The 55,436-nt window shown below is 63.6% G+C and carries 57 protein-coding genes (1 of these 57 running past the window's edge); 34 read left to right on the top strand and 23 right to left on the bottom strand.

Features of this window, described 5'->3' with window-relative positions:
- Positions 1-47 precede the first annotated feature (47 nt).
- From IE100_RS05655 to IE100_RS05665, 3 genes are all read right to left on the bottom strand, one after another.
- On the bottom strand, positions 48-527 hold the full coding sequence (locus IE100_RS05655) for a YehS family protein (protein WP_189373146.1): 480 nt from the start codon (positions 525-527) through the stop codon (positions 48-50).
- A gap of 39 nt (positions 528-566) precedes the next feature.
- On the bottom strand, positions 567-1,208 hold the full coding sequence (gene pdxH, locus IE100_RS05660; protein ID WP_189373147.1) for a pyridoxamine 5'-phosphate oxidase: 642 nt from the start codon (positions 1,206-1,208) through the stop codon (positions 567-569).
- Between the two features lie 94 nt (positions 1,209-1,302).
- A complete protein-coding gene (locus IE100_RS05665; RefSeq protein WP_189373148.1) occupies positions 1,303-2,187 on the bottom strand; it encodes a LysR substrate-binding domain-containing protein in 885 nt (294 codons plus the stop codon).
- 105 nt (positions 2,188-2,292) lie between these two features.
- Here IE100_RS05665 and IE100_RS05670 point away from each other — a divergent pair, with 105 nt between their 5' ends.
- The 7 genes from IE100_RS05670 to IE100_RS05700 all read left to right on the top strand — a co-directional run bounded on the left by IE100_RS05670 (position 2,293) and on the right by IE100_RS05700 (position 8,974).
- Positions 2,293-3,420 (top strand): S-(hydroxymethyl)glutathione dehydrogenase/class III alcohol dehydrogenase, encoded by a 1,128-nt coding sequence (locus IE100_RS05670; protein ID WP_444545884.1) that lies wholly within the window; start codon positions 2,293-2,295, stop codon positions 3,418-3,420.
- Between the two features lie 63 nt (positions 3,421-3,483).
- Positions 3,484-4,323, top strand: a complete 840-nt coding sequence (fghA, locus tag IE100_RS05675) for an S-formylglutathione hydrolase (protein WP_189373424.1) — start codon at positions 3,484-3,486, stop codon at positions 4,321-4,323.
- Positions 4,324-4,434: 111 nt separating this feature from the next.
- Positions 4,435-5,688 carry a glutamyl-tRNA reductase gene (hemA, locus tag IE100_RS05680; RefSeq protein ID WP_189373149.1) on the top strand — a complete coding sequence of 418 codons (1,254 nt, stop codon included), beginning with the start codon at positions 4,435-4,437 and terminating at the stop codon, positions 5,686-5,688.
- Complete coding sequence (prfA, locus tag IE100_RS05685; protein ID WP_189373150.1) at positions 5,688-6,770, top strand: peptide chain release factor 1; 1,083 nt, start codon at positions 5,688-5,690, stop codon at positions 6,768-6,770. Before hemA ends, prfA begins: the two co-directional genes overlap by 1 nt.
- Before the next feature lie 663 nt (positions 6,771-7,433).
- Positions 7,434-8,303: a DMT family transporter gene (locus IE100_RS05690; protein ID WP_189373151.1), complete on the top strand. Its 870-nt coding sequence runs from the start codon at positions 7,434-7,436 to the stop codon at positions 8,301-8,303.
- Positions 8,304-8,315: 12 nt separating this feature from the next.
- On the top strand, positions 8,316-8,711 hold the full coding sequence (locus IE100_RS05695) for a hypothetical protein (RefSeq protein WP_189373152.1): 396 nt from the start codon (positions 8,316-8,318) through the stop codon (positions 8,709-8,711).
- A 71-nt stretch (positions 8,712-8,782) separates the two neighbouring features.
- The gene (locus IE100_RS05700; RefSeq protein WP_189373153.1) at positions 8,783-8,974 is read left to right on the top strand and encodes a YgaP family membrane protein; all 192 of its coding nucleotides are present in this window, start codon (positions 8,783-8,785) and stop codon (positions 8,972-8,974) included.
- A gap of 69 nt (positions 8,975-9,043) precedes the next feature.
- Here the strand turns inward: IE100_RS05700 and IE100_RS05705 are convergent, their stop codons facing one another.
- Complete coding sequence (locus IE100_RS05705) at positions 9,044-10,354, bottom strand: ATP-binding protein (RefSeq protein WP_229800247.1); 1,311 nt, start codon at positions 10,352-10,354, stop codon at positions 9,044-9,046.
- On the bottom strand, positions 10,351-11,082 hold the full coding sequence (gene ompR, locus IE100_RS05710) for an osmolarity response regulator transcription factor OmpR (RefSeq protein ID WP_189373154.1): 732 nt from the start codon (positions 11,080-11,082) through the stop codon (positions 10,351-10,353). Before ompR ends, IE100_RS05705 begins: the two co-directional genes overlap by 4 nt.
- A 196-nt stretch (positions 11,083-11,278) precedes the next feature.
- Between ompR and IE100_RS05715 the strand changes: the two genes are divergently transcribed.
- Together IE100_RS05715 and IE100_RS05720 are read left to right on the top strand one after the other, a co-directional pair.
- Complete coding sequence (locus tag IE100_RS05715) at positions 11,279-11,683, top strand: hypothetical protein (protein WP_189373155.1); 405 nt, start codon at positions 11,279-11,281, stop codon at positions 11,681-11,683.
- A gap of 58 nt (positions 11,684-11,741) precedes the next feature.
- A complete protein-coding gene (locus tag IE100_RS05720) occupies positions 11,742-12,065 on the top strand; it encodes a hypothetical protein (RefSeq protein ID WP_189373156.1) in 324 nt (107 codons plus the stop codon).
- A 75-nt stretch (positions 12,066-12,140) separates the two neighbouring features.
- On the opposite strand, the gene IE100_RS05725 is transcribed toward IE100_RS05720, so the two are convergent.
- The 4 genes from IE100_RS05725 to IE100_RS05740 form a co-directional block, all read right to left on the bottom strand.
- Entirely contained in the window at positions 12,141-13,115 is a 975-nt protein-coding gene (locus tag IE100_RS05725) for a quinone oxidoreductase family protein (RefSeq protein ID WP_189373157.1), read from the bottom strand.
- A 78-nt stretch (positions 13,116-13,193) separates the two neighbouring features.
- On the bottom strand, positions 13,194-13,790 hold the full coding sequence (locus IE100_RS05730) for a YqiA/YcfP family alpha/beta fold hydrolase (RefSeq protein WP_189373158.1): 597 nt from the start codon (positions 13,788-13,790) through the stop codon (positions 13,194-13,196).
- Positions 13,787-14,560 carry a substrate-binding periplasmic protein gene (locus IE100_RS05735; RefSeq protein ID WP_189373159.1) on the bottom strand — a complete coding sequence of 258 codons (774 nt, stop codon included), beginning with the start codon at positions 14,558-14,560 and terminating at the stop codon, positions 13,787-13,789. Before IE100_RS05735 ends, IE100_RS05730 begins: the two co-directional genes overlap by 4 nt.
- Complete coding sequence (locus tag IE100_RS05740) at positions 14,541-15,299, bottom strand: substrate-binding periplasmic protein (RefSeq protein WP_189373160.1); 759 nt, start codon at positions 15,297-15,299, stop codon at positions 14,541-14,543. The genes IE100_RS05735 and IE100_RS05740 overlap by 20 nt, the downstream gene beginning before the upstream one ends.
- Before the next feature lie 124 nt (positions 15,300-15,423).
- On the opposite strand from IE100_RS05740, the gene metH reads away from it, so the two are divergent.
- The 4 genes from metH (at position 15,424) to IE100_RS05760 (ending at position 22,079) form a co-directional block, all read left to right on the top strand.
- Positions 15,424-19,155: a methionine synthase gene (metH, locus tag IE100_RS05745; protein ID WP_189373161.1), complete on the top strand. Its 3,732-nt coding sequence runs from the start codon at positions 15,424-15,426 to the stop codon at positions 19,153-19,155.
- Between the two features lie 2 nt (positions 19,156-19,157).
- The gene (locus tag IE100_RS05750; protein WP_189373162.1) at positions 19,158-19,982 is read left to right on the top strand and encodes a substrate-binding periplasmic protein; all 825 of its coding nucleotides are present in this window, start codon (positions 19,158-19,160) and stop codon (positions 19,980-19,982) included.
- Between the two features lie 164 nt (positions 19,983-20,146).
- Entirely contained in the window at positions 20,147-21,643 is a 1,497-nt protein-coding gene (locus IE100_RS05755) for a SulP family inorganic anion transporter (RefSeq protein WP_189373426.1), read from the top strand.
- A 187-nt stretch (positions 21,644-21,830) separates the two neighbouring features.
- A complete protein-coding gene (locus IE100_RS05760; RefSeq protein ID WP_189373163.1) occupies positions 21,831-22,079 on the top strand; it encodes a hypothetical protein in 249 nt (82 codons plus the stop codon).
- Between the two features lie 57 nt (positions 22,080-22,136).
- Here the strand turns inward: IE100_RS05760 and thiE are convergent, their stop codons facing one another.
- Positions 22,137-22,751, bottom strand: coding sequence for a thiamine phosphate synthase (thiE, locus tag IE100_RS05765; RefSeq protein ID WP_189373164.1), 615 nt, complete (start codon positions 22,749-22,751; stop codon positions 22,137-22,139).
- Entirely contained in the window at positions 22,738-23,595 is an 858-nt protein-coding gene (gene thiD / locus IE100_RS05770; protein WP_229800248.1) for a bifunctional hydroxymethylpyrimidine kinase/phosphomethylpyrimidine kinase, read from the bottom strand. The genes thiE and thiD overlap by 14 nt, the downstream gene beginning before the upstream one ends.
- A gap of 78 nt (positions 23,596-23,673) precedes the next feature.
- Between thiD and IE100_RS05775 the strand changes: the two genes are divergently transcribed.
- From IE100_RS05775 to IE100_RS05805, 7 genes are all read left to right on the top strand, one after another.
- A complete protein-coding gene (locus IE100_RS05775) occupies positions 23,674-23,826 on the top strand; it encodes a rubredoxin (protein ID WP_444545885.1) in 153 nt (50 codons plus the stop codon).
- Between the two features lie 28 nt (positions 23,827-23,854).
- Complete coding sequence (locus IE100_RS05780; RefSeq protein WP_189373165.1) at positions 23,855-24,670, top strand: M48 family metallopeptidase; 816 nt, start codon at positions 23,855-23,857, stop codon at positions 24,668-24,670.
- 3 nt (positions 24,671-24,673) lie between these two features.
- Positions 24,674-25,030, top strand: a complete 357-nt coding sequence (locus IE100_RS05785) for an MmcQ/YjbR family DNA-binding protein (RefSeq protein WP_189373166.1) — start codon at positions 24,674-24,676, stop codon at positions 25,028-25,030.
- Positions 25,031-25,447 (top strand): CopD family protein, encoded by a 417-nt coding sequence (locus IE100_RS05790; protein ID WP_189373167.1) that lies wholly within the window; start codon positions 25,031-25,033, stop codon positions 25,445-25,447. It begins immediately after the preceding gene.
- A complete protein-coding gene (locus IE100_RS05795; RefSeq protein WP_189373168.1) occupies positions 25,444-25,848 on the top strand; it encodes a DVU_2496 family lipoprotein in 405 nt (134 codons plus the stop codon). The genes IE100_RS05790 and IE100_RS05795 overlap by 4 nt, the downstream gene beginning before the upstream one ends.
- Entirely contained in the window at positions 25,832-26,293 is a 462-nt protein-coding gene (locus IE100_RS05800; RefSeq protein WP_189373169.1) for a CYTH domain-containing protein, read from the top strand. The genes IE100_RS05795 and IE100_RS05800 overlap by 17 nt, the downstream gene beginning before the upstream one ends.
- Positions 26,294-26,451: 158 nt before the next feature.
- On the top strand, positions 26,452-26,907 hold the full coding sequence (locus tag IE100_RS05805) for a GNAT family N-acetyltransferase (RefSeq protein WP_189373170.1): 456 nt from the start codon (positions 26,452-26,454) through the stop codon (positions 26,905-26,907).
- 838 nt (positions 26,908-27,745) lie between these two features.
- Here IE100_RS05805 and IE100_RS05810 read toward each other — a convergent pair.
- The gene (locus IE100_RS05810) at positions 27,746-28,405 is read right to left on the bottom strand and encodes an Ntn hydrolase family protein (protein WP_189373171.1); all 660 of its coding nucleotides are present in this window, start codon (positions 28,403-28,405) and stop codon (positions 27,746-27,748) included.
- A gap of 52 nt (positions 28,406-28,457) precedes the next feature.
- On the opposite strand from IE100_RS05810, the gene IE100_RS05815 reads away from it, so the two are divergent.
- The 8 genes from IE100_RS05815 (at position 28,458) to IE100_RS05850 (ending at position 38,161) form a co-directional block, all read left to right on the top strand.
- Positions 28,458-28,805: a DUF2345 domain-containing protein gene (locus IE100_RS05815; protein WP_189373172.1), complete on the top strand. Its 348-nt coding sequence runs from the start codon at positions 28,458-28,460 to the stop codon at positions 28,803-28,805.
- A 5-nt stretch (positions 28,806-28,810) separates the two neighbouring features.
- Positions 28,811-29,506, top strand: a complete 696-nt coding sequence (locus IE100_RS05820; protein ID WP_189373173.1) for a hypothetical protein — start codon at positions 28,811-28,813, stop codon at positions 29,504-29,506.
- A 106-nt stretch (positions 29,507-29,612) separates the two neighbouring features.
- Positions 29,613-30,302 (top strand): hypothetical protein, encoded by a 690-nt coding sequence (locus tag IE100_RS05825; protein WP_189373174.1) that lies wholly within the window; start codon positions 29,613-29,615, stop codon positions 30,300-30,302.
- A gap of 329 nt (positions 30,303-30,631) precedes the next feature.
- Entirely contained in the window at positions 30,632-31,411 is a 780-nt protein-coding gene (locus IE100_RS05830; RefSeq protein ID WP_189373175.1) for a hypothetical protein, read from the top strand.
- 148 nt (positions 31,412-31,559) lie between these two features.
- On the top strand, positions 31,560-31,877 hold the full coding sequence (locus IE100_RS05835) for a thioredoxin family protein (protein ID WP_189373176.1): 318 nt from the start codon (positions 31,560-31,562) through the stop codon (positions 31,875-31,877).
- Between the two features lie 433 nt (positions 31,878-32,310).
- The gene (gene hemL, locus IE100_RS05840; protein WP_189373177.1) at positions 32,311-33,588 is read left to right on the top strand and encodes a glutamate-1-semialdehyde 2,1-aminomutase; all 1,278 of its coding nucleotides are present in this window, start codon (positions 32,311-32,313) and stop codon (positions 33,586-33,588) included.
- An 80-nt stretch (positions 33,589-33,668) separates the two neighbouring features.
- Positions 33,669-37,793 carry a DEAD/DEAH box helicase gene (locus IE100_RS05845; protein WP_189373178.1) on the top strand — a complete coding sequence of 1,375 codons (4,125 nt, stop codon included), beginning with the start codon at positions 33,669-33,671 and terminating at the stop codon, positions 37,791-37,793.
- Positions 37,794-37,936: 143 nt separating this feature from the next.
- Positions 37,937-38,161 (top strand): HP1242/YdcH family protein, encoded by a 225-nt coding sequence (locus IE100_RS05850; protein ID WP_189373179.1) that lies wholly within the window; start codon positions 37,937-37,939, stop codon positions 38,159-38,161.
- Positions 38,162-38,224: 63 nt separating this feature from the next.
- On the opposite strand, the gene IE100_RS05855 is transcribed toward IE100_RS05850, so the two are convergent.
- Positions 38,225-38,506, bottom strand: coding sequence for a hypothetical protein (locus IE100_RS05855; RefSeq protein ID WP_189373180.1), 282 nt, complete (start codon positions 38,504-38,506; stop codon positions 38,225-38,227).
- A 321-nt stretch (positions 38,507-38,827) separates the two neighbouring features.
- Here IE100_RS05855 and IE100_RS05860 point away from each other — a divergent pair, with 321 nt between their 5' ends.
- Together IE100_RS05860 and IE100_RS05865 are read left to right on the top strand one after the other, a co-directional pair.
- The gene (locus tag IE100_RS05860; protein WP_189373181.1) at positions 38,828-40,651 is read left to right on the top strand and encodes a phosphoenolpyruvate carboxykinase (GTP); all 1,824 of its coding nucleotides are present in this window, start codon (positions 38,828-38,830) and stop codon (positions 40,649-40,651) included.
- Positions 40,652-40,841: 190 nt separating this feature from the next.
- Positions 40,842-42,701, top strand: coding sequence for an ABC transporter ATP-binding protein (locus tag IE100_RS05865; protein WP_189373182.1), 1,860 nt, complete (start codon positions 40,842-40,844; stop codon positions 42,699-42,701).
- A gap of 53 nt (positions 42,702-42,754) precedes the next feature.
- Here IE100_RS05865 and IE100_RS05870 read toward each other — a convergent pair whose 3' ends face one another.
- The 3 genes from IE100_RS05870 to IE100_RS05880 form a co-directional block, all read right to left on the bottom strand.
- Positions 42,755-43,399, bottom strand: a complete 645-nt coding sequence (locus tag IE100_RS05870) for a tetratricopeptide repeat protein (RefSeq protein ID WP_189373183.1) — start codon at positions 43,397-43,399, stop codon at positions 42,755-42,757.
- Positions 43,400-43,431: 32 nt separating this feature from the next.
- Positions 43,432-44,163, bottom strand: a complete 732-nt coding sequence (locus IE100_RS05875; RefSeq protein WP_189373184.1) for a substrate-binding periplasmic protein — start codon at positions 44,161-44,163, stop codon at positions 43,432-43,434.
- A 69-nt stretch (positions 44,164-44,232) separates the two neighbouring features.
- Entirely contained in the window at positions 44,233-44,424 is a 192-nt protein-coding gene (locus tag IE100_RS05880) for a Lar family restriction alleviation protein (RefSeq protein ID WP_189373185.1), read from the bottom strand.
- Between the two features lie 134 nt (positions 44,425-44,558).
- Here IE100_RS05880 and IE100_RS05885 point away from each other — a divergent pair, with 134 nt between their 5' ends.
- Positions 44,559-44,966, top strand: a complete 408-nt coding sequence (locus IE100_RS05885) for a PaaI family thioesterase (RefSeq protein WP_189373186.1) — start codon at positions 44,559-44,561, stop codon at positions 44,964-44,966.
- Positions 44,967-45,017: 51 nt separating this feature from the next.
- Here IE100_RS05885 and IE100_RS05890 read toward each other — a convergent pair whose 3' ends face one another.
- The 3 genes from IE100_RS05890 to IE100_RS05900 form a co-directional block, all read right to left on the bottom strand.
- The gene (locus IE100_RS05890) at positions 45,018-45,668 is read right to left on the bottom strand and encodes a YiaD family glycine zipper/OmpA-like lipoprotein (RefSeq protein WP_229800249.1); all 651 of its coding nucleotides are present in this window, start codon (positions 45,666-45,668) and stop codon (positions 45,018-45,020) included.
- Positions 45,669-45,924: 256 nt separating this feature from the next.
- The gene (locus IE100_RS05895; protein ID WP_189373187.1) at positions 45,925-47,541 is read right to left on the bottom strand and encodes an NAD(P)/FAD-dependent oxidoreductase; all 1,617 of its coding nucleotides are present in this window, start codon (positions 47,539-47,541) and stop codon (positions 45,925-45,927) included.
- 134 nt (positions 47,542-47,675) lie between these two features.
- On the bottom strand, positions 47,676-47,804 hold the full coding sequence (locus tag IE100_RS05900; RefSeq protein WP_229800250.1) for a YgjP-like metallopeptidase domain-containing protein: 129 nt from the start codon (positions 47,802-47,804) through the stop codon (positions 47,676-47,678).
- Positions 47,805-48,079: 275 nt separating this feature from the next.
- On the opposite strand from IE100_RS05900, the gene IE100_RS05905 reads away from it, so the two are divergent.
- Genes IE100_RS05905 through IE100_RS05915 form a run of 3 tightly spaced genes read left to right on the top strand, consistent with a single transcriptional unit; the run spans position 48,080 to position 49,492 of the window.
- Entirely contained in the window at positions 48,080-48,796 is a 717-nt protein-coding gene (locus tag IE100_RS05905) for an HNH endonuclease (RefSeq protein WP_076098194.1), read from the top strand.
- Positions 48,780-49,190 carry a hypothetical protein gene (locus IE100_RS05910; protein ID WP_189373188.1) on the top strand — a complete coding sequence of 137 codons (411 nt, stop codon included), beginning with the start codon at positions 48,780-48,782 and terminating at the stop codon, positions 49,188-49,190. Before IE100_RS05905 ends, IE100_RS05910 begins: the two co-directional genes overlap by 17 nt.
- Positions 49,190-49,492 carry a hypothetical protein gene (locus IE100_RS05915; protein ID WP_080965580.1) on the top strand — a complete coding sequence of 101 codons (303 nt, stop codon included), beginning with the start codon at positions 49,190-49,192 and terminating at the stop codon, positions 49,490-49,492. Before IE100_RS05910 ends, IE100_RS05915 begins: the two co-directional genes overlap by 1 nt.
- 74 nt (positions 49,493-49,566) lie before the next feature.
- Here IE100_RS05915 and IE100_RS05920 read toward each other — a convergent pair whose 3' ends face one another.
- From IE100_RS05920 to IE100_RS05935, 4 genes are all read right to left on the bottom strand, one after another.
- Positions 49,567-52,029 carry a hypothetical protein gene (locus IE100_RS05920; protein ID WP_189373189.1) on the bottom strand — a complete coding sequence of 821 codons (2,463 nt, stop codon included), beginning with the start codon at positions 52,027-52,029 and terminating at the stop codon, positions 49,567-49,569.
- Between the two features lie 88 nt (positions 52,030-52,117).
- A complete protein-coding gene (locus IE100_RS05925) occupies positions 52,118-52,501 on the bottom strand; it encodes a hypothetical protein (protein WP_076098196.1) in 384 nt (127 codons plus the stop codon).
- A gap of 12 nt (positions 52,502-52,513) precedes the next feature.
- The gene (locus IE100_RS05930) at positions 52,514-54,520 is read right to left on the bottom strand and encodes an integrase (protein WP_189373190.1); all 2,007 of its coding nucleotides are present in this window, start codon (positions 54,518-54,520) and stop codon (positions 52,514-52,516) included.
- Positions 54,517-55,436, bottom strand: partial view of a site-specific integrase gene (locus tag IE100_RS05935; RefSeq protein ID WP_189373191.1) — the 3' portion only. The gene runs 790 nt beyond the window's last position; 920 of the gene's 1,710 nt are visible here — the last part of the coding sequence; the start codon falls outside the window, past its right edge — the gene reads right to left on this strand; its stop codon occupies positions 54,517-54,519. The genes IE100_RS05930 and IE100_RS05935 overlap by 4 nt, the downstream gene beginning before the upstream one ends.

Raw genomic sequence — 55,436 nt, forward strand, 5'->3', positions numbered from 1 at the left:
GACAAGGTTGGCCGCCGTGTTTTGCTGCCGCTCGTCTGGCGGGCGGCTTAGGCCTTGGCCGCCGGGCTGTCCGGCCGCTCGCGCAGCGCCAGCCCCTTCAGCAGGTAGCGCAGGAACTGGTCGCCGCAGGGGCGGAAGTGCTTGTGGTCCGGCTTGCGGAACAGCGCGCCGATCTCGCTGCTGGACACCTTGAAGTCGCTGCGCGCCATCAGCGCCTTGATGTCTTCCTGTTTCAGGTCGAAGGCGATGCGCAGCTTCTTCAGGATCTCGTTGTTGTTGAGGCGCAGGAGCGGCGCCGGGGCCGGCGCGCCGTCGCGGCGACCACGGCGCTCGATGATCAGACCGTCGAGAAAGGCGCCGAGCAGCTCGTCGCTGCACGGGCGGAAGGCCGGGTCGTCGTCCTTCTTCAGCAGCGGCGCGAAGTCGTCGTCGGCCAGCGGCTCGACGTGGCGCAGGATCGCCAGCATGCGGTTGTCGGGGCAATCGATGATGAAGCGCACGCTGCGCAGGATGTCGTTATTGATCATGGCTGTCTTCAGGGTTGGCCGCAGGCGGCCAATATCGGGTTAGGGGGCGAGGCGCTGGCGCAGCCAGCTGCCGTCGGCTTGCAGGGTGTACAGCACGCGGTCGTGCAGGCGGCTGGGGCGGCCCTGCCAGAATTCGACGCGGTCCGGTACCACCGCGTAGCCGCCCCAGTGCGGCGGGCGCGGTACCGACAGCGGGTGCTTGAGGCCGAAGCCGGCGGCGCGGCTGACCAGCACCGCCTTGTTGTCGATCACGCTGCTCTGCTCGCTGGCCCAGGCGCCGATGCGGCTGGTGTATGGGCGGCTGGCGAAGTAGGTGTCGGACACCTCGTCCGCCACCCGCGCCACGCGGCCCTCGATGCGCACCTGCCGTTCCAGCTCCGGCCAGAAGAAGGTCAGCGCGATGTAGGGATTGCCGTCCAGCTGGCGGCCCTTGCGGCTGAGGTAGTTGGTATAGAACAGCAGTTGCCCGTGTTCCACCCCTTTCAGCAGCACGATGCGCGCCGACGGCCGGCCGTGCTCGTCGACACTGGCGACGTGCATCGCGGTCGGCTCGTTGACTTCGGCGGCGATGGCCTCGTGCAGCCACTGCTCGAACTGGGCCACCGGGTCCGGCAGGCAGTCGTCGGGCGAGAGTTCGTGTCGGCTGTATTCGAGGCGGATATCGGCGAGATTGAGCGCCATGGCTGGCTCCTGAATGAATGACGGCGGTGGCCGCGAGGCGGCAGTGTTGGCCGCCATGATACCGCAGGCGGTTGCCGCGATGGGTAGCGTTGCCTTACGGCCGCTGCCGCTGCGGCAGCTCGGCGGCGAGGAAATCGACCAGCATGCGCACCTTGGGCGACAGCTGGCGGTTGTGCGGGTACAGCGCCCAGATGCCCTCGTCCGGCTCCTGGTAGGCGCCCAGCAGCGCCACCAGCGCGCCGCTTTGCAGGTGGCGCGCCACGTAGTAGTCGGGCAGCTGCACGATGCCGACCTCCTGCAGCGCGGCGTGCACCAGCGCGTGGCCGCTGTTGCAGCGCAGGCTGCCGCGCACGCGCAGCAGGCGGCGCTTGCCCTGTTCCTGCACGTGCCACACCTCGTTGCTGCCCAGCAGGCAGTTGTGCTGCTCCAGCTCCGGCAGGCTGTTGGGGATGCCGTGGCGCGCCAGGTAGCCGGGCGCGGCGCAGATGTACTGCCGCCGCGACGCCAGCCGCCGCGCCATCAGCGAGGAGTCGGCAAGGTGGCCGATGCGGATCGCCAGGTCGTAGCCGTCGTGCACCAGGTCCAGCAGCTGGTTGCTGAGGTTGAGGTTGATCTCCAGCGCCGGGTACTGCCGGCCGAAGGCGGTGATCAGCGGCGCGATGTGGCTCTCGCCGTAGGCCAGCGGCGCGGTCAGCTTCAGCGTGCCCTGCGGCACCGCCAGATGCTGCGATACCGCGCGCTCGGCGTCGGCCAGCGAATCCAGCAGCTGGCGGCAGTGCTGCAGGTACAGCTGGCCGGTCTCGGTCAGCGTCACGTGGCGGGTGGTGCGGTACAAGAGCTGCGCGCCCAGCCGCGTCTCCAGCCGCGTCACCTGGCGGCTGACCTGCGCCACCGACAGCGACAGCGCCAGCGCGGCGCGGGTGAAGCTGCCCTGCTCGGCCACGCTGACGAACTCGCACACCCCTTCCCATGCCGGCATTGTTGCTCCCTGTAAAAAATCATTTACCGATAGCGACGATTATCGGCGAAAAAAGCGGTAATACAATGCCGCTTTAACCTGCCGCCTCTCAACAAGGAGCACGTCGTGAGCGAGATCATTAAATGCAAGGCCGCGGTGGCCTGGGCCGCCGGCCAGCCACTGTCCATCGAAGACATCGAAGTGATGCCGCCGCAGGCCGGCGAGGTGCGCGTGCGCATCGTCGCCAGCGGCGTATGCCACACCGACGCCTTCACCCTGTCCGGCGAGGATCCGGAAGGCATCTTCCCCTGCATCCTCGGCCACGAGGGCGGCGGCATCGTGGAGTCGGTCGGCGAGGGCGTGACCAGCGTCGCCGTCGGCGACCACGTGATCCCGCTGTACACGCCGGAGTGCGGCGAGTGCAAGTTCTGCAAGTCGGGCAAGACCAATTTGTGCCAGAAGATCCGCGCCACCCAGGGCCGTGGCCTGATGCCGGACGGCACGACCCGTTTTTCCAAGGACGGCCAGCCGATCTACCACTACATGGGCTGCTCCACCTTCTCCGAGTACACCGTGCTGCCGGAGATCTCGCTGGCCAAGATCAATAAGGACGCCCCGCTGGAAGAGGTGTGCCTGCTCGGCTGCGGCGTCACCACCGGCATGGGCGCGGTGGTGAACACCGCCAAGGTCAAGGCCGGTGACAGCGTCGCCATCTTCGGCCTCGGCGGCATCGGCCTGTCGGCCATCATCGGCGCGCGCATGGCCGGTGCCGGCCGCATCATCGGCATCGACATCAACGAGGGCAAGTTCGAGCTGGCGAAGAAACTGGGCGCCACCGACGTGATCAACCCGAAAAGCTTCGACCAGCCTATCCAGGACGTGATCGTGGAAATGACCGATGGCGGCGTCGATTTCTCCTTCGAGTGCATCGGCAACGTCAACGTGATGCGTTCGGCGCTGGAGTGCTGCCACAAGGGCTGGGGCGAGTCGGTGATCATCGGCGTCGCCGGTGCCGGCCAGGAAATCAGCACCCGCCCGTTCCAGCTGGTGACCGGCCGCGTGTGGCGCGGCTCGGCCTTCGGCGGCGTGCGCGGCCGCTCCGAGCTGCCGGACTACGTCGAGCGCTACCTGAAGGGCGAGTTCCGCCTCGACGACTTCATCACCCACACCATGCCGCTGCAGGACATCAACACCGCCTTCGAGCTGATGCACGAAGGCAAGAGCATCCGCTCGGTGATCCACTACAACCCGTAAACCACCGGCGCTTGCGGCCAACGTTGGCCGCAGCCGCCACCGGGAGAGACGCGACCGATGAACCTGGAAATGATCGCCAGCAACAAGAGCTTCGGCGGCTGGCACAAGCAGTACCACCACGATTCGGCGGTGCTGGGCTGCCGCATGCGCTTTGCCGTCTACCTGCCGCCGCAGGCCGCCAGCGGCCAGCCGGTGCCGGTGCTGTACTGGCTGTCGGGGCTGACCTGCAGCGACGAGAACTTCATGCAGAAGGCCGGCGCGCAGCGCGTCGCCGCCGAGCTGGGCATCGCCATCGTGGCGCCGGATACCAGCCCGCGCGGCGAGGACGTCGCCGACGACACCGGCTACGACCTCGGCCAGGGCGCCGGCTTCTACCTCAACGCCAGCGAGGCGCCGTGGATGCGGCACTACCGCATGTACGACTACGTGAGCCAGGAGCTGCCGGCGCTGGTCGCCGCCCACTTCCCGGTCAGCGACCGCCGCGCCATCGCCGGCCACTCCATGGGCGGCCACGGTGCGCTGGTGTGCGCGCTGAAACGGCCGCAGGACTACGTGTCGGTGTCGGCGTTCAGCCCGATCGCCAACCCGGTCAACGCGCCGTGGGGGCAGAAGGCGTTCAGCGCCTACCTCGGCGCCGACCGCGCCGCGTGGCAGGCATGGGACGCCAGCGTGCTGATGGCCGCCGCCGGCGCCGATGCGCGCCTGCCGTGCCGGGTGGACATCGGCCTCGCCGACGGCTTCCTCGCCGAACAGCTGCAGCCGGAGGCGCTGGAACGCGCCGCCGCCGCCAGCGGCTACCCGCTGCAGCTGCACCGCCACGACGGCTACGACCACAGCTACTACTTCATCGCCAGCTTCATCGAGGCGCAGCTGCGCTTCCACGCCGGCTACCTGTTCGCCTGATACAGGTCAAGCCGCCGCCGGCCAGCACCGGCCGGTGCGCGGCCGGCGCCCTCGGCACGGCGGTTTTGGGCTAGAATAGCCCGTTTCCCACTGCGGCTTTTCCTTGCACTCATGCACCTGGTTGCCTTTGGACTGAACCACCACACCGCCCCGCTGGCGATACGCGAACGGCTGGCCTTCCCTGCAGAAACCCTGCCGGGCGCCCTGGCGCAGCTGGTGGATTCGCAGGCCGCGCGCGAGGCGACCATCGTCTCCACCTGTAACCGCACCGAGCTGTACTGCGCCACGCAGCAGCCGGACGCGGCACTGGCGTGGCTGGCCAGCTACCACGGCCTGAGCCTGGACGAAGTGCGTCCCTACCTGTACCAGCTCGACGCCGCCGAAGCGGCGCGCCACGCCTTCCGCGTCGCCTCCGGGCTGGATTCCATGGTGCTGGGCGAGACGCAGATCCTGGGGCAGATCAAGGACGCGGTGCGCGTGGCCGAGCGCGCCGGCACCCTGGGCAGCCTGCTCAACGGCCTGTTCCAGAAAACCTTCGCCGTGGCCAAGGACGTGCGCAGCCAGACCGCGGTCGGCGCCAGCTCGGTGTCGATGGCCGCCGCCGGCGTGCGCCTCACCGAGCAGATCTTCGCCTCGGTCGGCGAGCTGAACGTGCTGTTCATCGGCGCCGGCGAGATGATCGAGCTGGTCGCCACCCACTACGCCGCGCGCAAGCCGGCCTGTATCACCGTCGCCAACCGCACGCTGGAGCGTGGCCAGGCATTGGCGACGCAATTCGGCGGCAACGCCATCACCCTCGCCGAGCTGCCGGACCACCTGCACCACTACGACGTGGTGGTCAGCTCCACCGCCAGCCAGCTGCCCATCATCGGCAAGGGCATGGTCGAGCGCGCGATCAAGGCGCGTCGCCATCGCCCCATCTTCATGCTTGATCTGGCGGTGCCGCGCGACATCGAGGCCGAGGTCGGCGAGCTGTCCGACGTCTACCTCTACACCGTCGACGACATCGCCGGCATCGTCGAAGTCGGCCAGCAGGCGCGCAGCCAGGCGGCGGAAGAAGCCGAAACCATCATCGCCCACCGCGTCGGCGAATTCAGCGACTGGCTCAAGCGCCGCGAAAGCGTGCCGCTGATCCGCGCGCTGCGCGACGAGGCGGAGCGCACCCGCCGCAACGCGCTGGAGGCCGCGATGAAACAGCTGGCCAAAGGCGCACCGCCGGAAAAAGTGCTGGAAGTCCTGTCGGTACAACTGACCAACAAACTGATGCATCCGCCGACGCAGGCGCTGTCTTCCGGCAGCGGCGCGGCGCACGACGCACAGGTGGCGCTGATCGCCAGCCTGTATCGTTTGCACCCGGAGTCGTAATGAAACCCTCGATTGCCGCGAAACTGGCCCAGCTCGATGACCGGCTGGAAGAAGTCACGCAACTGCTGATGTCCGAACAGGCCACCGCCAACATGGACACCTTCCGCAAGCTCACCCGCGAACACGCCGAACTGACTCCGGTGGTCGAGGCGTTCAACGCCTACCGCCAGTGCGAAGCCGACATCGCCACCGCCAGCGAACTGCTGGACGACCCGGACATGAAGGAGTTCGCGCAGGAAGAAATCGGCGAGGCCAAGGAAAAACTGGCCGCGCTGGATCTCGAACTGCAGAAGCTGCTGCTGCCGAAAGACCCCAACGACGACAAGAACATCTTTCTCGAAATCCGCGCCGGCACCGGCGGCGACGAGGCCGCGCTGTTCGCCGCCGACCTCTTGCGCATGTACACCCGCTTTGCCGAACGCAACCGCTGGCAGGCCGAGATCGTCTCCGCCAGCGAATCCGACCTCGGCGGCTACAAGGAGGTCATCGTGCGCCTGGTCGGCCAGGGCGCCTACTCGCGGCTGAAGTTCGAATCCGGCGGCCACCGCGTGCAGCGCGTGCCGGCCACCGAGACCCAGGGCCGCATCCACACCTCCGCCTGCACCGTGGCGGTGATGGCCGAGGCCGACGAGATCGCCGAGGTGGTGCTCAACCCCGCCGACCTGCGCATCGACACCTATCGTGCCAGCGGTGCCGGCGGCCAGCACATCAACAAGACCGACTCCGCGGTGCGCATCACCCACCTGCCGACCGGCATCGTCGCCGAATGCCAGGACGGCCGCTCGCAGCACGCCAACAAGGCCAGCGCGATGCAGGTGCTGGCGGCGCGCATCTACGACATCCAGCTGCGCGAGAAGAACCAGAAGGAAGCGGCCGAGCGCAAGAGCCTGATCGGCTCCGGCGACCGCTCCGAGCGCATCCGCACCTACAACTACCCGCAGGGCCGCATCACCGACCACCGCATCAATCTCACCCTGTACAAGCTGGACCAGGCGATGGACGGCGACCTGTTCGAGCTGACCGACGCGCTGGTGGCCGAGCGCCAGGCGGAGCTGCTGGCGCAGCTGTCGGAGGGGAGCTGAGGGATTGAGCTGGCGGCCGAGGTTGGCCGCAAGAGGCAACAGGAAAGGGCAAGCCGGTGGCTTGCCCTTTTGTCATTGTTCGCCCGGCGTAGGGTGTGTCACCCAGCGTGCCGGGCGACGCACCGCTGACGTTCAAAGGTTGGCCGTAGGCCGTAACGGACTTGCGGCCAACCTTGCTTGGGCCTGCTGAATCCGCTGCGCGGATGCTGATTTTTCTTGCCGCTTCCGCGCGGCGGACGGGAAAGGGGGATACCGCATCCCCCTTTTCAATCCCCGCTCTTCCCGGAGGCGCAAGAATCCCCGTGACAACTGCCGCCATCCCGGCGCCGCCCATACGCTGCGCTCAAAAGAGGGCGGCTTGTTTCCGGGCTGGCGACAGTTGTCACGGCTTGCGCCAACGGGAACGGGTGCGCCGGACCGGTGCTGGCTGCCGGTTCGGGTTGGTGGCGTTGCTCGCGGCCAACCTTGCTTTCGTGTCTTTCCGTGTGCTTCCGTGGCCAAAAATCCGGACCGCTTGCCGCGACAAGGTTGGCCGCAAGCTGCCGTCGTGCGGATTGCAAAGCAAGAACCGGATCGTCATGGCGCTCGCCTTTGCCTACACTGTGATTTTCGCGAGGGGGTGACGATGACGGTAACGAACGGGCTGGTGACGGGAGCGGGGCGATGACGGAGCCGCGCGACTGGTTGTGGTTGCTGCTGCTGGCGGCGATGTGGGGGGCGTCCTTCCTGTTCATGCGCGTGGCGGTGCCGGCGCTGGGGCCGTTCCCGCTGATCGCGCTGCGCCTGGGCGTGGCGACGCTGGCGCTGCTGCCGCTGTTGGGGTGGCAGCCGGGGGGCTTCGGGCTGTGGCGGCAGCACTGGCGCGCCATCGCCGTGGTCGGCGTGTTCCTGTCGGCGCTGCCGTTCTGCCTGATCGCGTGGGCGACGCTGACGCTGCCGGCCGGGGTGGCGTCGGTGCTGAATGCCACCACGCCGCTGATGACCGCGCTGTGGGCGATCCCGCTGGCCGGCGAGGCGATGACGCGGCAGCGCGCCGCCGGGCTGGCGCTGGGGCTGGCCGGGGTGCTGGTGCTGACGCTGGGGCGCGGCGCCGCCTTCGGGCTGGACAGCGCGCTGCCGGTGCTGGCGATGCTGGGTGCCACCGCCTGCTACGGCTGGTCTGGGCACATGGCCAGGCGCTGGTTGCCGGGGCTGCCGCCGCTGGTGACGGCGACCGGCAGCCTGGCGTCCGGCGCCATCCTGCTGTTGCCGCTGGCGCTGTGGACATGGCCGCCGCAGGCGCCGACGGCCACGGTGTGGGGCGCGGTGCTGCTGCTGGCGCTGGCCTGCACCGCGTTTGCCTACGTGATCTTCTACCGCCTGATCGCGAAGCTGGGCGCCACCCGCGCCAGTAGCGTCACCTACCTGGTGCCGGTGTTCGGCGTGCTGTGGGGCGCGCTGTGGCTGGGCGAGGCGGTGAGCGCGGCGATGCTGGCCGGCGGCGTGCTGATCCTGGCCGGGGTGCTGCTGCTGGGCTGGCAGCGCCGCGGCTGAACGGGGGCGGGGATGCGCTGGTGGCGGGTGCTGGTGGTGTGGGGGCTGATCGTGCTGGCGGAGACGCTGCAGGGCATGCTGCGCCAGTTGTGGCTGGTGCCGTGGCTGGGCGAGCTGCCGGCGCGGCAGCTGGGGGTGGTCAGCGGTGCGCTGCTGATTTTGCTGATTACCTGGGCCACGCGGCGCTGGTTGCGGCTGCGCACGCCGGCGCAACAGTTGCAGGCCGGTGCGCTGTGGCTGCTGCTGATGCTGCTGTTCGAGTTCGGCCTCGGCACGCTGCTGGGCTACCCGCCTGAGCGGCTGCTGGCGGATTACGATCCGCGCACCGGCGGTTATCTCGGGCTGGGCATGCTGGTGCTGCTGCTGGCGCCGTGGCTGGTCGGCCGCCGCCGTCACGATGGCGACTGACTTGCGATTTGTATATTGGTAAATAATTTATATATGTATATAATGAATCATCGACAACAAGGAGCAGGGCGATGAAACAGAATATCGGCAATACCGAACGCGTGATCCGCATCGTGGTGGGGCTGGCGATCACCAGCCTCGCCTTCATCGGCCCGGCGTCGCCGTGGGCGCTGCTGGGGCTGGTGCCGGTGGCGACCGGCATCTTCGGCTGGTGCCCGCCGTACGCGCTGCTGGGCATCAATACCTGCAAGCACAAGTCGTGAGCGCGGCGTCGCCATCATGAAAAAACCGGCCATATCGGCCGGTTTTTGCTTGTACACCCGCGCGCGGCCTCAGCCGGCAGCGGCCAGCGTCGGCAGCGTGATCACCACCGCGAAGCCGCCGTCCGGCGGGTAGTCGAAGCGCAGGCTGCCGCCGTGCTGCGCCACCACGCGGCTGACGATGGCGAGGCCCAGGCCGCTGCCGCCGTCGCTGCCGCGGTGTGCGGCCAACCTTTCGAACGGCGTCAGCGCCGCCTGCTGCAGTTCCGGCGCGATGCCGTCGCCGCTGTCGTGCACGCGCAGCTCGCACTGGCGATCGCCGGGCTGCAGGCTGACGCGAAACGGCGCGCGGCCGTAGCGGCGTGCGTTCTCCAGCAGGTTGGACAGCAGGCGCTGCAGCGCCAGCGCGTCGCCGTTGATGGTGGCGTCGCCGCGCTGCCAGGCGATCTCCATGTCGTCGCGGCGGAAGCGGGTCAGCACGTTGTCGACCAGCTCGCCCAGCGCCAGCGGCGTCAGCGGCCGCGTTTCCTCGCTGCGCGCGAAGTCGATGAACTGGCCGACGATGCGCGACAGCTCGTCGATGTCGTTGAGCATGCCGGCCTTGTCGCCGAGGTCGTCCTGCAGCTCCACCGCCAGCTTCAGCCGCGTCAGCGGCGTGCGCAGGTCGTGCGACAGCCCGGCCAGCATCAGCCGCCGCTCGCTGGCGGCCTTGTCCAGCGCCAGCGCCATGGTGTTGAAGCGTTCGATCACGTCGCGCACCTCGCGCGGGCCGCTGACCGGCACCGCCTGCGGCATGCGCCCGGCTTCGAGGTGGCGCGCGGCGTTGGCCAGCCGGCTCAGCGGCCGCGTGGTGCGCCACGCCAGCGCGAAGGCGGCCAGCACCGACAGCAGCGCCACCAGCCCGGCGGCCTGCAAGGTTGGCCGCAGCGCCGGCGGCAGGTAGCGGCGCAGCGGCATCACCAGCCAGTAGTGGCTGTCCAGCACCGGCACCTTGAGCCACAGCTCGCGGCGTTCGGCGCGGCTCATGCGCACGCTGACCGGCTCGCCGACGGCGTTGCCCAGCCAGGCTTCCAGCGGCGCGGCAAAGGGCGGCGCGGGAAAGGTCTCTGCCGGCGCCTGGGCCAGCGGCAGCAGCCGCGGCAGGCCGGGCAGGTTGTTGCGCAGCAGGAAGGCGTCGCGCTCCGCCGCCGGCAGCCGGTCGAGCGCCTCCTCGTAGTCGGCCAGCGTGTCCAGCACCTGCGCGTACAGCTGCCGCGCCAGCAGCGCGCTTTTCTGCTGTTCGGTCAGCCACAGCGTGAACACCTGGCTGGCCAGTACCGCCAGCACCACCAGCGCCGCCAGGCGCAGGAACAGCGTGCCGCCGAAGCGTGCCAGCAGGCTCATGTCGCGTCCCTTGCCTTGCCGTCGGGCACGAACACGTAGCCGTAGCCCCACACCGTCTGCAGGTAGCGCGGCGCGCCGTCGCCGTCCTCGATCAGCTTGCGCAGCCGCGACACGTGCACGTCGATGCTGCGGTCCTGCGATTCGCCGCCGCCCTTGCCCAGCGCCAGCTCCATCAGCTGTTCGCGCGTCAGCGGCCGTCGCGGGTGGCTGGCCAGCGCCAGCAGCACCGCATACTCGGCGGTGGTCAGCGTCACCGGCTGGCCGTCGCGCAGCAGCTCGCGCCGCGCCGGGTGCAGCTCGCAGTTGCCGAAGCCCAGCACCTCGTCGGCGTCGTGCGGCGCCATCACCACCGGCGTCTGCGCGTGGCGGCGCAGCACCGCGTGGATGCGCGCCGCCAGCTCGCGCGGGTTGAAGGGCTTGGCCAGGTAGTCGTCGGCGCCCATTTCCAGGCCGAGGATGCGGTCGATGTCCTCGCCGCGCGCGGTGAGCATGATCACCGGGATCGGTTCGCCCTGCGCGCGCAGGCGGCGCACCACCGCCAGCCCGTCGTCGCCGGGCATCATCACGTCCAGCACCAGCAGGTCCGGGCGGTTGCGCGCCAGCTTGCGGTCGAGGTCGCGCGCGTCCGGCAGCGTGTCGACGCTGAAGCCCTGCTGCGCGAGATAACGCTGCAGCAGCTCGCGCAGGCGCACATCGTCGTCGACGACCAGTATCTTGTGGTTTTCCATCCGTCCCGTCCCGAATCTTTATCTGCCAAGCGTAACGCGCCTGCCGCGCCAAGTCAGCCCGGATATGAACAGCCGTTAACGCGGCGGCGGCGGTTAACACCTGTTAACACTTGCCGCCGCCGCGGCAATACCCGGGCAAAACCTGCCGCGTACAGTCGGCTCATCCCTTCCAATGTCACAACCGAGGAGCCTGACCATGAATGCCAAACGTACCGTTGCCGTGACCCTGCTCGCCAGCCTGCTGGCCGGCGTCTCGCTGACCGCCGCCGCCTTTGGCGGCGACGGCAAGCCGCAGCGCGAGGAAATGCGCCAGAACCTGCGCGCCTACCACGAGGCGGTGATGTCCGGCGCGCTGACCGACGCCGAACTGAGCCAGCTGAAGAAGGAGCGCGAGGCCGTGCACGCGCAGATGCGGAAGCTGCACGAGCAGCTGCAGGCCAAGACCAAGACGCTGATCGACAACAAGGAGCGCACCGCCAAGCGCGAGGCGTGGCCGGAAGCGGTGGCCGGCAAGCAGTACCGGGGCGACAGGATGCGCCACCATCGCGGTGACGGGCATTGCGCCGTGCCGGCGACCCCGCCTGCCGCCAAAAGCAACTGAAACTGAGCACCGCGCGGCCGCCGTGGCAGCCGTGCGCGGTGCGGGATAAAATGCACGCATGAAAGCCCTTTTCCTGCTCCTGCCGGCACTGCTGGCCGGCCACAGCGCGCTGGCGGCCCCGCCCTGGCGCGTCGACAACGGCCCGCCCGCGTGGCAGGCCGAGGCGGCGCCACCGCATCGCCTGCGCGACCTGCGCCTGCGCGAGGCGGTGGAGCGCGGCGAGCTGACGCGGGAAGAGGCGCGCGCGCTGAAACGGCTGCGCCGCTGGCACAACCTGCCGCCGGACGACGACGGCGCCGGGCGCGGCCCGCGCCCCGAGCGGCACGACAAGCCGTCGCGCCACCAGCGCTGGCGCCAGCAGCAGGACGCCGAGCGCGACTAGGCTGGGACATCGACAAAAGGAAAAGGTTGGCCGCATCGCTGCGGCCAACCTTTTTTGTCGTTCCGGGCGTCGCGCTCAGGGCAGCAGGATGATGGAGCCGGTGGTGCGTCGCGCCTCCAGGTCGGCGTGCGCCTGTGCCGCGTCGGCCAGCGCGTAGCGCGCCGACGGCTGCACCTTCACCGCGCCGGCGCCGATGCGCTCGAACAGCGCCGCGGCGCTGGCTTCCAGCTCGGCGCGGCTGGCCACGTAGTCGCCCAGCCGCGGGCGGGTGAAGAACAGCGAGCCCTTCTGCGACAGCAGCAGCGGCGCGAACGGCGGCACCGCGCCGGAGGCGTTGCCGAAGCTGACGAACATGCCGCGCGGCGCGAGGCAGTCCAGCGAGATGTCGAAGGTGTCCTTGCCCACCGAGTCGTACACCACCGGCACCCCCTTGCCGCCGGTCAGCTCGCGCACCCGCGCCACCACGTCTTCCGTGCCGTAGTTGATGACGTGCGCGCAGCCGAGCGCGCGCGCCAGCGCCGCCTTGGCGTCGGAGCCGGCGGTGCCGATCACGTTGACGCCCAGCGAGCTGAGCCACTGCACCGCGATCTGGCCGACGCCGCCGGCGGCGGCGTGCCACAGCACGGTCTGGCCGGGTTGCACCGGGTAGGTGCGGCGGATCAGGTACTCCACGGTCATGCCCTGCAGCATCGCGCAGGCGGCACTCTCGTCGCCGATGTCGTCCGGCAGCTTCACCAGCAGCGCCGCCGGCAGCGTGCGCCACTGGCTGTAGGCGCCCTGCGCGCCGCCGGCGTAGGCGACGCGGGCGCCGACCTGCAGGTGGTCGACGCCGTCGCCGAGCGCCTCCACCACACCGGCGGCCTCGGAGCCGAGTCCGGATGGCAGCGACAGCGGATACAGCCCGCTGCGGTAGTAGGTGTCGATGAAGTTGACGCCGATGGCGGTGTGGCGCAGCAGCACTTCACCGGCGGCCGGTACGGGGATGGCGGCGTCTTCGGCGCGCAGGACGTCGGGGCCGCCGCAGTGCGGCAGGCGGATGGTCAGGTTCATGGGGCCTCCGGAGCGTGGGGACGGTAACAGCGGCAGTGTGCCGCAAAGCGCGCGCCACGCGGGGGAACACAGTGTTCGCTAGCCGGCGGCCGGTGCCTGGCGGCGGTAGTAGTCGTCGACAAAGCGCGCGACGCCGGGCAGCAGCTGCGGCCACGCCTGCAGGCGGTGGTCGTCGCCGTTGCATACCAGCTGGCGCGCGCCGGCGTAGTGGCGCACCGCCTCGCGCCAGTCCAGCACCTCGTCGGCGGTGCCCAGCAGCAGCCAGTAGCGCGCCGGCGTCAGCCGCGCGGGCCGCATCGCCGCCAGCTCGGCCATGTGCTGCCGGGTCAGCCGGTAGTCCTCGCCGGTGTACGGGTTGTGCAGCGGGCCGAGGAAGTGCTGCAGCTCGCGTTCCGGCCAGATCGCCGGGTTGATCAGCACCGCCGGCAGCCGGTAGCGCTCGGCGAGCGCGGTGGCGTAAAAGCCGCCCAGCGAGCTGCCGATCAGCGCCGTCGGCGGCTGCTGCTCGATCAGCAGCTGCAGCTGCCGCATCGCCTCGGCCGGGTACGGCGACAGCTGCGGGCACAGCAGCTGGCCGGCGGCCGGGTGCTGCTGCAGCCAGGCGGCGGTCTCGCGCGCCTTCAGCGATTGCGGGCCGGACTGGAAACCGTGCAGGTAGAGGTAGCGCTGGCTCATGGCACCTGGTAAGGCTTGAGGCGGGCGGCCAGCACGCCCTGCTGCTGCAGGGTGCGGATCGCGTGGTTGAGGCTGGCCGGCGCCAGGCGCGAGCGGCGCGACAGCGCGCAGCTGAGCGGCATGCGCGACAGCACCAGCGGTTGCAGCCGCACCTGGCGCGCCTCGCGCAGATTGTTTTTCAGCCACCAGGCGTAGCTCAGCTCGTCGACCACCGCGACGTCGACCACGCCGCTGGCGGCGGCGCGCAGCTGCAGGTTGGCCTGCTGCTGGTCGATGCGCTGCGCGCCGTGGGCAAAGGCGTATTCCAGCGCCGGGTAGTGGTAGCCGACCACGGTGCCGATGCGGCGGCCGTTGAGCTGGGCGAGCGAGGTGATGCGCTCGCTCTGCGACAGCGGCGACACGAAGCGCTCCACCTGTTCGGACAGCGGCAGCGACCAGTGGAAACGTTCCGGCGCCTCCCACCACGCCGGGTTGGTGTTGCACACCATGTCGATCTGGCCGTTCTGCAGGTAGCTGTCCAGGCGCTTGCGCGCCAGTGGCAGGTACGCTACGCGCTGGCCGAGCTGCTGGCCGAGGCTGTCCAGCAGGTCCTTCCACACGCCGCCGTCCAGCTGCAGGCGCGGGCTGTAGGAGAAGATCATCGACGGCGCGGCGTCGTTTTCGGTGACGCCGACGGTGAGGGTGTCGGCGGAGGCGGGCAGGCCCAGCGCCAGCAGGCACAGCGTGCCGGCCAGCCGTTGCGGCCAACGTTTAGCGGTTTTTCCATTCATAGCGGTCTAGGATACGCCGGATGCTGCCGTTCTGTTCCATCTCGGCGATGGCCTGGTCCAGCCGGCTCTCGCTGTAGCGGCTGCCCGGCGACACCGCGCAGCGCGTCGGCATCACCGACACCACTAGCGGGTGCAGGCGCAGGTTGGCCGCCTGTGCCGGGTTGGCGCGCGCCCAGGCGCTCATCTCCAGCTCGGAATTGATCACCACGTCGACCATGCCGGTCTGCAGCGCGCGCATCAACAGCGGCAGCCGCGGCTGGTTGACGCGGGTGGCGCGCTGGCCCTGCCACAGCGGCTCCACCGCGGTGTAGTGGTAGCCGCCGATCACGCCGATGCGCTGGCCGGCCAGCTCGTCGATGCTGTCTATGGTACGCGGGTGCGGCTTCAGCGACATCACCCGCTCGATCTGCGGGTAGAACTCGCGCGTCCAGCCGACGCGCGAGGCGCCGACGTACCACGCCGGGTTGGTGTTGCACACGATGTCGATGCTGCCGTTGTCGATGGCCATCTCCACCCGCTTGCGCGACACCACGATGAACTCCACCGGTGCCTTCAGCGTGCGCCCCAGCTCCTCGCCCAGCTCCTTCGACAGCCCGCCGACCAGCTGGCTGCCGGCCAGCACCACGATGGGGGCGGAGTCGGAGTCGGCAACGCCGATGCGCAGCGCCGGCGCCGCCTGGGCACCACCGGCCAGCAGGGCGGCCGCGGCCATGGTTAGCACCGGAAGTGTGGTTTTCATATGAATCACCAGCCAGATGGTTATAAATGCTCGATCTAAGGATTCGATCTCGCAGCCGCGTGCGCAATGTTAAGATAACCGGCCCCGCATCTACATAGTTTTACTTAAAAAAGTCGCCTTTGCCATGTCAAAAATTGCCCAGCACGCCGTCTACGATTTGCTCGCCCGCCGCATCCTGATCCTGGACGGCGGCATGGGCACCATGATCCAGCGCCACAAGCTGGAAGAGGCGGACTACCGTGGCGAGCGTTTCCGCGACTGGCCGCGCGACGTGAAGGGCAACAACGACCTGCTGGTGCTGACCCAGCCGCAGATCATCGCCGGCATCCACCAGGCGTATCTCGACGCCGGCGCCGACATCATCGAGACCAACAGCTTCAACGCCACCGCCATCGCCATGGCCGACTACGGCATGGAATCGCTGGTGCGCGAGCTGAACTACGAAGCCGCCAGACTGGTGAAGGAGCTGTGCGTGGCGATGACGGCGGCCAACCCGGACAAGCCGCGCTTCTGTGCCGGCGTGCTGGGCCCCACCAGCCGCACCTGTTCCATCAGCCCGGACGTGAACGACCCCGGCTACCGCAACGTGAGCTTCGACGAGCTGGTGGCAACCTACACCGAGGCCATCGACGGTCTGGTAGACGGTGGCGCGGACTTCCTGCTGGTGGAAACCATTTTCGATACGCTGAACGCCAAGGCGGCGGTGTTCGCGATCCACCAGTACTTCGACGAGCGGCCGAGCCTGGCCCGCCTGCCGATCATGATTTCCGGCACCATCACCGACCAGTCCGGCCGCACGCTGACCGGCCAGACCACCGAGGCGTTCTACAACAGCCTGTCGCACGCCGACGCGATGAGCTTCGGCCTGAACTGCGCGCTGGGCCCGGACCTGCTGCGCCCCTACGTGGAAGAGATGTCTCGCATCTCGTCCACCTTTGTTTCGGTGCACGCCAACGCCGGCCTGCCCAACCCGCTGGCCCCCACCGGCTACGACCTGACGCCGGAAGACATGGCGCCGCAGGTGCGCGAGTGGGCCGAGGCCGGGCTGGTGAACATCATCGGCGGCTGCTGCGGCACCACGCCGGAGCACATCGCCGCCATCTACCAGGCGGTGAAGGACCTGCCGCCGCGCCCGCTGCCGCAGGTCGAGCCCAAGTGCCGGCTGTCCGGCCTGGAGCCGTTCAACATCGGCGACCACGACCTGTTCGTCAATGTGGGCGAGCGCACCAACGTCACCGGCTCCAAGGCATTCGCCAAGCTGATCCTCAACGGCGACTACGCCACCGCCTTGGACGTGGCGCGGCAGCAGGTGGAAAACGGCGCGCAGGTGATCGACATCAATATGGACGAGGGCATGCTGGACGCCCACGCCGCCATGGTGCGCTTCCTCAACCTGATCGCCGCCGAGCCGGACATCAGCCGCGTGCCCATCATGATCGACAGCTCGAAATGGGAGGTGATCGAGGCCGGCCTGAAGTGCATCCAGGGCAAGGGCATCGTCAACTCCATCTCGATGAAGGAGGGCGTCGACAAGTTCATCGAGCAGGCGCGGCTGGTGCGCCGCTACGGCGCGGCGGTGATCGTGATGGCCTTCGACGAGGTCGGCCAGGCCGACACCTTCGCCCGCAAGATCGAGATCTGCGAGAAGAGCTACCGCATCCTGGTGGACGAGGTGGGCTTCCCGCCGGAAGACATCATCTTCGACCCCAACATCTTCGCGGTGGCCACCGGTATCGAGGAACACGCCCGCTACGGCCTGGACTTCATCGAGGCCACCGGCTGGATCAAGGACAAGCTGCCGCACGCCAAGATTTCCGGCGGCGTGTCCAACGTGTCGTTCTCCTTCCGCGGCAACAACAAGGTGCGCGAGGCGATTCACGCCGTATTCCTGTACCACGCCATCAAGCGCGGCATGACCATGGGCATCGTCAACGCCGGCGCGCTGGAGGTGTACGACGAAGTCGACGCCGAGCTGCGCGAGCGCATCGAGGACGTGGTGCTGATGCGGCCAACCTTGGACGGCTCCGACGCCACCGAGAACCTGATCGCGCTGGCCGAGAAGTTCAAGGGCGACGCGGTGGCCGGCAAGCAGGGCGAGGACCTGGCCTGGCGCGAGCTGCCGGTGGAAAAAAGGCTGGAACACGCGCTGATCAAGGGCATCACCACCTACATCACCGAAGACACCGAAGAGGTGCGCCTGAAGTCCGAGCGCCCGATCCACGTGATCGAAGGCCCGCTGATGGACGGCATGAACGTGGTCGGCGACCTGTTCGGCGCCGGCAAGATGTTCCTGCCGCAGGTGGTGAAATCCGCCCGCGTGATGAAGGCCGCCGTCGCCCACCTGGAGCCGTTCATCGAGGAAGAGAAGATCCGCATGGGCCTGCAGGACGCGCCGGCCAAGGGCGTGATCATCATGGCCACGGTGAAGGGCGACGTGCACGACATCGGCAAGAACATCGTCGGCGTGGTGCTGCGCTGTAACAACTACAAGGTGATCGATCTGGGCGTGATGGTGCCGTGCCAGACCATCCTGGACGCCGCGCGCGAGCACAAGGCCGACATCATCGGCCTGTCCGGCCTGATCACCCCGTCGCTGGAAGAAATGGCGCACGTGGCCAAGGAGATGCAGCGCCAGGGCTTCGACATCCCGCTCCTGATCGGCGGCGCCACCACCAGCCGCGTGCACACCGCGGTGAAGATCGCGCCGCACTACAGCGGCCCGGTGATCTACGTGCCGGACGCCAGCCGCGCCGTCGGCGTGTGCTCCAACCTGCTGTCCGACACCCTGCGCGACGGTTTCGTGCAGGAGGTGGCCGACGACTACGCGCGCGCGCGCGCCATCTTCGAAGGCCGCGGCGATGCCAAGCTGCTGCCGCTGGCCGAGGCGCGCGAGCAGCGCCACCGTATCGACTGGCGCAGCTACACCCCACCGGCACCGAAATGGCTGGGTGTGCGCCGCTTCGAACAATACGATCTGGCCGAGATTGCGCGTTACATCGACTGGACGCCGTTCTTCCAGAGCTGGGAGCTGGCCGGCCGCTTTCCGGCGATTCTGGACGACGAGATCGTCGGCGAATCCGCCCGCGCGCTGTGGGCCGATGCGCAGGCCATGCTCAAGCAGATCATTGCCGAGAAGTGGCTGAGCGCCAACGCGGTAATCGGCCTGTTCCCGGCGCGCAGCGTGGACGTGGACGATATCGAGATTCTGGACCCGGACACCCGCGCGCCGCTGCTGACCTGGGTGGGCCTGCGCCAGCAGCTGGTGAAAACCGACAAGGACGGCAACAAAAACCCGGACTGGGCGCTGGCCGACTTCATCGCCCCGGCCGGCAGCGGCGTGGACGACTACATCGGCGCCTTCGCGGTGACCGGCGGCCTGGGCATCGATCCGCACGTGGCGCGCTTCGAGGCCGAGAACGACGACTACTCGGCGATTCTGCTGAAGGCGCTGGCCGATCGCTTTGCCGAAGCCTTCGCCGAGTTGATGCACCGCCGCGTGCGCACCGAGTTCTGGGGCTACGCGCCGGACGAGGCGCTGGACAACGAGGCGCTGATCGACGAGCAGTATCAGGGCATCCGCCCGGCGCCGGGCTACCCGGCCTGCCCGGACCACACGGTGAAGAAGGAGCTGTTCCAGCTGCTGGACGCGCCGGCCATCGGCATGACGCTGACCGAAGGCTACGCGATGCTGCCGACCGCGGCGGTGTCCGGCTTCTACTTCAGCCACCCGGACTCGCGCTACTTCGGCGTCGGCAAGATCAGCCGCGACCAGGTGGAAAGCTACGCCGAGCGCCGCGGCGTCAGCGTGGCGCAGGCCGAGCGCGACCTCGCACCCAACCTCGGCTACAACGCCTGATCATGGTCCGCCATGTCGTCCGCCCCCGCTTGCGCCGCCTGCTGACGGCGGCGCTGCTGTGGCTGGCGCTGCCGGCGCAGGCGGCGGAGTCGCCGCCGCTGCCCGTGCTGCAGGTGGCGCTGGGCGAAAACAAGCCGCCGTACATCATCGCCGACGAATCGCGCGGCATCGAGTACGAACTGGTCAGCAGCGTGCTGCGCGCCGCCGGCTACCAGCCCAGGGTCGTGCTGCTGCCCAACCAGCGCGCGCAGCAGGCGCTGGCCGACGGCCGCATCGACGCCGCCATCTCCAATAACGGCCCGTTCGTGTCCGAGCCCTACATCGCCTACCGCAACATGGCGATCACGCTGTGCCACCGCCACCTGCAGCCCAAGCACATCGCCGAGCTGGGGCAGTACCGGGTGGCGGCCTTCCACAACGCGCACCGTTTTCTCGGTGCCGAATTCGCGGCGATGGCCAGGGCCAATGCCGAGTACGTCGAGTCGTCGCCGCAGGTGATACTGAACAACCTGCTGTTCACCGGGCGCACCGATGTGGTGATCTCCGACCTGTTCATCTTCCTGCACTTCTCGACGCAGCCGGACGTGCCGCTGAACAACCGCCAGTCGCTGTGCACCCACGCGCTGTTCCCGCCGACGCAGTACGCGCTGTCCTTCCGCGATCCGCGCGCGCGCGACCGCTTCAACAAGGCGCTGCAGCAGCAGGCGCAGGCCGGGCTGTACCAGACGCTGGCGCAGCGCTACCGCCTGCCGGGGCAGAACCAGCCGCTGTTCCGCCCGCAGCCGCCGGGCAGCGGTGCCCTGCGGCCAACCCTGAACGCCGGCTGAGCACCGCCCGCGGCGACAAGTGCCTGTTTTTGTAGCATAATCGCTCCCTTTTTTCGCCCGCCTGGCCGTGCCGCGTGCCTGCCGTTCTGCCTTCCCCTTGCCGGTTATCGTTTACCGCGCGCCTGCCGGCGCGCCCCCTGTTGCGGAGTAGCGTGTTGACCAAAATGACCCCGTCGGCGATCAAGACCGACTTTTTCAGCGGCGTCACCGTGGCGCTGGCGCTGGTGCCGGAGGCGATCGCCTTCGCGCTGGTCGCCCACGTTAGCCCGCTGACCGGGCTGTATGCCGCCTTTTTCCTGTGCCTGATCAGCGCTAGCTTCGGCGGCCGTCCGGGCATGATCTCCGGCGCCACCGGCGCGTTGGCGGTGGTGATGGTGTCCATCGTCACCCGGCACGGCGTGGAGTATCTCTACGCCAGCGTGGTGCTGATGGGCGTGCTGCAGCTGCTGTTCGGCGTGTTCAAGCTCGGCAAGTTCATCCGCATGGTGCCGCACTCGGTGATGCTGGGCTTCGTCAACGGCCTGGCGCTGGTGATGACGGTGGCGCAGGCCGGCCACTTCAAGCACGACGGCCAGTGGCTGGCCGCACCGCAGCTGGCGGTGATGGCGGCGCTGACGGTGCTGACCATGGCCATCATCTACCTGCTGCCGCGCCTGAGCCGCGCCATCCCGGCGGCGCTGGCGGCGATCCTGATCGTGGCCGGCGTGGTGGCCGGCTTCGGTATCGACACCAAGACCGTCGGCGACATGGGCTCCATCGCCGGCGGCCTGCCGCGCTTCCACCTGCCGCAGGTGCCGCTGACGCTGGACACGCTGTACATCATCCTGCCGTACTCGCTGGTGCTGGCCGCCATCGGCCTGCTGGAGTCGCTGCTGACGCTGAACCTGATCGACGACATCACCGACAGCCGCGGCCAGCCCAACCGCGAGGCGCTGGCGCAGGGCGGCGGCAACGTGGTGGCCGGCCTGTTCGCCACCATGGGCGGCTGCGTGCTGATCGGGCAGAGCATGATCAACATCAACAACGGCGCCCGCCACCGCCTGTCCGGCATCGTCGCCGCGCTGTTCCTGCTCGGCTTCATCCTGTTCCTGGCGCCGTGGATCGAGCAGATCCCGCTGGCGGCGCTGGTCGGGCTGATGCTGGTGGTGTCGCAGAAGACCTTCGCCTGGGGCAGCCTGCAGGCGCTGCGCAGGATCCCGCGCCAGGACGCGATCATCGTCGTCGGCGTGACGCTGATCACCGTGCTCACCGATCTGGCGGTGGCGGTGCTGTGCGGCGTGGTGTTCGCCGCGCTGGTGTTCGCCTGGCAGCACGCCAAGACCATCCGCGTCACGACCCGCACCGACGCGCAGGGCTGGAAGGTGTACGAGCTGGAGGGCAGCCTGTTCTTCGCCTCCGCGGCCAACTTCAGCGAGCTGTTCGCGCCGAAGAGCGACCCCGAGCACGTGGTGATCGAGTTCCGCCGCGCGCGGGTGGTCGACCACTCCGCCGTCGAGGCCATCGACGCGCTGGCCGCGCGCTACCAGCAAGCCGGCAAGACGCTGCACCTGCGTCACCTGAGCCCGGACTGCCTGGAGCTGCTGGACAAGGCCAAGGGCATGGTGGAGGTCAACCAGTTCGAGGACCCGCACTACCACATCGCCGACAACCGGCTGGGCTGAGGCCCGTCGCCGCAAAAAACCGCCACGCCGCCCGTGGCGGTTTTTTCTTGCGGCCAACCTTGGCCGCGCCATGTTGCCGTCTTGTAACGGGACGGATGCAAAACCGCAGCATGGACACGTTGCGCTGACGCTAGGCTACAAATCGTCATGCCGCAGGGGCGGCGACAGCACAGCAAGGGACAGCAACATGAGTCTTTCCGGCATCGCGGCAGCGGGGTCCACCGTGGCCCAGGGTCTGGGCAGGGTGGGGAACGGGGTGGTGAAGATCGCCTCCGGCGTCGGCGACATCGGCAGCGGCACGCTGCAGGTGGCCACCGGCGTGGTCAGCGGCATCGAGGAGGGCAGCGACGCGCTGTATGGCGGTTTCTCCGCCACCGGCGCGGCGCTGGCCGGCGGCCTGCAGGTGGTGGGCGGCCTCATCGACGCGGTGGCCTGAGGCCGCGTTGACGCGTCTCGCCCCGTTAGAGATCTGCCACCGGGCGTGCAACGCCGCTCAGCGGTACAGCGCCGCCAGCGTGCGCGCCGCGGCGCCGGGGTCGGCCTCTTCGAACAGGCCGCCGATCACCGCGATGGCGTCGGCGCCGGCGGCGACCACCGCGCCGGCGTTGGCGGCGGTGATACCGCCGATGGCGACGCGCGGCACGCCCAGATCGGCGCTGTCGGCGAACAGCGACAGCGGCGCCGCTACCGCGCCGGGCTTGGTGGCGGACGGGTACACCGCGCCGAAGGCGACGTAGCTGGCGCCGGCGGCCACCGCCGCGCGCGCCAGCGCCAGGCTGTCGTAGCAGCTGGCGCCGACGATGGCGTCGGGGCCGAGCGCGGCGCGGGCGGCGGCGATGCCGGCGTCGTCGCGGCCAACGTGCACGCCGTCGGCGCCGACCGCGCACGCCAGCTCGACATCGTCGTTGACGATGAACAGCGCGTTGCGGCTGCGCGCCAGGCTGGCCAGGATATTGGCCTGCCACAGCCGGCGCACGGTGTCGCTGCCCTTGTTGCGGTACTGCAGGATGCGGGCGCCGCCGTCGAGCACGGCGCCGACCTGCTCGATCAGGCGCTCGCTGTCGTCGGTGTCCGGGGTGATCGCGTACAGGCCGTTAAACGTTTGCATCTTGCTCCTTGTCGGCGTCGTCGCCGGCGTCGTCGTTGGCCCAGAACAGGCGGTCGGGGATGAACTGGCCCATGCCGGGGCGGAAGCCGTAGCGCAACGCCTGCCAGGTGTAGTCCTGCGCCTCTTTCACCGCCTCCGGCACCGCCAGGCCGCGCGCCACCAGCCCGGCGATGGCGGCGGCGAGGGTGCAGCCGGAACCATGGAAGCTGCCGTTGAGTCTAGGCCAGGTGTCGACGCGGATTTCGCCGCCCAGGTCGTAGAGCCGGTTTTCCACGTCGCGCGACGGCTCGTGGGTGCCGGTGATGAACACGTAGTCGCAGCCCAGCCGCGTCAGGCGTTTGGCGCAGTCGGCCACGGTCAGCTCTTCCTCGTCGTCGGCGTCGTTGGCGGCCAGCCGCCGCGCCTCGATGCTGTTGGGGGTCAGCACCGTCACCTGCGGCAGCAGCATGTCGCGCAGCACGTGGATCATGTCCTCGCGCGCGAGCTCGTCGCCGGCGCCGCTGGCCAGCACCGGGTCGTAGATCAGCGGGATGTCCGGGTAGTCGGCGACCAGTTCGGCGATGGCGACCACGTTGTCGATGCTGCCGATCATGCCGACCTTGAACGCGGCCACCGGCATGTCTTCCAGCACCGCGCGCGCCTGGTCGAGCACCCACTCGTCGTCGATGACCATGAAGTCCTGCACGCCGCGGGTGTCCTGCACCGTGATGGCGGTGATCACCGACAGCGGATGGCAGCCCATGCTGGCCAGGGTCAGGATGTCGGCCTGGATGCCGGCGCCGCTGGTGGGATCGGCTCCCGCCAGCGTCAGCACGATGGGCGGGAGAATGATGTCTTGGCTCAAGGCTTAACCTCTCTGGTCTCACAGGATTTACAATACGGATTTTAACCGAGCGAAGGCTTTACCATTATGCAAACCTGGATGTGTCTGATCTGTGGCTTTATCTACGACGAAGCGGCGGGTCGCCCGGAAGACGGCATCCCGCCCGGCACCAAGTGGGAAGACGTGCCGATGAACTGGACCTGCCCGGATTGCGACGCGCGTAAAGACGATTTCGAGATGATGGCGTTCTGAGCGACGCCACGGCAAGAGGAACATGAAAATGACTAACTGGCTGACCCGTACCGGCTGTGTCCTGATGCTTAGCGCGGCGGTGGCCGGCTGTGTCAACACCACCGCCACCGGCGCCGTGGGCGCCAACCGCAAGCAGCTGATGCTGCTGTCGCCGCAGGAAGTGGAGCAGGCCTCCGCGCAGTCCTATGTGCAGGAAGTGGGCAAGGCGCGCAGCGCCGGCAAGCTCAATACCGACGCCGCGCTGACCGCCCGCGTGCGCACCGTGTCCCAACGCCTGATCGCGCAGGTGCCGGTGTTCCGCGCCGACGCGCGCAACTGGAAGTGGGAAGTGAACGTCACCCAGTCCGACGAGCTGAACGCCTACGCGATGGCCGGCGGCAAGATCATGGTCTACAGCGGCATCGTCAACCGCCTGCGCCTGAGCGACGACGAGATGGCGGCCATCATCGGCCACGAGATCTCGCACGCGCTGCGCGAACACTCGCGCGAAACCATGAGCCAGGCCTACGCGCAGCAGATGGGCCTCGGCATCGTCGGCCAGCTGGCCGGCCTGTCGCAAGGCTCGATGGAACTGGCCGCGATCGCCACCGACGTGGCGCTGACCAAGCCCAACAGCCGCACCATGGAATCCGAAGCCGACGTCATCGGCCTGGAACTGATGGCGCGCGCCGGCTACAACCCGAACGCGGCGGTGACGCTGTGGCAGAAGATGATGCAGAACGGTGCCGGCACCGGCCCGAGCTTCCTGTCCACCCACCCGTCCGGCCCGGCGCGCATCGACGAGCTGCAACGCCTGATCCCGCGCGTGATGCCGCTATACAACGCCGCCCGCAAGGCACGCTGAGCGATGCCGCCCTCGCTTGACGCCGCGCTGCTGCAACAGCTGGAGCGGCACGCGCTGGCGCTGCCCGGCGTGGTGCTCGACATCAAGTGGGGCGGCGTGCGCGTGCTGCAGATCGAGGGCAAGATGTTCGCCACCTTCCACGATGGCGGCGTCGCGTTCAAGGTCGACGCCGACGACTTCCTCGCGCTGTGCGACCTGCCCGGCGTCACCCCGGCGCCCTACCTCGCCCGCGCCCGCTGGATCAGGCTGCACACGCTGCAGAGCTTCAGCGTGGCGCAGGTCGAGGCCAGGTTGGCCGCGGCGCGTCTCCTCGTGCTTTCCCGGCTGTCAAAAGCCACCCGCGCGCAATACGGACTCTGAATGACCTACCTCTACATCAAGGCCTTCCACCTGTTCTTCGTGGTGTCCTGGTTCGCCGGCCTGTTCTACCTGCCGCGGCTGTACGTCAATCTGGCGCTGGCCGAGCCGGGCAAGGAATACGACCGCCTGCTGCTGATGGCGTACAAGCTGTTCCGCTTCATGACGCCGCTGGCGGTGCTGGCGCTGGCGCTCGGCCTGCTGCTGTGGCTGGGCTACGGCGTTGGCGGCGGCTGGCTGCACGCCAAGCTCGCGCTGGTCGCGGTGCTGGTCGGCTACCACGGCTACTGCTACCGGCTGCTGCAGGACTTCGTGCGGCAGCGCAATCGCCGGAGCCACGTCTGGTTCCGATTCTTCAACGAATTACCGGTGCTGCTGCTGCTGGCAGTGCTGATCCTGGTGGTGGTGAAACCGTTTTGATCAAGCTCCTGCTCCCCCTCGCGCTGGCCGCGCTGCTCACCGGCTGCCAGCAAGACTGCGACGGCCACGTCTACGTGCTGGCCCAGGACCTGGCCGCCGGCGCCAGCGTGCCCGGCAAGATGGCACCGTCCGCCCTGCCCGCCGGCTTCCCGCGCGGCCAGCTGTCGTCCGACGGCTCCTACGCCGGCCGCAAGGCCTACTGCAACGTCAACGCCGCGCGCAGCGACTACGTCGACAGCGCCCGCGCCGGCCGCATCGCCGTGCCCGGCGCCTGGTCGGTGTGGCAGACCGACGCGCGCTGGCCGGACGACGTGCACCCCTATCGCCCCGCGGACTGGCGCCTGAAAGCGCCGGCCCGCCTCGTCAAGGAAATGGAAAAACACAATGGCAGTGGAAATTGAACGCCGCTTCAGGGTAAACGGTGACGCCTGGCGCGGTCTGGCCGAAGGCGTGCGCTACCGGCAGGGCTACCTGTCAGTGGAAAAGGAACGCACCGTGCGCGTGCGCGTGGTCGGCGACCGGGCGTGGCTGACGCTCAAGGGCCAGATCAGCGACATCAGCCGCCACGAGTTCGAATACGCGATCCCGGTGGCGGAGGCGCAGACCATCATGGACGCGATGTGCCCGATGGTGGTCGACAAGCTGCGCTACCGCATCGACTTCGGCGGCTTCGTGTGGGAGGTGGACGAGTTCTTCGGCGCCAACACCGGGCTGGTGCTGGCCGAGATCGAGCTGCCGTCGGAAGACACCGCCTTCGACAAGCCGGCATGGCTGGGCGAGGAGGTGACCTTCGACGGCCGCTTTACCAACGCCTATCTGTCGAAGCATCCGTTCGGGTCGTGGTGAGCGGCTGAGGCGGCGGCAAGGGTTGGCCGCAAGGCGAGGTGAACAAGGGCAGGCCGGCTGGCTTGCCCTTTTTTATGCGATATTGATAATGTATCCAAGGGGCTATCGAGCACTCGACGCAGTTCAGTCTGCGGTAATTGAAATGCGAGGTAAAACGGATGGGGGATTTCGCGGTGCGTCCAGCCCGGCCGGAAGATGCGGTTGCCATTTCCGGGCTGATTTATTCAACATCAATCGCTTGCTGTTTTTCCGGAGCGCAGCCTTGTCCGGAATGGTACAGGGACAGCGTGCAGCCCGACCAGATAGCAACGCTACTGGAATCGGCAGTGATGGACTGGCTGGTGGCCGTCAATGGCCAGAATATCGTTGCCGTACTCGCCATCAGCGAAAAAACCCAAGTGAAATATTTTTTCGTGAATCCGGCCTGGCAGCATCAGGGGATTGGTAAAGCCTTGTGGCATTGCGCCCTGAATACAGGGATGTTTGGATCAACCGTTATGGTGCGCTCGTCTCTGGTTGCGGTGGCGGTTTATGAGTGTTTGGGGTTTCGTCCGGTTGAGTCCCCGCAATGCTTTCAGGGCCTGCCATACCAGACCATGGTGGCAGCGTTGTAGCCTGGGTTGCGCCGGCGTAGCCCAGCGTTTACCGCGTATGAATGACCAAGGTTGGCCGCAAGCCGTTTCGGGTGTGCGGCCAACCTTGTTTTGTCTGGTGACTCCGCTGCGCGGATGTTTTTTATCTGCCGCCTTCCGCGCGGCGCGCGGGGTACTTTCTTTTGCTTCGCCAAAAGAAAGTACCCAAAGAAAAGGCGACCCGACGGCGCAGGCATTCCCGTAAAAACGACCGCCAGCCCGGCGCCGCCCATACGCGGCGCTCAAAAGAGGGCGGCTTGTTTCCGGGCTGGCGGCCGTTTTTACGGCCTGCGCCAACGGGACGGGGGGCGTCGGCCACTCGTAGCCTGGATAAGCCGCAGGCGCATCCGGGAGGCGCGGCAAGTCGGGCATGTTGGCTGGTGCTGAGCTGGCGAAGCCCAGCATTTACCGCGTATGAACGGCCAAGGTTGGCCGCAAGGTGAGGTGAACAAGGGCAAGCCGGCTGGCTTGCCTTTTTTATGCATTGTTGATAATTTGTCCCGGATTTGTTGACTGGGCAGTGCGTGGCGAAGCTTGACGTTTATCGGGTGACAATACGGTATGGGGAGTATTGGGCTGTAACTTTAGTAACAAATTGAATAAGTTATGCTGATTAGTCGCTTGGCATTTGAGAGACAAGCTTGGGCGGCTCCTGCGCACAATAAAGGGGCTGTTCAGGAAACGGAAAAAAATAACACGCTAGGCTTTTGTCATGATGCTGGAAGCAATGGGCTTCCGGCTTACAACCCCAGGCTAGGGCTGAAGTCACAACAAACTCAGCAGTGTGTGGTAGGGGGCGTGGCTAGATGATGACATCGAGCTAATGCATTATGTTCAGTGTTTTAAGTCCGATAAATGTGCCATTTTGCATAAAAATGGTTTCAGAAAAATCCTTAGCCTGAAAGCTGGCATGGTAGCTTTTGCTGATCTGTGGGTTGTACTGATGCTGGAGAGCATAAATTTCTGAGAATTTACTGGTGTAAAAATCAAACCACTCCTGATGATTAGGGAAACTGTATCGGCTTCTTAATGAAGCATTCAAATTGCGGACAGCTTTCGACGATACAGAAAAAAAATCATAGCCAAAAGGGAAGAACATTAGCAGCTCATTGGGAGAGACCTGATCGACGGATACACTGTTGACGATGTGAAGCCTAGGGCCATGCATGGTTTGGGCTGACAAAATCAGGGTTGTAACATCGATTTGTTCATGTTGCCCAACTTGTTGTCTCCTGCGCTGTTTCTCTTTTTCCAGCAGGGACGGCAAAGAAGATAATTCGTTACCATTGAGAAGATGGTTCAGCATTCTGTCGGTGATGAAATAGTCGCCAGTGCCGGTGAAAATACCATTATCCCAGTGGTGAATCTTGCTTGCCATGATTTCTTCATGGCAAATATTTTTCTTATTTTTAAGAACAAAGATATTGTCTGCGGCCAGGATGACACTATCTTCGGTCTGTATCGCAATAATGAAAGTCATATTGGTTTCACTGTAATTTTTATTTGTAAAATAAACAGCCTTGGAGAGCGAAATGTCTGGCGGCGCGTACATTAGAATGTCTGGTGGCAATATAGAGATTGCCGGTCCTGGTACGATTAGCATAAAAGGTGCGGAGCATGTTCTCTCCGGCCCGGCAAGCATCGGCATGGATATGAAGGGCATGCCATCGGCAGATTATAACAGCCTGTCATTCACCTTGCAGGATGCGCAGGGTAATATCCAGAGAAACATGCCTTATATTATAAAGGATGGTAAAGGGAGCGTGTTCAAGGGTATTTCCGATAACAAAGGCAGGACACAGCGGATACACACTAGCGACTCCAATGATTTATCGGTACATCTCGATCATGATGCGATGGGAAATCATCTGGAAGATTAGTCGCCATGGCCGAACTGAAGAAAACGACAGCAAAGACACAGTCCAAAGATAAGAAAGCTGTTGCGGTACATCAGGAGGATATCTTCAATCTCATTATCGGGTTTGAGGTCAATAATCCCCACGTGTACCGCGAAGCGTTTGTGGTGCCGAATGGCAGGCGGAAGGTGCACTACGTGCTGGAAGACCCCGGCCATACCTTCATGTACCTGACCAAGAACGGGAAGATCTCCTTCTTCTACAGCCTGGGACCGCATGTAGGGGCCTCGACGGTTGAGCGGGCCTACGGCTATGGCACACCAGAGTACAAGATACCGGGAGAGACCCGCCTGTTCCGGTTCAATATCAGCGAGGTGCAGCATGAGCAGATGCGAGCCAAGGGGAAAGAATACCGGAACGACGTGCTGGCACAACGTCGTTACTACAACATCTTCCAGAACTTCACGTGTGCGAGGAGCGCACGGGACATCATTGCGGTGGGCTGGCCTGGCGTGCCGAAAGGTTCCAGTTTCATTGGTGGCAAGGGTATTGTGATGGAGGAAGTGGTGAACCCGTATGCCTTCTACGAGGATATCCATACCAAGTACCCGAAAGGGGAGGTCGTGTTAAGTCACAGCGAAGATAAATGGAAGGGAATCATGGCGAACAGCAATAAAAGTCCGGGAACAATTCCCGATCCAACTCTTATACCTGGTTCTTGGTAATAAAGGAATGATTTTTGCAGTGAGAAAATATAAAATTGGCATTTTGCTAATGATTTTTATGTCAATTGCTTTGTTAATTGTTAATCTAGGCGGCGAACGAAAAAATATGAAAATAATTGATGGCATAGTTGACCAGTCTGGAGCCCTTGTAAATTATAGGAGCTTCATCGACTGCGATGCAAAGGTAAAGATGTTTACTGTGAATGAAAAGGATAATTTGATCAATTTTATCCTTGTGAATCTAGATGTTCTGAGTGGTTCCGCTTCGGTGGAAGATATTGACAGGAATAATCTTAATATAAAGGTAGACTTATTTGTTCCAAAATTGCCAACTGTACCAATTACTGAGGCTGATATGAGTTATACATTCATAGAGAGCAGGCCAACGACAACAGCAAAGGGGATTGTAGGCGATTTCTTTAGCACAATAAACCGCAGAGATGAAGAATCTTTGTGGGAGTATAGTCGTATTCCTTTTATAGGGTCTTGCAATAACAAAATACTAACAAATTTCTCCGAAATTGATTTCAATAAATTAGAGTTAAAATTTTTAGAAAAATTCTTCCTGTCGGACTTGGATATGGATGATAGTAAGCTAAACTTCTCTCCGATTAAAAGTTATAAAGAATTTATTGATAATGGTAGCTATAGAAGGAACTATGCATTCTATAAATTTTCCACCATCAGAAACTCAGTGCCATTAACAGTAGTGTTTGGTGTTGAGAAGGTGCAATACAACGAAAAAGAAAAATATCCTAAAAACTGGCTCTATGTCTATATGAAACGCGACCGGTAGTATGCCAATATAGGTAGAAACTTATTCCGATTCAATATCATGGCGTAGGGTGCGTCACCCCGAAGGGGCGGCGCACCATGACGCGCTGCTTACGCTCAAGGTTGGCCGCAAGCCGTTTCGGGTTTGCGGCCAACCTTGTTTTGTCTGGTGACTCCGCTGCGCGGATGTTTTTTATCTGCCGCTTTCCGCTTGGCACTACCAGCCAACGCTGCATCGTGCCGCTCTACTTTCATTGCATGATGAAAGGCAGATTTTTGCCTGCATGGCATTTGTATTTGTGCTGCTGCTGGTCATTACTGTGAAGGGGACACTTCACGGGGGCTTGCATCATGTCACGTACCACGCTTCTGGCCGGCACGCTGCTGGCCTCCTTGCTGGCGGCGCCGCTGGCGCAGGCCAGTCATGCCTGGGGCAATTACCACTGGGCCCGCACCGGCAACCCGTTTACCGTGCCGCTGGGCAATAACGTCGATGCCGGCTGGCAGCCATACCTTGAGACGGCGCAGGCAGACTGGACCAGTTCCTCGGTGCTGGACACGCGGATCGTGGCCGGTGGCACCACCGCCAAGCGTTGCCGGCCGACGAGCGGCCGGGTCGAGGTCTGCAATTCGGCGTACGGCAATAACGGCTGGTTGGGGCTGGCGCAGATCTGGGCCAGCGGCAGCCATATCGTGCAGGGCACCACCAAGCTCAACGACAGCTACTTCAAGACTGCCAGCTACAACACGCCGGCCTGGCGCTTGCTGGTGATGTGCCAGGAGGTGGGCCACAACTTCGGGCTGGGACATCAGGACGAGAACTTCACCAATGAAAACCTCGGCTCCTGCATGGACTACACCCGCAGTCCGGACAGCAACCAGCACCCCAATCTCCACGACTACGAGCAGCTGGAGACCATTTACAGCCACGATGACGACAGCACCACGCTGGCGGCGATGCCGGCGGCGATGGCCAATCTGGAGCTGGCGACCCGCGGCCAGTGGGGCCGGCTGTTGCGCAGCCAGCGGGGCGGCATGGTGGAAACCTATGTGCAGGACTTCGGCCACGGCTGGCGTGTGTATACGCACGTGTTCTGGGCGGTGGCGCGCGGCCAGCGGCCGCATGACTGAGCCGCTTCGCCACGCGGGCTGAAGCGCTCCGCATCTGGCAGGCAAGCTTGGCCGCAAGCCGTGCCGGGTTTGCGGCCAACGTGCGTTCAGGTCGCCGCGCGTTTCCCGCTATCATGGCCGCATACCCGATAGCAGAAGGAAGTCCGCGATGTCCTACGTTGCCACCTATTCCGCCGCCGCGCCGGAGCGCGCCAGCCTCGACGCCAGCACCGGCGCGCTGCTGCTGGAGTTCGGCGTCGACTGGTGCCCGCACTGCCAGGCGGCGCAGCCGGCGATCGCGCAGGCGCTGGCGGCGCAGCCGGCGCTGAGCCACGTCAAGGTGGAGGACGGCGCCGGGCGGCGGCTGGGGCGCAGTTTCCGCGTCAAGCTGTGGCCGACGCTGATCCTGCTGCGCGACGGGGTGGAGGTCGGCCGCGTGGTGCGGCCAACGTCGCTGGACGAGGTGGCGCCGCTGCTGGCGCTGTGACCTTGTCGCTTCCCACGGTTGACGGTGCGTCGCCCTGCGGGTGACGCACCCTGCCGTGACTGCCTTGCGGCCAACCTCTCCGTTTTCATTTCCGTGTTCTTTCGCGGCCAAAGAAGCCTTTGCCCTTGTCCGTGTCTTTCCGTGTGCTGCCGTGGCAAAACCCCGGAACCGCTTGCCGCGACAAGGTTGGCCGCAAGCCGCCATCGCGCAGCCGAACGCTGCGTTTCTGCCCGGTGGTGGCCTTGCGCGGCGATTTGCCGGACAATCCTGCGTCGATAACAGACGCCTGCACAGGGCGCACGCTTCTGGATACAGGTCAACGCCGCGAGTCGCGCGCTGCCGTATCGTGACCGACAGGATTTTGCCGGGCTGCCACGGGCGGCCCGTTGCCCATTAGCCAGCGCGGCGTGCGACGCCGCCAGAAAGGAAAACGATGTCCCGCAATCTCGAACTGTTTGAACGTGGCAAGCAAGTGATCCCCGGCGGCGTCAATTCGCCGGTGCGTGCCTTTGGCCAGGTCGGCGGTACGCCGCGCTTCGTCAAGCGCGCCGAAGGTGCGTATTTCTGGGATGCCGACGACAAGCAGTACCTGGACTACGTCGGCAGCTGGGGCCCGGCCATCCTCGGCCACGCCCACCCCGAGGTGGTGAAGGCGGTGCAGGACGCGGCCGTCGGCGGCCTGTCCTTCGGCGCACCGACCGAGGGCGAGGTCGAGATCGCCGAGGAAATCTGCAAGCTGTTGCCGTCGGTGGAGCAGGTGCGGCTGGTGTCCTCCGGCACCGAGGCGACGATGACGGCGATTCGCCTCGCGCGCGGCTTTACCGGCCGCGACCTGATCGTGAAGTTCGAGGGCTGCTACCACGGCCACTCCGACAGCCTGCTGGTCAAGGCCGGTTCCGGCCTGTTGACCTTCGGCAACCCGTCCTCCGGCGGCGTGCCGGCCGACTGCACCAAGCACACGCTGGTGCTGCAGTACAACGACGTGCAGCAGCTGGCCGACACCTTCAAGGAGCTGGGCGACCAGATCGCCGGCGTGATCCTGGAGCCGATCGCCGGCAACATGAACCTGATCAAGCCGTCGGCCGAGTTCGTGCAGGCGCTGCGTGCGCTGACCGAGCAGTACGGCGCGGTGCTGATCTACGACGAGGTGATGACCGGCTTCCGCGTGGCGCTGGGTTGCGCGCAGGGCCTGCACGGCATCACGCCGGACCTGACCACGCTGGGCAAGGTGGTCGGTGGCGGCATGCCGCTGGCGGCCTTCGGCGGCCGCGCCGACATCATGGGCAGGATCGCGCCGCTGGGTAACGTGTACCAGGCCGGCACGCTGTCGGGTAATCCGCTGTCGGTGGCCGCCGGCCTCGCGACGCTGCGCCTGATCCAGCAGCCGGGCTTCCACGACACCCTCGGCCGCCGCAGCGCGCGCCTGGCCGCCGGCCTCGCCGACGCCGCGCGCGACGCCGGTATCGCCATGACCACCGACAGCGTCGGCGGCATGTTCGGCTTCTACTTCAGCGACACGGTGCCGGCCAGCTACGCCGAGGCGACGCGCTGCGACATCACCCGCTTCAAGGCCTTCTTCCACGCGATGCTGGACGAGGGTGTGTACCTGGCGCCGTCGGCCTACGAGGCCGGTTTCATCTCCATCGCCCACACCGACGAGCTGGTCGAGCAGACCATCTCCGCCGCACGCCGTGCGCTGAGCCGCGTATAATCTTGCCCTGCCCAAGGTTGGCCGCATGCCCTTGACCGGGTGTGCGGCTTTTTTGTTTTTGTATTTCCCGATCGCCGCCAATGACCGATTTGTTTGCCGCCCACACCATTGATCAACTCGCACCGGCGCATCTGGCCGTGCTGCAGGCGCTGGCCTTGCTGCCGGCCGGCGAATCCAGGCCCAACCTGCTGACGCTGCTGCAGCTGAACCTGATCCGCGACGAGCAGGGCAAGGCGGTGAACAATGACAAGCTCGGCGAGATCCTCGGCGATCTGGAGCACCAGGGCTGGATCGTGCGCACCGCCGGCCTGCCCTACCGCATCGCGGCGGGCGCGCGCAATACCGTGCTGCTGCAGCTGCTGCACGACCGCCAGGAGCGCACCGCGTGGGACGAGCTGCTCACCGAGCACCTGTCGATGTCGCCGGCGGCGCGCGGCAAGCCGGACCTCGCGCTGATCCAGCTGCGGCTGTGGCTGGCGATCCTGCACGGCCAGGTCGGCGCGGCGCAGGACTGGCTGCAGCGCTACCAGCAGGCGGCGGCGCTGCACAGCGGCAGCCTGCCGCAGGCGCCGTTCAAGCGCCTGTTCGCCAACGCCGCCGGGCGCCAGCTGTTCGACCAGCTGGTCGACGACATCCAGGTGCTGCTGCTGCTGGACTACCTGCCGGAGGCCAACTACCGCTTCGACACCTTCCGCGAGGGCTACCGCTACGCGCTGTCGCGGCTGGACGACGGCTACCGCGACTGGGACCAGCTCACCAGCCTGTTGATGCTGCAGTTCCTGTGGCGCGGCGACATCCAGCGCCTGCTGCAGGAGGCCGCCGCCGGCGAGGGCTTCGCCATCAGCAGCCTGTTCTTCCTGCACACCGTGTCCGGCCGCTACGGCGAGGCCCTGGCCACGCTGCAGCAGTGGCTGGATGAGCTGAAGGAGCAGACGCAGAAGCGCAAGATCGAGCTGCCGGCCGACCTCAACGCCTTCCACTGCATCGCGCTCCTGGGCAGCCCGGACAGCCCGCAGCGCAGCAGCGCGCTGAAGCAGGCGATCAGCAGCGGCATCCGCCAGCACTTCGGCCACAGCTACTACGTGCTGCAGCATCTGGTGCTGCAGCACGAGGGCGGCGCCATCAGCAACAACCTGACCCTGCCGGACGCCTCGACGCTGGCCGGCCTCGACGGCCTGCTGCTGGCGCTGGCGATGTACTGGCTGGACGTGAAGCAGGCGCGCACGCCGCAGTGGCAGGCGGCGCTGCAGAATTTCCGCGAGCAGATGCAGGACGAGGGCTACCTGTGGGTGGCCGCCGAGCTGGACGCGCTGCTGGCGGCGCAGTTCGGCCTGCCGCGGCAGCAAGCAGACTGGCACAAGCAGTACCGGCTGAAGCCGCTGCTGGAGGCGTTCCAGCGCCAGGAGGCGTGGCAGCAGGCGCTGCACGCGCTGCGCCAGCTCGGCCCCAACAAGAGCGAGAGCCGCAGCGCGGCGGCGCAGGGCCAGACGCGGCTGGCGTGGCTGCTCAGCGCCGGCGCCCACGGCGTGATGCTGGAAGCGCGCGAGCAGAAGCGCTCGGCCAAGAACCAGTGGAGCCGCGGCCGCACCGTGTCGTGGCGCCGCCTGTTCGACGGCGGCGACGACCTCGACTACCTGCTGCCGCAGGACCAGCAGATCATCAAGGTGCTGCGCGCGCAGCACGAGCACCACTACCACGCCAGCAGCATCTACGAGATCGACGCCGAGAAGGCGCTGCCGCAGCTGATCGGCCATCCGGCGGTGTACTGGAGCGACGCGCCGGATGTCGGCATCGACATCGTTGCCGGCAGCGTGGCGCTGCAGCTGCAGGAGAGCGGCGAGCAGATCCGCATCAAGCTGGTGCCGGGCAAGATCGCGCCGGACAGCGAGATCGTGTGGGACAAGGCGACGCCGACGCGGCTGGCGGTGTACAGCATCAGCAAGGAGGTGCGCCAGATCGCCACCATCCTCGGCAAGGAGCTGACCGTGCCGCGCGCGGCCAAGGCGCAACTGCTGGAGGCGGTGCGCGACATCGCACCGCTGGTGCCGGTGCACACCGACATGCCGGAGCTGGCGGCGCACATCGACAGCGTGCCGGCCGACGGCCGCATCTACGCCCACCTGCTGCCGCTGAGCGAGGGGCTGCGCCTGCAGCTCTTGGTGCGGCCGCTGCCGGGCGGCAACTGGTGCAAGCCCGGCGCCGGGCTGGAGAACATCGTCGGCGACATCGACGGCAAGGCGATCCAGACCCGCCGCAACCTGAAGAAGGAACAGAAGGCGCTCAAGAGCGTGCTGGCCGCCTGTCCGCTGCTGGCCGCCAGCGACAATGACGGCCAGGAGTGGCTGCTGGCCGAGCCGCAGGCGGCGCTGGAAGTGCTGTCCGAGCTGCAGGCGCTGGACAGCGCGCTGCTGGAGTGCGTGTGGCCGGAGGGCGAGCGCCTGCGCATCAAGTCGCGCCGCGGCCTGACGCAGCTGAGCCTGGGCATCCGGCAGCAGGGCGACTGGTTCGTGCTCAACGGCGCGCTGAAGCTGGACGACGGCCGCGTGCTGCAGCTGCGCGAGCTGCTGGAGCTGATGCGCGAGGCGCCGGGGCGCTTCCTCAAGCTCGGCGACGACGACTGGCTGGCGCTGACCGAGGCGATGAAGAAGCGGCTGGAAGAGCTGGCGCTGCTGGCCGACCACGTTGGCCGCGACGGCCTGCACGTGTCGGCGCTGGCCGCCGCGCAGCTGGGCGAGCTGGCCGGCGAGGTCGGCGACTTCGACGCCGACGACGCGTGGCTGGCGCAGGCCGAGCGCCTGCAGTCGCTGCAGGCGTTCCAGCCGCAGCTGCCGTCCACGCTGCAGGCCGAGCTGCGCGACTACCAGCGCGAGGGCTACGACTGGATGGCGCGGCTGGCGCACTGGGGCGTCGGCGCCTGTCTCGCCGACGACATGGGCCTGGGCAAGACGGTGCAGACGCTGGCGCTGCTGCTGGCGCGCGCGCCGGGCGGGCCGCAGCTGGTGGTGGCACCGACCTCGGTGGCGCTGAACTGGCTGTCGGAGGCGGCGCGCTTCGCGCCGACGCTGAAGGTGCGCCCCTACCACCAGTTCCGCTCGCTGGTCGACCTGGGGCCGCTGGATCTGGTGGTGGTCAGCTACGGCCTGCTGCAGCAGGACGCCGCCGCCTTTGCCGCCATCGAGTGGCAAAGCGTGGTGCTGGACGAGGCGCAGGCGATCAAGAACGCCGGCACCAAGCGCGCGCAGGCGGTGATGGACCTGCAGGCTGGCTTCCGCCTCGCCGCCAGCGGCACGCCGGTGGAAAACCACCTTGGCGAGCTGTGGAGCCTGTTCCGCTTCCTCAACCCCGGCCTGCTCGGCAGCCAGGAACGCTTCGCGCAGCGCTTCGGCAACCCGATCGAGCGCGGCGACAAGGGCGCGAAGAAGGCGCTCAAGGCGCTGATCCAGCCCTTCATCCTGCGCCGCACCAAGACCCAGGTGCTGGACGAGCTGCCGCCGCGCACCGAGATCACGCGCAAGGTGCCGCTGTCGGCCGACGAGCTGCACCTGTACGAGGCGATGCGGCAGCAGGCGGTGGCCAAGCTGGACGAGCTGCAGGGCGCCGACGGCAAGCAGATGCAGGTGCTGGCCGAGATCACCAAGCTGCGCCGTTTCTGCTGCCATCCGCAGCTGGTGCTCAAGGACAGCACCATCGCCGGCAGCAAGCTGGCGGCGTTTGCCGACATCGCCGACGAACTGCTGGAAAACGGCCACAAGGCGCTGGTGTTCAGCCAGTTCGTCGACCACCTGTCGCTGGTGCGCCAGCATCTGGACGCGCGCGGCGTCGCCTACCAGTATCTGGACGGCACCACCCCGGCCAAGGCGCGCAAGGAGCGCGTCGACGCCTTCCAGCGCGGCGAGGGCGACATCTTCCTGATCAGCCTGAAGGCCGGCGGCACCGGCTTGAACCTGACCGCGGCCGACTACGTGATCCACCTCGACCCGTGGTGGAACCCGGCGGTGGAAGACCAGGCCTCCGACCGCGCCTACCGCATGGGCCAGCAGCGGCCGGTGACCATCTACCGGCTGGTGGCGGAGCACACCATCGAGGAGCAGATCGTGGCGCTGCACGCGGCCAAGCGCGACCTGGCCGACAGCCTGCTGGAGGGCGGCGACGTCAGCGCGCGGCTGGATTCGGAGGCGCTGCTGGCGTTGCTCAAGGGCGTCTGAGCGCGGTGGCGTCGGCCTGCCGGCGCCACCATGCATCCGGCATTGCCCTTGCTTGCGCTGGATCAAGTCGGGGCGTGCCGGCCGGCGTAGCATGAAGTCGACAGCCTGTTTCAGGCGATAAACCAGCCACAAGGAGCCTGCCCATGTTTCCCGAATTCCGCGACCTGATTTCCCAGCTGAAAACCGAAGACAGCCGCTTCAGCCGCCTGTTCGACAAGCACAACGAGCTCGACCAGCAGATCAAGAACATGGAGGCGCACATCGTCCCTGCCACGCCGCTGGAGATCGAGACCCTGAAAAAGGAAAAGCTGCAGCTGAAGGACGAGCTGTACGTGATCCTGAAGGAGGCCTCGGTCAGCGCCGGCTGAGTGCGGCCGGAAATGAAAAAACCGCCTGATGCGCAGGCGGTTTTTTTATGGCCGGGCGGTGGCCTAGCCGGCCAGGGCCGCCAGCAGCGCGTCCGGCTGGCTGTGGCCGTCCAGCAGCAGGCGGATGCGGTTGAAGGTGGTGCTGGCCAGCTGCGGGTGCTTGGCGAACGGCACCAGGCCGTCGTGCGGCCAGCCGGCGGCCAGCAGCACCTGCTTGCGGAAGCTGCTGCCGGCGACGCCGCCGCCGCCCATCTGCATCAGCTGCTGTTCGATCAGCACGTGCGGAAACGGGGTGCGGCGCAGGGTGCTGAAGTGATCCGGGTGTACTGCTTCGTCAAAGGCCATGTCTGCTCCTTGTTTGGCTTGTCATTGTCATCGCATTGAACACGCGATGGCCGCCGCCGGCAAGTGTTGTCGTCGTCGCACGCTTGCGGCCAACCTTGTGCGGCGCTGGTGGATGTAGTTTTACGCTTACGTAAGCCGGGGCTTGCGTCACCGTGTTTTCCCTGTTTTTTTGTTTTTCGTGCAACAAATCCCTGTTTCCGGCGCAAAAACTTGGTGTTGTTTGCGTTGTGACAGGCGGCGGCGAACCTCGCCGACTACAAATCGGCGACAATGGCGGACTCGGTTGTCCCCCTCTGTCCATCCCTGTTGTCGAGGTTTGTCATGTCGCTGCAAGCACCGTCCTATATTCAGCATTCCGAACTCATCGCCTGGGTTGCCCGCGTGGCCGCCCTGACCAAACCGGCCGCCATACACTGGGTGGACGGTTCGGCCGAAGAAAACGAGCAGTTGCTGGCGCAAATGGTCAAGGCCGGGACCCTGACCCGCCTCAACCCGGCCAAGCGCGCCAATTCCTACGCCGCCTTCTCCGACCCGTCCGACGTGGCGCGGGTGGAAGACCGCACCTATGTCTGCAGCGCGCACAAGGCCGACGCCGGCCCCAACAACAACTGGATGGCGCCGGACGAGATGCGCGGCACGCTGAACGGCCTGTTCGACGGCTGCATGGCCGGCCGCACCATGTACGTGATCCCGTTCAGCATGGGCCCGCTGGGCAGCCCGATCGCCCACATCGGCATCGAGATCACCGATTCGCCCTACGTGGTGGCGTCGATGCGCATCATGACGCGCATGGGCCGCGCGGTGTACGAGGTGCTGGGCAAGGATGGCGACTTCGTGCCCTGCGTGCACTCGGTGGGCGCGCCGCTGGCCGCCGGAGCGGCCGACAAGCCGTGGCCGTGCAACCCGGACACCAAGTACATCGTGCATTTCCCGGAAACGCGCGAGATCTGGTCCTACGGCTCCGGCTACGGCGGCAACGCGCTGTTGGGCAAGAAGTGCTTCGCGCTGCGCATCGCCTCCACCATGGGCCGCGAGCAGGGCTGGCTGGCCGAGCACATGCTGATCCTGGGCGTGGAAAGCCCGCAGGGCGAGAAGTCCTACGTCGCGGCGGCCTTCCCCAGCGCCTGCGGCAAGACCAACTTCGCGATGCTGATCCCGCCCAAGAGCTACCACGGCTGGAAGGTCAGCACCGTCGGCGACGACATCGCCTGGATCAAGCCGGGGGCCGACGGCAGGCTGTACGCGATCAACCCGGAAAACGGCTACTTCGGCGTGGCGCCGGGCACTTCGGTGAAGTCCAACCCCAACGCGATGGCGATGCTGCACGAGAACGTGATCTTCACCAACGTGGCGCTGACCGACGACGGCGACGTGTGGTGGGAAGGCATGAGCAAGGAGGCGCCGGCGCACCTCACCGACTGGCAGGGCCAGGACTGGACGCCGGAGATCGCGAAAGCGACCGGCCGCAAGGCGGCGCACCCGAACGCGCGCTTCACCGTGTCGGCCCAGCAGTGCCCGTCGCTGGACGAAGCGTGGAACGACCCGGCCGGCGTGCCGATCTCGGCCTTCATCTTCGGCGGCCGCCGCTCCTCCACCGTGCCGCTGGTGTTCCAGGCCGCCGGCTGGGCCGAGGGCGTGTACATGGCGGCGACCATGGGCTCGGAAACCACCGCCGCCGCCTTCGGCGCGCAGGGCGTCACCCGCCGCGACCCGTTCGCGATGCTGCCGTTCTGCGGCTACCACATGGGCGACTACTTCCAGCACTGGCTGGACATCGGGCAGCGCGTCAGCCAGGCGCCGGGCATCTTCTGCGTCAACTGGTTCCGCACCGACAAGGACGGCAACTTCCTGTGGCCGGGCTTCGGCGACAACATGCGCGTGCTGGAGTGGATCGTCGGCCGCGTGCAGGGCCGCGCCGAGGCAGTGTCCGGCCCGCTGGGCTGGGTGCCGGAACACGGCCACCTGAACTGGGACGGGCTGGACGAGGTCACCGCCGAGCGCTTTGCCGCGCTGATGGCGCTGGACCACGCCACCTGGCAGCACGAGCTGGCGGCGCACGACGAGTGGTTCGCCAAGCTGGCCGACCGCCTGCCGCCGGCCCTGGCGGCGCAGCGTACCCGCCTCAGCGCGGCGCTGACCGCCTGACCAGCGTTTTTTGCTGCACAAAACGGCTGCCCGCGGGCAGCCGTTTTTGTTTGCGGCCAACCCTGGCCGGCTGCGCTACAGTGCGATAAAGACGTTGCGCATTGCTACGCTTAACGCTATTGTCATTGTCCGATTTTATAACCTGTACTGGCATAACCTTGCTGTTATGTCGGGAAAAGGAGTGTTCTTTATGCTGTCATGGTTCGAAAGCCGGGTGAATCCCTACCCGGATACCCCGCCCGCGCAACCGCCGCAAGGCTTCTTCCCCTTCATCTGGGCGGCCACCGCCGGCACGCGGCCGCTGATCCTGGCGATGACCACGCTCACCGCCTGCATCGGCGCCTTCGAGGCGCTGCTGTTCTCCATGCTCGGCTCGGTGGTGGACTGGCTGGGCAAGGTGCCGCCGGCGCTGCTGTGGCAGGAGCAGAAGCACAACCTGCTGCTCCTGGCCGGCATCCTGCTGGCCAGCCCGCTGCTGATCGCCTTGCAGGCGATGTGCAAGTACCAGGGCCTGGCCGGCAACTTCCCGATGCGCCTGCGCTGGATCTACCACCGCCACCTGCTCGGCCAGAGCATGAGCTTCTACCAGGACGAGTTCGCCGGCCGCGTGTCGGCCAAGGTGATGCAGACCGCGCTGGCGGTGCGCGACACGGTGATGATCGTCACCGACATCCTGGTGTTCGTGGTGATCTACTTCGTCACCATGATCGCGGTGGTCGGCAGCTTCGATACCGTGCTGCTGTGGCCGTTCATCGGCTGGCTGGCGCTGTACGTGGCGACGCTGGCCTACTTCGTGCCGCGGCTGGGCCGTGCCGCCAGCGCGCAGGCCGACGCGCGCAGCCTGATGACCGGGCGCATCACCGACGCCTACACCAATATCGCCACCGTGAAGCTGTTCTCGCACGGCCAGCGCGAGGCCGGCTTCGCCCGCGGTGCGATGCAGGAATTCCTGGCCACCGCCTACCGCCAGATGCGGCTGGTCAGCGGCTTCGAGATCGTCAACCACCTGCTGAGCATGCTGCTGATCGCCAGCACCGCCGGCGCCACGCTGTGGCTGTGGACGCGCGGCGCGGTCGGCGTCGGTGCGGTGGCGGCGGCCACCGCGATGGCGCTGCGCCTGAACGGCATCTCGCACTGGATCATGTGGGAGATGTCCAGCCTGTTCGAGCACATCGGCACGGTGCAGGACGGCATCAACACCCTGTCGCGCGCGGTGGCGATCAAGGACGCGCCGCAGGCGCAGCCGCTCAAGGTTGGCCGCGGCGAGGTGCGCTTCGAGCAGGTCAGCTTCAGCTACGGCGGCACGCGCACGGTGATCGACGAGCTGTCGCTGACCATCCGCCCCGGCGAGAAGATCGGCCTCGTCGGCCGCAGCGGCGCCGGCAAGTCCACCATCGTCAACCTGCTGCTGCGCTTCTACGACGTGGAAAGCGGCTGCATCCTGATCGACGGCCAGGACGTCAGTCAGGTGACGCAGGACAGCCTGCGCGCGCAGGTGGGCATGGTGACGCAGGACACCTCGCTGCTGCACCGCTCGGTGCGCGACAACCTGCTGTACGGCCGTAGCGACGCCAGCGACGCGCAGATGATCGCCGCCGCCGAGCGCGCCGAGGCGCACGAGTTCATCCAGACGCTGACCGACCCGAAAGGCCGCAGCGGCTACGACGCCCACGTCGGCGAGCGCGGCGTGAAGCTGTCCGGCGGCCAGCGCCAGCGCATCGCCATCGCCCGCGTGATGCTGAAGGACGCGCCCATCCTGCTGCTGGACGAGGCTACCAGCGCGCTGGATTCGGAGGTGGAGGCGGCGATCCAGCGCAGCCTGTACCGGCTGATGGAGGGCAAGACCGTAGTGGCGATCGCGCACCGGCTGTCCACCATCGCGGCGATGGACCGCCTGATCGTGCTGGACAAGGGCCGCATCGTGGAGGAAGGCGACCACGCCAGCCTGCTGGCGCGCGGCGGCCTGTACGCGCGGCTGTGGGCACACCAGAGCGGCGGCTTCCTCGGCGAGGAGGCGGAGGACGACGAGACGGCGCTGAGCCTGGGTTGAGCGCGGCACAGACGGCAACGGCGGGGTTTCCCCGCCGTTTTGCATGCCGCGGCCTACAGCGCCTGGCCGCTGATCTGTCTTGCCAGCTCGATCGCCTTCAGCGTGGCGGCGACATCGCCCTGCACCCCGGCCTTGGCGTACCAGCGGATCGCGCTTTCCAGGTCGCGGCGCACGCCGTGGCCGAACTCGTACATGCTGGCGATCAGGTATTGCGCGCCGGCGTCGCCCTGCTCCGCGGCCTTTTCATACCAGTAGGCGGCGCGGGCGTAGTCCTGCGGCGCGCCGCGGCCGAGGAAGAACTGGGTGCCCAGGTCGATCTGCGCCACGATCAGGCCGTGGTTGGCCGCACGGTCGAACCAGTAGGTGGCGCGCGTCAGCGACTTGGGCACCGCGTCGCCGTTCTCGTACAGGATGCCCAGCGCGTGCTCGGCCTGCGGCAGCTCTTTCTCCGCGGCGCGGCGCAGCCAGTACAGCGCCTTGGGCTTGCTGGTGGGCACGGCCTCGCCACGCCAGTACAGCATCGCCAGGTTGAAGGCGGCGACCCGGTCGCCGGCGCCGGCCGCTTCCTCGAAGTGCTGGCGCGCGCTGGCCAGCTTGCCGTCGCGGTAGTCCTGCCAGCCGGGCACCGGCGGCGGCTCGGCGGCCAACGCGGGCGTCGCGCCCAGTATCAGGCACAGCATCAAAGACAGATGTCGCATGGCGTTCCCCTTCCTGTCCGGAGCGGGTGCGCTTACAAGCCCCAGCGCCGGTAAATGGCGTCCAGCTTGCCGGCACGCTGCAGGCGCTGCAGCGCGCTGGCGAAGCGTTGGGCCCGCGCGCTGTCGCCCTTGGCGAAGGCGACGTAGCGCGGCATTTCCACCAGCGGGCGCGGCAGGATGCGTACCTGCTGCTCGGCCCGCTGTTCGCGCACGAAGTGCATCAGCTGCAGGCGGTCGCCGACGATGATGTCGATGCGGCCGGCCAGCAGCATGGCGACCAGCTGGCGCGGGTTCTGCGCGCTGCTGTCGCGCACCAGCTCGAAGCGGTCGAAGGCGCCCTCGTAGGCGTAGCCGTTGACCTGGCCGACGACATAGGGCCGCAGGTCTTCCAGCCGGTGCCAGTCGGCCAGCGGGATCTTGCGCGTGGTCATGAACACGGTGGCGCCGCTGCGCAGCGGGCCGACCAGCTCGTACTGCGCCTTGCGCTCCGGGGTGCCGGCGAACTGGAACGCCATCTCGGCGTCGCCCAGCGCCAGCATCTGCTTCACCCGCGCCCACGGATACAGCCGTAGCTGGTACTCGATGCCGGCCTCGCGCAGCACCGCCTGCACCACTTCCACGTCCAGCCCGCGCGGCTGCCGGTCTTCGCCGTACTGGAAGCTGTACGGCGCGAACTGCTCGTCGCCGACCACACGCCAGCCGTCGGCCAGCGCCGGCAGGGCCGTACCCAGCAGCAGGCAGAACAGCAACAAGCGCCCAGGCATCTCCGACCGTATCCTCATCTCATGCTAGACCATGGCCGGCACGATGGCCGCGTCCGCTGGCGGCCGCATTCAGCGGATCTTGTTCCAGTTGGCGATCGCTTCCTTGCGGTTGTCGGCCTGCGAGCCGATCGCCGAGCAGGTGCCCTGGCCGGCGTAGCGCGAGCACTGCACCCAGAAACGGCGCGAGCCGGCTTTGACCACCTCGGCGGGGGCGCCGCACTTGTGGCAGGGCTTGGGGGTGACGGGCGTGGTCTCGCTCATGTTCGGCTCGCTGGATAAAGGGAAAGGGACGGCGATGATACCGCAAAGCCTGCGGCCAACGTGGCCGGCTGTTAAGCTGCTTGCTTCACTGTAGACAGGGATGACGGATGATGCATGGCGATACGGCTGCACGCATGACCCCGCAGGCCTTCCAGGCGCTGATCGACGAGGCGCTGCCGCTGTGCGCGCTGTTCGGCATCCGCTGCGAGCACATCGGCTACGGCCGGGCTAGGCTGCGCATGCGGTTCGACCCGGCGCAGACCCGCCCCGGCGGGACCGTCGCCGGCCCGGCGCAGATGGCGATTGCCGACGCCACGCTGTACGCGGTGGTGCTGGGCATGATCGGCCCGGTGGAGCTGGCGGTGACCACCAGCCTCAACATCAATTTCCTGCGCAAGCCGCCGGCGGCGGACATCATCGCCGAAGGCCGCATCCTCAAGCTGGGGCAGCGGCTGGCGGTGGGCGAGGTGCTGCTGTACTCCGACGGCGTCGCCGAGCCGGTGGCCCACGTCAGCGGCACCTACTCCATTCCGCCGCGCTGAGCGCAAAAAAACCGCCCCTGGCGCAGGGGCGGTGGCGGCAGCGCTGAGGGCTTACTGCTTGACCGGGTCGATGGCGATCTCGACGCGACGGTTCTTGGCGCGGCCTTCGGCGGTGCCGTTGTCGGCCACCGGCTGGCTGGCGGCGTAACCGACGCTGCGGATGCGCGCGCTAGCGACGCCACGCTGCTGCAGCACGGAAGCCACCGCGGCGGCACGGCGCTCGGACAGGCTCTGGTTCAGCGCCTGGCTGCCGGTGCTGTCGGTGTGGCCGGCCACCACCATGGTGGTGTCGGAGTACTGTGCCAGCACGCCGGCCACGTCACCCAGCGTCTTCACCGCGCCGCTGCCCAGCGTGGCGCTGCCGGTGGCGAAGGTGATGTTCTCCGGCATCACCAGCTTGATCTGGTCGCCGACGCGCTGCACCTGCACCTGGCTGTTGGCCAGTTTTTCGCGCAGCAGTTTTTCCTGGTAGTCCATGTAGGCGCCGACGCCGGCACCCAGTGCGCCGCAGGCCAGCGCCGAGTTGCGCGCGCCTTTGCCGCCGTGGGTCAGCGCGCCGACGATGCCGCAGGCCGCGGCGGCGCCGAGGCCGTAGGTGGCGGTCTTGCTCATTTCACTCTGGCCGGTCTGCGGATTGACGGCACAACCGGTGACGGCGACGGCGAGGCTGGCGATGGCCAGCGATTTGATGGAAAGCTTCACGGTAGTTCCTTTGCAAGCAAGGGTTTCAACAGGTAGGCGCCCGATGCGTGCCGGGCGCTGTTTATGATCCGGGTTGGCGGGAGGGCCGGCATGTGGCCCTGCGGCCAACCTTGGTTTTAGCACGTCGGGCTGACAATTGCCGTGACGTGACTCGTGTGCATACGGGCGTTTTACCACGCTCGCCGGGCGGTCGCAGCAAAAAATGCGGCGCGCCGGAGTGGCGCGCCGCATTTCGACCGTCATGGCGGGCAGGATTTCAGTGCAGGCCGAGCATGCTTTTCGCCACCGCCTCGGCAATCTTGATGCCGTCGACGCCGGCCGATAGGATGCCGCCGGCGTAGCCGGCGCCTTCGCCGGCCGGATACAGGCCGCGCACGTTCAGGCTCTGCAGGTCGTCGCCGCGGGTGATGCGCAGCGGCGAGCTGGTGCGCGTCTCCAGGCCGGTCAGTACCGCGTCGTGCATCGCGTAGCCGCGGATCTGGCGGTCGAAGGCCGGCAGCGCCTCGCGCATCGCCTCCACCGCGTACGGCGGCAGGATGCTGGCGAGATCGCTCATCTTCACGCCCGGCTTGTACGACGGCTCGACCTCACCCAGCTGCGTGGACGGCTTGCCGGCGAGGAAGTCGCCGACCAGCTGCGCCGGCGCCTCGTAGTTCTCGCCGCCGAGCTTGAACGCCAGCTCTTCCAGCTGCCGCTGCAGCGCGATGCCGGCCAGCGGGCCGTCGCCCGGGTAGTCTTCCGGCGTGATGCTGACCACCAGCGCCGAGTTGGCGTTGCGCTCGTTGCGCGAGTACTGGCTCATGCCGTTGGTGACCAGCCGCCCCGGCTCGGAGGCGGCGGCGACCACGGTGCCGCCCGGGCACATGCAGAAGCTGTACACCGCGCGGCCGTTCTTGGCGTGGTGCACCAGCTTGTAGTCGGCGGCGCCGAGGATAGGGTGGCCGGCGTGCTTGCCGTGGCGCGCCTTGTCGATCAGCGACTGCGGGTGCTCGATGCGGCAGCCGATGGAGAACGGCTTGGCCTCCATGTACACGCCGCGCGCGTGCAGCATCTCGAAGGTGTCGCGCGCGCTGTGACCCAGTGCCAGCACCACGTGGTCGGACAGCAGCTGTTCGCCGTTTTCCAGCACCACGCCGCACAGCTGGCGCGTATCGCCGTCACCCTCCAGCAGCAGGTCGGTGACCTTGTGCTCGAAGCGGATCTCGCCACCCAGCTCGATGATGGTGGCGCGCATCTTCTCCACCATGGTCACCAGCTTGAAGGTGCCGATGTGCGGCTTGGCGACGTAGACGATCTCCTCCGGCGCGCCGGCCTTGACGAACTCGTCGATCACCTTGCGGCCGAGGTAGCGCGGGTCCTTGATCTGGCTGTACAGCTTGCCGTCGGAGAAGGTGCCGGCGCCGCCTTCGCCGTACTGCACGTTGGATTCCGGGTTCAGCACGTTCTTGCGCCACAGGCCCCAGGTGTCCTTGGTGCGCTGGCGCACTTCCTTGCCGCGTTCCAGCACGATGGGCTTGAAGCCCATCTGCGCCAGGATCAGCGCGGCGAAGATGCCGCAGGGGCCGAAGCCGACCACCAGCGGCCGGCACGGCAGCGTCGCCGGTGCCTGGCCGACGTGGTAGTAGTTCATGTCCGGCGTGGCGCCGACGTGCGGGTCGCCCTTGAACTTCTTCAGCAGCGCGTCCTCGCCGGCGATGTCGAGGTCGACGATGTAGATCAGCTGCTGCGAGGAGCGGCGCGCGTCGTAGCTGCGCTTGAAAACGGTGAGCGCGCGGATGGCGCTGTCGGGCACGGCCAGGCGGGCACAGACGGCCTCGCGCAGCGCGGAGTCATGGTGGTCAAGCGGCAGCTTGATTTCGGCGAGTCGCAACATAATCGGGCTTTCGTGGGCGGCGGGTAGTGCCGCAAATCGTTGTCAAATCAACAGGGTGCGTATTGTAGGCGAGCGGATGGGCGATGTCAGCAGGACCAGGGTTGGCCGCAAGGCGTTGCGGCCAACCCTGCGCCTCAGCGTTCCAGCTCGCGCGCGGTCAGCCACAGCCGGGTGTCGAACTCCAGCTGGTGGTAGTCCGGCAGCATGTGGCAGCACAGCTGGTAGAACGCCTTGTCGTGGTTCTTTTCCTTCAGGTGCGCCATTTGACATGCAAGTTCCAAAGAAATGGACAGGGGAAAAGTCAATAAAATCAATGAGTCCGAAAACTGATGGCAGTCCATCAAATTTCTTAAAAATGGACTACTAGGCCACTGGTAGTCCATTTTTCCGTTGGGTGATTACATTTGGCAGATAACAGTCTTGAGGAATCTATGTTTGGAAGCCAAGCCACAATGTGTGAAATTTGGATCACATGGTGTTAGCATCTTTACCAGTGCTATGAATGACCAACTCTAGAGAGAGCGACAGACAATAACAAATGTCTATAACTTCAAAATCAACAAAGCTACTTTGGGCCGCTGCGGCCGGGAGATGTTCGTTTCCAGAATGTTGGGAAAGGCTTTGCACTCATGATACGGGGGGAGCAGCTCCCTATACTATTGGCGAAATGGCGCATATTTGTGGCGACCGTCCGGGCTCAAACCGTCATGATCCATCTCAATCAGATTTAGCCCGCGATGATTACTTAAACTTGATTCTCCTTTGCCCGACACATCACCGCCTTATTGACCGTCGGGAGAATGAGTCGGCTTATACCGTCGAGATGCTTCATGCAATGAAAGCCGCTCATGAAGCAAAGGTTTTGGAGAGATTAGATATTGATGCTAATCCTAGCAAGGTTAATATTGCGCGCCAGGTGCTTGTCCTGTTGATGGAGAACCGGGAGTCGTGGGTTCAATACGGCCCAGGTTCTGCGATTGCGCGACGGGAGCCGCACAATGAAGAAGTTCATGCAGTGTGGATTTCGGAGCGGTTGTCGGTCATAGTTCCGAATAACCGTAAGATTTCCGATATTCTAAAAATAAATAGACTAATCTTTAGTCCGGTAGAACAGGAGGCAATCTCGTCTTTCCTCATTCATACACGTAGCTATGAGCGCTGGGTGCAGGATGATATTTCATATAGTGCAGTAGTAAGATTTCCAACAGAGTTTGAAGCAATGATAAAAGGGGCTGCAGATGCCGGCGCACAGTGAGTTATTTCCTTGGCCGAGTTATTACGGACACTTTAATTTTTTTGAAGACCGTATGATGTCACATGACGACGTGAAATCTTTGGAAAGAATGGGCAATGGCCTATATGCCCTCCAAAGACAAAACGGGGAGACGCTCAGGATATTCATCTGTGAGTGTTACGCCTTTGGCGTCGCGGAATATTTGGAAGCTGTTGAAAATTTTGGTGCTTTAGACGCAGTTATTATAAATTCGGCCTGGTGTGGATATGGGCCCGAGACAAAGCGTTATTGCCGTGACAAAAGAGTTGGTCTGTTTTTTATTCGTGATTTTATGGCTGCACTCAATCGAAATGATTTTTGGAACTATTTAAATGAGGGCGAGCGAGAGCAGTTCGGAATGAGGGGATGGATATAATGGCACACGTCGTTGTCTACGGTTTTGGTTCGTTCTTTTTAAACAAAGCCGTAAGCAATGATGTTGACTTACTTCTTGTACACGAGGACATCAGTCCAGACTCCTGCGCCCTAGCGATCCTCTGTAAGAAATATCTTACACAAAGGGTAGATAAAGCTCATATCACCATCCTCTCAAAGACCGAAGAACTAGATTTGGGCTTTGTCGCGAAAGCACAAGCACACCGTATCAGTATCATTGAACATGAACACCTCGAAGATGGTATTAATGAGATAACCCAGCGCCTAAACATGCCATTATAAATGCTGGGTATTGCAATACCACGATATGCAAAAGAGGGCCGACCAGTTTTAATGGGCAGCCCTTGTGTTTAGAATCAGACCTCATGTCCGCTGAGGTGGGGGTTGCCGAACAAATGCAGAGCTGCCCAAGCACTTTCTAATGGGAATAGGTCTTTGATTCGGTGGTTGGCGTGAAGGGTCGCATCGACAATATTCTCGCCAGATCTAATTTTTTCCAGAAATACTTCGATCCAAGGTCCAGGAATTACAACGTTGAGGCTCCAAGCCGGTGCAATCACCGCTTCATAACCAGACATCAACAGGGTCTTGGCCAGAGTTTGAAAACTCCTCGCATAGAGGTCAGTATTTACATGGCCACCGTGGCAAACAAAAAGGATGGCAACTTTTCCACTGCCAAGTATATCTGTTGAGGTATATTTTTTATTGTTGCTGGGATACAAACCTGTAAATCCTCCGCTTTCTGCTCTTCCTCCATGACAAATAAACACCTTGATGTCTGTCTGGTGTTCGAACGTTGGGAGTAAACCATCTGCGTACGTGACATCACAATCGTCCAAATGATCCATCAGTCGGCTATGGGCTAAATGGATGGCGTTGTCATTCTCCGTAAGAGGGGCCCAGACAGAAATTTTTGAAGCATCAATCTTAGATGGGGTGCAGTTCAGTAAGTGATCAAGGGATAGTGGGTTGCATAGGGCTTGGGAAGGGCTGTCATCTGTGAGTTCGACTAACAAATTATGTGGAAAACAAGCCATGTCGATATCGCAAAGAACAAGAGTTTTCTTATCGCTATTTGGCAGGCTTAACTTGGGAAGTTGTTTTCGTATTTTTTCGCTTTCATCTCGCCAGATGTCTTCCCGTGTCATAAAAGGCCCTTGATTGGGTGGGCTATCGTTGAAAGCGAGGTTGGGTAGGTCGTTCTTCAGCCATGCATTGATTTGTGTTTTGCTGCAACCTGGAATATAGCCGTTGGAGATGAAGTGACCGTTATCGTAAAGCAGGTAATAGACACGATCTCCTTCGAAACCCAACCAGAGGTAGCGGATGGTTGGATGCTGGGCAAGCAGCTGTTCTACCTTTCCTATGTATTGCGAGCTCTTGCCCTTTGCGAGACTAAGGCTTGTATCATCGTGTCGAAGTAGGGTATGGCGAGGAAGCTTTTCGCTCAGCTCAAATGCTAAACCACCGTCCGATTTTACTTGGTGGCTTAAAAGTATCCCTTCGATATCACCATTGTTTAATGAGGTTTCCAATAGTCGAGATGCTGTAGCCTGAAGCAAGTTGACTTCAAAGATATGGTCGGCTTTATTACGGGTTTGGTGAAGCTTATCTAGCAAGTCGATGACATATTTCTTAGCATTAGGGCGCATTGGCAAAATTCTATCCCTAAGGGATTCTGCTTGTTCAATAGGCAGGATATTGTCAATATGCTTCTCCAGTTCTACCAAGGTAGTCTGGTTTGAAAACCGATCAGGGAAAAATGCTTTTAGGTTGCAAATGAGCGCTAGCCAAGGTACTGCCGAAGCTTCTCTGTATGCCTTAATCTTCTCTAAATGTTCTGTGGCGTACACATTTGCTGCTTTTAGTGCATTGAGAGGATTGCTGATTAATAGTAGATTAAAATAAGCCATGGCCGTCTTTTGTCGATCATAGTCATTCAAATCTTCAAGAGAATTGATTTTGTCATAAATGTGCACTGCCAAATCGATAAAACCGAAGTCTCGATAAAAAGAGAATGCAGCGGACAGCAGTCTGTAGTAGAAATATGTAGGAATGGAAGTCTTTGCCTTTAGGCTTGATACCAAAAGGCAAGCATGAAGTGCTGCATCAATGGGGTTTTTCTGCATAGTCGCTAGAGAGAAGCGGCAATAATGGCCATACTCCTGACAACCATCGGTATGTGCACATACCATAGCTTCTTCTGCATTATCCCGCGCGAGTTGATGATATCCGTCAAGAGATAACCGTTCTAAGAAGGCTCCAAACTGACAGTAAGTTTCGTAAATAAATATTGTCTCTCGATTTAAAGAGCGAGAGATGCCTAAGGCAGCAGCTATGGCCGAAATATCACCTCGCAAATTTTTCTCGTCCAATGGGACAAGGGCAGCGTCATTCAAGAATTCTTTAATCCAAGGGCGAACATCTTTAGCGGACCAAGGCTTTATGTCGGGTAATTGAAATGAGAGAATGCGCATTTCATGCTTGGGTTGAAGCGCTAAGCAATGCTTGTACAGGTTAAGAAAGTCGTCTTGGCCAAGCGTTGAATCTTGTTCTGTAGCAGGTGTGTCCAATATTAATCTGTGAACAAGCTTGAAATTCTCTTCAAAAATGGAAATGAGAAAAGGTAGACATCGAGTGCCCTGCTCATGCAATATTTGTGATAGCTGCGCGTGGGCGGACCGGAAAGTTTCAATCTCCATAGCATTTAGTTGTGCTATGGTAGACGTCAGTAGCGTGAGTAGCTCCTCTTCCTGATTAATTCCTGTTTCGAAATGGGTATCAAATAAATTTTTGAGATCTAACAGTGATATTCTCATATAGAAATCCACATTTTTGCGTGTCTAGAAGTTTTTATCATTCCATCACCAACCCATCAGCGATGCTGTCAAATTTAACCTGCGATGGTTATAACTTAGGGCGAAGTGGAATAACATTGGAGCCTGTAAATTGAGCTAATTGCTTCTTTACCTCATATAGCTCGTATAGCAATGAAACTTCCCGCGCGAGGGCAGCCTCCAGTTCGACTCTATACTGGTTTGCAGAAAGTTTGGCTTTGTCCAATTTTTCTTTATGAAGGCAGGTGCCTTTAGATTGTTCTTCTGCTGCAGAATCAATTGCCCGAATCAAGTCAGAAAAAATTGAACGAGACTTCTTTATGCTGCCTTTCCCTCGTCCAGCCTCTAAGGAAACAGCATCTTTCGTAATCTTGGTGCCTTTGGGTACATTGATGGGGCGGCCTAGTTTAAGTCGATCCAAGGCCTCAAAGTAATCAGCTAATGGTTGAGTCATTCGTAATATACCTCATTGTGCCTGAAGCACTGCGTCGCGGGCAGCCACAAGCAGTTCTAAATCAGCCTTTTCAGTGCGGTATTCGATTGTACTTAGGTCCAGAGCTTTAACCATTTTGTCTTGGGCGGCAATGACCCTCTCCAGCTTGGTTAGGTTGCCAACCAAATTTCGGCAGTTATCTCTCAAACAATCCACATGTAACCAATTTAAGGCCGGTTGATCACACTCGCCTACCTTAGTACATCCGCCAATAGGTGTTTCCCTATAGCTGATCTCACCTTTTCTAAAGCGACGCAGTGTGGTTTCACGATCAGCCAATAATACACCTTCAGAATCTTTAAGTCGGTGTTCGACCCAGTTTGCATGTCCACCAAAGAGAATGTCATTTGATAAAAGGACGTTCAATACATAGCTTAACGCTGCGGATTCAGGTTGTGCCTGCTGCCACTCTAAGCCGAAGTGCTCTTTATCATCACCGATGAAATTTTCTGCAAAAGATGACCCTTTGGCGTAATAGCGAGACATCTCATTGGTAATATGTTGTAACTGTCTACGAAGTGACGGAAGTGAGACAAAGCCAGACCTCTGAGCATATAAAGCTAAGGAGCGGCGTAGTTGGTGAGAGGTAAATAACCATGGTTTACCGAGCTGAAATTTTTCTTCAGATCGCCATGCGCGGTGAGGATCAATATGCTCTAACTCGCGAATATCAGCATCTTCAATAATCGGCTCAAGACGTTTGCGCAGTGCTTTCATGCGCTCCAAAAAGATAGAGCCAGTACGAAAGCGATTGCCTTCTGGTTTTAACGTACCCCCTGCAAAGGCAAGGTAGGCTACTGAAACAAATAGAGGGTGGTCAGTTGTGCGACCTTCTGTTTTCTGTGGGGTAACTCCAAACACACCAAAGATAGTATCTGCTATTTGTTGGGCAAGTTTGATCGCTCGATACCCATCATGATTCGTCACCCAATGGGTACGTTTAACCCTACCATTATTGAGCTTTGTAGTTCGCCCTAAAACGATGTAATGAGATTTACCATTAATTACAGTTTCTTCGAGACAGTGGTAGGGTAGCGACAGTGCCTCATCATCTCGCATGCCTGTAAATGTTTGGATAGTCAGTTTGATGGCTGTCTGAATCTCACAAATAAGTGCAGATAAGTTTTTAAGATTTGGGTGGCGAGATTTAGCTGCAAAGTAATTTAGGCAGCTTATGGAAGCTATTTGAGAAAAATTGGGAAGGAGGCTTTTTTCTACACCTTGCTTCTTAGCTATTTGTACCTGCTTGAGAGAACTTCTTCCCAGGCGAGGATCTTTACCACAGGCATTAAGTATAGATAGTACATCATCTGAAACTGCCTCCCATTCTGTTAACTCTTGGAGTAGGAGTGTAATTATCCGCGAATAAATTCGTGTTGGAATTGGGGCGTGCTGCTTAAGAGTGGTGCGGTATTGTTGGCCCAGCATGCGTATTGTTTTGAGTTGCGTATCCCCTACGATATTAAAACCAAGGTGTTCATTGCCAAGCCTAGCTAATGATGGCAGTAGAGATCCAAGGGCTTGGATTGCCCAGCCTGAACAGCGGGTCTCAATAAATATCCAGAGATGTTTTTCGTCGATTAAGATGTCCCGGATCTGGCAAGATACATCTTCAGCATACTTAGCTAGTGCTCTGATTATCGTAAGATAGTTCTGCAGTGTTCCGAGACTAAGCGGGGCCCCGTGGCGTACCCATATCAATATAAATATTAGGTAGCGTATCTCATGAGTAAGTTGCTTACGAGCATCGGTAAATTCTCCCGAATTCCAATAACAAAAGTTTAAAGTGTTGGGCTGTCCTTCTGGGTGGTATGCTGATAGGTCCCAAGCTAATTGACCATAAGTGGAAGCAACGGATCCATCCCTGTTGCGACTGACTACAAAATCATCGGGTGGTAAAGTTCCTGGCGATCCATCATATATGTCGGGCAAAATAGAGCCAACGGGCAAGTCCAGTTTTGGTTCAAACACTATATTCATGAGGCTAGTCCAAGCTCCATTAGCATTTCTAATTTGCGGGCCCAATATTGGTCTAACTCGCCATCTTCTTCAACTTCTTTGGTTACCCTAAGCACTAAATCTTTATCATGGAGTGATATTTCGGAAAGAGTTTTCTCAATTTTCTTAAAAATAGGATCTAACCTGGTTTGGATAAACTCATCACTTCCAGCGAATAGCATGGTAAGCTGAAGGCAGTATCGGCAACTTATCAACTTTCTTGTATCTTTTTCATCTGCGTGTACTCTATATTTGTCGCAAAAGAAGCAGCCTTCTGGCCCTTTGCAATCAGGTTGAATAGGAGCTCCTTTGGCACTGTTCGGAGTTCCATAAGAAGAACAGTAGCCAACTGCACGGTCAATTCCACCTTCAATAACCTGCCCTTTATCAATCACAGTTTCTGAAACTCTATCGAGAAAACCAGTCAACTCTTCTATGTGTGAAGTTTCTGATCCCGCAGCATAATGTGAAAGTACAGTTTTCTCGGTGTTTTGAAGCACAAGCGCTGTTGTTGACGGGTCAGTGTTCCTAATTAACCAGTCGCTTTTAGCCGCCCGCCATTGTCGGGGCATTACTACCGGCAGATCCGGGTCGATACGCTGAAGTGTCTGGTAAATATTATAAGGGCCACTGATCTTTAATTCTGCTGGGAGACCTTTTCCATTTATTCCCAATGTGAAAAATAGCCAAGCACAAGATTGACCACTAAGAACAAAATTGCGAAGCTCTAAGTATCGCTTGAATCTTGGCATGAATGATACGGGAAGTTCAAAGGCTATCGCCTTGCTGCCCGCGCGGCATTTAATCGTTCTGAAAATCTGATGAGTGGCACTGATATCATATTCGTTAGCCCATGGCAGGGTGACTATTTGTGCCCAATTCATTCCTGTTTGTGCTA

It is taken from the genome of Vogesella alkaliphila (assembly GCF_014652475.1).
GTDB classification, from domain to species: Bacteria; Pseudomonadota; Gammaproteobacteria; order Burkholderiales; family Chromobacteriaceae; genus Vogesella; species Vogesella alkaliphila.

Excerpts from the sequence above, each read along its gene's own strand:
- IE100_RS05655 (WP_189373146.1), bottom strand. The coding sequence starts at position 527 with ATGATCAATAACGACATCCTGCGCAGCGTGCGCTTCATCATCGATTGC.
- pdxH (WP_189373147.1), bottom strand. The coding sequence starts at position 1,208 with ATGGCGCTCAATCTCGCCGATATCCGCCTCGAATACAGCCGACACGAA.
- IE100_RS05665 (WP_189373148.1), bottom strand. The coding sequence starts at position 2,187 with ATGCCGGCATGGGAAGGGGTGTGCGAGTTCGTCAGCGTGGCCGAGCAG.
- hemA (WP_189373149.1), top strand. The coding sequence starts at position 4,435 with ATGCACCTGGTTGCCTTTGGACTGAACCACCACACCGCCCCGCTGGCG.
- prfA (WP_189373150.1), top strand. The coding sequence starts at position 5,688 with ATGAAACCCTCGATTGCCGCGAAACTGGCCCAGCTCGATGACCGGCTG.
- IE100_RS05690 (WP_189373151.1), top strand. The coding sequence starts at position 7,434 with ATGACGGAGCCGCGCGACTGGTTGTGGTTGCTGCTGCTGGCGGCGATG.
- IE100_RS05695 (WP_189373152.1), top strand. The coding sequence starts at position 8,316 with ATGCGCTGGTGGCGGGTGCTGGTGGTGTGGGGGCTGATCGTGCTGGCG.
- IE100_RS05700 (WP_189373153.1), top strand. The coding sequence starts at position 8,783 with ATGAAACAGAATATCGGCAATACCGAACGCGTGATCCGCATCGTGGTG.
- IE100_RS05705 (WP_229800247.1), bottom strand. The coding sequence starts at position 10,354 with ATGAGCCTGCTGGCACGCTTCGGCGGCACGCTGTTCCTGCGCCTGGCG.
- ompR (WP_189373154.1), bottom strand. The coding sequence starts at position 11,082 with ATGGAAAACCACAAGATACTGGTCGTCGACGACGATGTGCGCCTGCGC.
- IE100_RS05715 (WP_189373155.1), top strand. The coding sequence starts at position 11,279 with ATGAATGCCAAACGTACCGTTGCCGTGACCCTGCTCGCCAGCCTGCTG.
- IE100_RS05720 (WP_189373156.1), top strand. The coding sequence starts at position 11,742 with ATGAAAGCCCTTTTCCTGCTCCTGCCGGCACTGCTGGCCGGCCACAGC.
- IE100_RS05725 (WP_189373157.1), bottom strand. The coding sequence starts at position 13,115 with ATGAACCTGACCATCCGCCTGCCGCACTGCGGCGGCCCCGACGTCCTG.
- IE100_RS05730 (WP_189373158.1), bottom strand. The coding sequence starts at position 13,790 with ATGAGCCAGCGCTACCTCTACCTGCACGGTTTCCAGTCCGGCCCGCAA.
- IE100_RS05735 (WP_189373159.1), bottom strand. The coding sequence starts at position 14,560 with ATGAATGGAAAAACCGCTAAACGTTGGCCGCAACGGCTGGCCGGCACG.
- IE100_RS05740 (WP_189373160.1), bottom strand. The coding sequence starts at position 15,299 with ATGAAAACCACACTTCCGGTGCTAACCATGGCCGCGGCCGCCCTGCTG.
- metH (WP_189373161.1), top strand. The coding sequence starts at position 15,424 with ATGTCAAAAATTGCCCAGCACGCCGTCTACGATTTGCTCGCCCGCCGC.
- IE100_RS05750 (WP_189373162.1), top strand. The coding sequence starts at position 19,158 with ATGGTCCGCCATGTCGTCCGCCCCCGCTTGCGCCGCCTGCTGACGGCG.
- IE100_RS05755 (WP_189373426.1), top strand. The coding sequence starts at position 20,147 with ATGACCCCGTCGGCGATCAAGACCGACTTTTTCAGCGGCGTCACCGTG.
- IE100_RS05760 (WP_189373163.1), top strand. The coding sequence starts at position 21,831 with ATGAGTCTTTCCGGCATCGCGGCAGCGGGGTCCACCGTGGCCCAGGGT.
- thiE (WP_189373164.1), bottom strand. The coding sequence starts at position 22,751 with ATGCAAACGTTTAACGGCCTGTACGCGATCACCCCGGACACCGACGAC.
- IE100_RS05775 (WP_444545885.1), top strand. The coding sequence starts at position 23,674 with ATGTGTCTGATCTGTGGCTTTATCTACGACGAAGCGGCGGGTCGCCCG.
- IE100_RS05780 (WP_189373165.1), top strand. The coding sequence starts at position 23,855 with ATGACTAACTGGCTGACCCGTACCGGCTGTGTCCTGATGCTTAGCGCG.
- IE100_RS05785 (WP_189373166.1), top strand. The coding sequence starts at position 24,674 with ATGCCGCCCTCGCTTGACGCCGCGCTGCTGCAACAGCTGGAGCGGCAC.
- IE100_RS05790 (WP_189373167.1), top strand. The coding sequence starts at position 25,031 with ATGACCTACCTCTACATCAAGGCCTTCCACCTGTTCTTCGTGGTGTCC.
- IE100_RS05800 (WP_189373169.1), top strand. The coding sequence starts at position 25,832 with ATGGCAGTGGAAATTGAACGCCGCTTCAGGGTAAACGGTGACGCCTGG.
- IE100_RS05805 (WP_189373170.1), top strand. The coding sequence starts at position 26,452 with ATGGGGGATTTCGCGGTGCGTCCAGCCCGGCCGGAAGATGCGGTTGCC.
- IE100_RS05810 (WP_189373171.1), bottom strand. The coding sequence starts at position 28,405 with ATGACTTTCATTATTGCGATACAGACCGAAGATAGTGTCATCCTGGCC.
- IE100_RS05815 (WP_189373172.1), top strand. The coding sequence starts at position 28,458 with ATGTCTGGCGGCGCGTACATTAGAATGTCTGGTGGCAATATAGAGATT.
- IE100_RS05820 (WP_189373173.1), top strand. The coding sequence starts at position 28,811 with ATGGCCGAACTGAAGAAAACGACAGCAAAGACACAGTCCAAAGATAAG.
- IE100_RS05825 (WP_189373174.1), top strand. The coding sequence starts at position 29,613 with ATGAAAATAATTGATGGCATAGTTGACCAGTCTGGAGCCCTTGTAAAT.
- IE100_RS05830 (WP_189373175.1), top strand. The coding sequence starts at position 30,632 with ATGTCACGTACCACGCTTCTGGCCGGCACGCTGCTGGCCTCCTTGCTG.
- IE100_RS05835 (WP_189373176.1), top strand. The coding sequence starts at position 31,560 with ATGTCCTACGTTGCCACCTATTCCGCCGCCGCGCCGGAGCGCGCCAGC.
- hemL (WP_189373177.1), top strand. The coding sequence starts at position 32,311 with ATGTCCCGCAATCTCGAACTGTTTGAACGTGGCAAGCAAGTGATCCCC.
- IE100_RS05845 (WP_189373178.1), top strand. The coding sequence starts at position 33,669 with ATGACCGATTTGTTTGCCGCCCACACCATTGATCAACTCGCACCGGCG.
- IE100_RS05850 (WP_189373179.1), top strand. The coding sequence starts at position 37,937 with ATGTTTCCCGAATTCCGCGACCTGATTTCCCAGCTGAAAACCGAAGAC.
- IE100_RS05855 (WP_189373180.1), bottom strand. The coding sequence starts at position 38,506 with ATGGCCTTTGACGAAGCAGTACACCCGGATCACTTCAGCACCCTGCGC.
- IE100_RS05860 (WP_189373181.1), top strand. The coding sequence starts at position 38,828 with ATGTCGCTGCAAGCACCGTCCTATATTCAGCATTCCGAACTCATCGCC.
- IE100_RS05865 (WP_189373182.1), top strand. The coding sequence starts at position 40,842 with ATGCTGTCATGGTTCGAAAGCCGGGTGAATCCCTACCCGGATACCCCG.
- IE100_RS05870 (WP_189373183.1), bottom strand. The coding sequence starts at position 43,399 with ATGCGACATCTGTCTTTGATGCTGTGCCTGATACTGGGCGCGACGCCC.
- IE100_RS05875 (WP_189373184.1), bottom strand. The coding sequence starts at position 44,163 with ATGCCTGGGCGCTTGTTGCTGTTCTGCCTGCTGCTGGGTACGGCCCTG.
- IE100_RS05880 (WP_189373185.1), bottom strand. The coding sequence starts at position 44,424 with ATGAGCGAGACCACGCCCGTCACCCCCAAGCCCTGCCACAAGTGCGGC.
- IE100_RS05885 (WP_189373186.1), top strand. The coding sequence starts at position 44,559 with ATGACCCCGCAGGCCTTCCAGGCGCTGATCGACGAGGCGCTGCCGCTG.
- IE100_RS05895 (WP_189373187.1), bottom strand. The coding sequence starts at position 47,541 with ATGTTGCGACTCGCCGAAATCAAGCTGCCGCTTGACCACCATGACTCC.
- IE100_RS05900 (WP_229800250.1), bottom strand. The coding sequence starts at position 47,804 with ATGGCGCACCTGAAGGAAAAGAACCACGACAAGGCGTTCTACCAGCTG.
- IE100_RS05905 (WP_076098194.1), top strand. The coding sequence starts at position 48,080 with ATGTCTATAACTTCAAAATCAACAAAGCTACTTTGGGCCGCTGCGGCC.
- IE100_RS05910 (WP_189373188.1), top strand. The coding sequence starts at position 48,780 with ATGCCGGCGCACAGTGAGTTATTTCCTTGGCCGAGTTATTACGGACAC.
- IE100_RS05915 (WP_080965580.1), top strand. The coding sequence starts at position 49,190 with ATGGCACACGTCGTTGTCTACGGTTTTGGTTCGTTCTTTTTAAACAAA.
- IE100_RS05920 (WP_189373189.1), bottom strand. The coding sequence starts at position 52,029 with ATGAGAATATCACTGTTAGATCTCAAAAATTTATTTGATACCCATTTC.
- IE100_RS05925 (WP_076098196.1), bottom strand. The coding sequence starts at position 52,501 with ATGACTCAACCATTAGCTGATTACTTTGAGGCCTTGGATCGACTTAAA.
- IE100_RS05930 (WP_189373190.1), bottom strand. The coding sequence starts at position 54,520 with ATGAATATAGTGTTTGAACCAAAACTGGACTTGCCCGTTGGCTCTATT.